The organism is Enterobacter sp. Sphag1F, assembly GCF_014193275.1.
Lineage (GTDB): Bacteria > Pseudomonadota > Gammaproteobacteria > Enterobacterales > Enterobacteriaceae > Pantoea > Pantoea symbiotica.
The window spans coordinates 287,445-345,115 of sequence record NZ_JACHZD010000002.1 but is presented as its reverse complement, the minus strand read 5'-3'; the positions used below and the strand labels follow the sequence as shown (position 1 = coordinate 345,115).

49 protein-coding genes (2 of these 49 cut by a window edge) are annotated in these 57,671 nt (G+C 56.1%); 27 read left to right on the top strand and 22 right to left on the bottom strand.

Translation table 11 applies throughout. From position 1 onward, the window contains the following. On the bottom strand, positions 1-652 hold the 5' portion of the coding sequence (locus FHW71_RS07055; protein WP_179451226.1) for an MBL fold metallo-hydrolase. The gene continues 23 nt to the left of window position 1, outside the view; the window shows 652 of its 675 coding nt (coding positions 1-652); its start codon is at positions 650-652; its stop codon lies beyond the left edge, outside the window. 23 nt (positions 653-675) lie between these two features. Further along, entirely contained in the window at positions 676-1,599 is a 924-nt protein-coding gene (ldcA, locus tag FHW71_RS07050; protein ID WP_179451224.1) for a muramoyltetrapeptide carboxypeptidase, read from the bottom strand. Between the two features lie 163 nt (positions 1,600-1,762). Here ldcA and emtA point away from each other — a divergent pair, with 163 nt between their 5' ends. Further along, on the top strand, positions 1,763-2,392 hold the full coding sequence (emtA, locus tag FHW71_RS07045; RefSeq protein WP_072093393.1) for a membrane-bound lytic murein transglycosylase EmtA: 630 nt from the start codon (positions 1,763-1,765) through the stop codon (positions 2,390-2,392). Between the two features lie 46 nt (positions 2,393-2,438). Here the strand turns inward: emtA and FHW71_RS07040 are convergent, their stop codons facing one another. After that, positions 2,439-3,389: a sugar-binding transcriptional regulator gene (locus tag FHW71_RS07040; RefSeq protein ID WP_179451222.1), complete on the bottom strand. Its 951-nt coding sequence runs from the start codon at positions 3,387-3,389 to the stop codon at positions 2,439-2,441. A gap of 183 nt (positions 3,390-3,572) precedes the next feature. Between FHW71_RS07040 and FHW71_RS07035 the strand changes: the two genes are divergently transcribed. From FHW71_RS07035 to FHW71_RS07005, 7 genes are all read left to right on the top strand, one after another. Then, positions 3,573-4,514: a D-ribose ABC transporter substrate-binding protein gene (locus FHW71_RS07035; RefSeq protein ID WP_061716792.1), complete on the top strand. Its 942-nt coding sequence runs from the start codon at positions 3,573-3,575 to the stop codon at positions 4,512-4,514. Positions 4,515-4,527: 13 nt separating this feature from the next. Further along, complete coding sequence (locus FHW71_RS07030; RefSeq protein ID WP_179451220.1) at positions 4,528-5,139, top strand: DUF2291 family protein; 612 nt, start codon at positions 4,528-4,530, stop codon at positions 5,137-5,139. Further along, the gene (locus FHW71_RS07025) at positions 5,139-6,653 is read left to right on the top strand and encodes a sugar ABC transporter ATP-binding protein (RefSeq protein WP_154153915.1); all 1,515 of its coding nucleotides are present in this window, start codon (positions 5,139-5,141) and stop codon (positions 6,651-6,653) included. Before FHW71_RS07030 ends, FHW71_RS07025 begins: the two co-directional genes overlap by 1 nt. A 1-nt stretch (position 6,654) precedes the next feature. Further along, entirely contained in the window at positions 6,655-7,761 is a 1,107-nt protein-coding gene (locus tag FHW71_RS07020; protein WP_008108196.1) for an ABC transporter permease, read from the top strand. A gap of 88 nt (positions 7,762-7,849) precedes the next feature. After that, on the top strand, positions 7,850-8,683 hold the full coding sequence (locus tag FHW71_RS07015; protein WP_154194740.1) for a transketolase: 834 nt from the start codon (positions 7,850-7,852) through the stop codon (positions 8,681-8,683). Beyond that, positions 8,676-9,620, top strand: a complete 945-nt coding sequence (locus tag FHW71_RS07010; protein ID WP_154181488.1) for a transketolase C-terminal domain-containing protein — start codon at positions 8,676-8,678, stop codon at positions 9,618-9,620. Before FHW71_RS07015 ends, FHW71_RS07010 begins: the two co-directional genes overlap by 8 nt. A 2-nt stretch (positions 9,621-9,622) precedes the next feature. Then, positions 9,623-11,110, top strand: coding sequence for an FGGY-family carbohydrate kinase (locus FHW71_RS07005; protein ID WP_179451218.1), 1,488 nt, complete (start codon positions 9,623-9,625; stop codon positions 11,108-11,110). A 65-nt stretch (positions 11,111-11,175) separates the two neighbouring features. On the opposite strand, the gene FHW71_RS07000 is transcribed toward FHW71_RS07005, so the two are convergent. Next, positions 11,176-11,910, bottom strand: coding sequence for a flagellar brake protein (locus FHW71_RS07000; RefSeq protein WP_179451216.1), 735 nt, complete (start codon positions 11,908-11,910; stop codon positions 11,176-11,178). A 186-nt stretch (positions 11,911-12,096) separates the two neighbouring features. Here FHW71_RS07000 and FHW71_RS06995 point away from each other — a divergent pair, with 186 nt between their 5' ends. Beyond that, a complete protein-coding gene (locus FHW71_RS06995; protein WP_008102737.1) occupies positions 12,097-12,345 on the top strand; it encodes a GlsB/YeaQ/YmgE family stress response membrane protein in 249 nt (82 codons plus the stop codon). 62 nt (positions 12,346-12,407) lie between these two features. Here FHW71_RS06995 and FHW71_RS06990 read toward each other — a convergent pair whose 3' ends face one another. Together FHW71_RS06990 and treA are read right to left on the bottom strand one after the other, a co-directional pair. Then, a complete protein-coding gene (locus FHW71_RS06990) occupies positions 12,408-14,507 on the bottom strand; it encodes a TonB-dependent siderophore receptor (RefSeq protein ID WP_179451214.1) in 2,100 nt (699 codons plus the stop codon). 325 nt (positions 14,508-14,832) lie between these two features. Continuing rightward, the gene (treA, locus tag FHW71_RS06985; RefSeq protein WP_179451212.1) at positions 14,833-16,512 is read right to left on the bottom strand and encodes an alpha,alpha-trehalase TreA; all 1,680 of its coding nucleotides are present in this window, start codon (positions 16,510-16,512) and stop codon (positions 14,833-14,835) included. 208 nt (positions 16,513-16,720) lie between these two features. Here treA and ghrA point away from each other — a divergent pair, with 208 nt between their 5' ends. The 3 genes from ghrA to FHW71_RS06970 are packed head-to-tail and all read left to right on the top strand — an operon-like array spanning position 16,721 to position 19,009. Next, a complete protein-coding gene (ghrA, locus tag FHW71_RS06980) occupies positions 16,721-17,659 on the top strand; it encodes a glyoxylate/hydroxypyruvate reductase GhrA (protein WP_179451210.1) in 939 nt (312 codons plus the stop codon). 24 nt (positions 17,660-17,683) lie between these two features. Next, on the top strand, positions 17,684-18,421 hold the full coding sequence (locus tag FHW71_RS06975; protein WP_008102746.1) for a phosphatase: 738 nt from the start codon (positions 17,684-17,686) through the stop codon (positions 18,419-18,421). Positions 18,422-18,448: 27 nt separating this feature from the next. Beyond that, positions 18,449-19,009, top strand: coding sequence for a molecular chaperone (locus tag FHW71_RS06970; RefSeq protein WP_061716780.1), 561 nt, complete (start codon positions 18,449-18,451; stop codon positions 19,007-19,009). Between the two features lie 3 nt (positions 19,010-19,012). On the opposite strand, the gene FHW71_RS06965 is transcribed toward FHW71_RS06970, so the two are convergent. Together FHW71_RS06965 and FHW71_RS06960 are read right to left on the bottom strand one after the other, a co-directional pair. Next, a complete protein-coding gene (locus FHW71_RS06965) occupies positions 19,013-20,374 on the bottom strand; it encodes a CoA transferase (RefSeq protein WP_179451208.1) in 1,362 nt (453 codons plus the stop codon). A 46-nt stretch (positions 20,375-20,420) separates the two neighbouring features. Further along, positions 20,421-21,305 carry an EamA family transporter gene (locus FHW71_RS06960; protein ID WP_008102753.1) on the bottom strand — a complete coding sequence of 295 codons (885 nt, stop codon included), beginning with the start codon at positions 21,303-21,305 and terminating at the stop codon, positions 20,421-20,423. 190 nt (positions 21,306-21,495) lie between these two features. Here FHW71_RS06960 and FHW71_RS06955 point away from each other — a divergent pair, with 190 nt between their 5' ends. Beyond that, the gene (locus FHW71_RS06955) at positions 21,496-22,221 is read left to right on the top strand and encodes a glutamine amidotransferase (protein ID WP_179451785.1); all 726 of its coding nucleotides are present in this window, start codon (positions 21,496-21,498) and stop codon (positions 22,219-22,221) included. On the opposite strand, the gene FHW71_RS06950 is transcribed toward FHW71_RS06955, so the two are convergent. Then, positions 22,209-22,772: a methyltransferase gene (locus FHW71_RS06950; protein WP_008102755.1), complete on the bottom strand. Its 564-nt coding sequence runs from the start codon at positions 22,770-22,772 to the stop codon at positions 22,209-22,211. The two genes, FHW71_RS06955 and FHW71_RS06950, sit on opposite strands and share 13 nt — an antisense overlap. A gap of 318 nt (positions 22,773-23,090) precedes the next feature. On the opposite strand from FHW71_RS06950, the gene FHW71_RS06945 reads away from it, so the two are divergent. Further along, on the top strand, positions 23,091-24,611 hold the full coding sequence (locus FHW71_RS06945; protein WP_008102757.1) for an aldehyde dehydrogenase family protein: 1,521 nt from the start codon (positions 23,091-23,093) through the stop codon (positions 24,609-24,611). 172 nt (positions 24,612-24,783) lie between these two features. Continuing rightward, on the top strand, positions 24,784-24,996 hold the full coding sequence (locus FHW71_RS06940; RefSeq protein ID WP_110865967.1) for a hypothetical protein: 213 nt from the start codon (positions 24,784-24,786) through the stop codon (positions 24,994-24,996). Positions 24,997-25,097: 101 nt separating this feature from the next. On the opposite strand, the gene fumA is transcribed toward FHW71_RS06940, so the two are convergent. Both fumA and FHW71_RS06930 read right to left on the bottom strand, forming a co-directional pair. After that, a complete protein-coding gene (gene fumA, locus FHW71_RS06935; RefSeq protein WP_008102761.1) occupies positions 25,098-26,741 on the bottom strand; it encodes a class I fumarate hydratase FumA in 1,644 nt (547 codons plus the stop codon). 164 nt (positions 26,742-26,905) lie between these two features. Then, positions 26,906-28,420: an anion permease gene (locus FHW71_RS06930; protein ID WP_008102763.1), complete on the bottom strand. Its 1,515-nt coding sequence runs from the start codon at positions 28,418-28,420 to the stop codon at positions 26,906-26,908. 605 nt (positions 28,421-29,025) lie between these two features. On the opposite strand from FHW71_RS06930, the gene FHW71_RS06925 reads away from it, so the two are divergent. Then, complete coding sequence (locus tag FHW71_RS06925; RefSeq protein WP_179451206.1) at positions 29,026-31,806, top strand: flavocytochrome c; 2,781 nt, start codon at positions 29,026-29,028, stop codon at positions 31,804-31,806. A 51-nt stretch (positions 31,807-31,857) separates the two neighbouring features. After that, positions 31,858-32,817 (top strand): FAD:protein FMN transferase, encoded by a 960-nt coding sequence (locus tag FHW71_RS06920; protein ID WP_179451204.1) that lies wholly within the window; start codon positions 31,858-31,860, stop codon positions 32,815-32,817. On the opposite strand, the gene dcuR is transcribed toward FHW71_RS06920, so the two are convergent. The 4 genes from dcuR to FHW71_RS06900 form a co-directional block, all read right to left on the bottom strand. Further along, positions 32,811-33,530 carry a two-component system response regulator DcuR gene (gene dcuR, locus FHW71_RS06915; RefSeq protein WP_008102769.1) on the bottom strand — a complete coding sequence of 240 codons (720 nt, stop codon included), beginning with the start codon at positions 33,528-33,530 and terminating at the stop codon, positions 32,811-32,813. The genes FHW71_RS06920 and dcuR overlap by 7 nt on opposite strands. Beyond that, positions 33,527-35,152, bottom strand: coding sequence for a sensor histidine kinase (locus FHW71_RS06910; protein ID WP_179451202.1), 1,626 nt, complete (start codon positions 35,150-35,152; stop codon positions 33,527-33,529). Before FHW71_RS06910 ends, dcuR begins: the two co-directional genes overlap by 4 nt. A 108-nt stretch (positions 35,153-35,260) precedes the next feature. Beyond that, positions 35,261-35,797: a peptide-methionine (S)-S-oxide reductase MsrA gene (gene msrA, locus FHW71_RS06905; protein WP_179451201.1), complete on the bottom strand. Its 537-nt coding sequence runs from the start codon at positions 35,795-35,797 to the stop codon at positions 35,261-35,263. Positions 35,798-35,860: 63 nt separating this feature from the next. Beyond that, positions 35,861-36,415 (bottom strand): flavin reductase family protein, encoded by a 555-nt coding sequence (locus FHW71_RS06900; RefSeq protein ID WP_179451200.1) that lies wholly within the window; start codon positions 36,413-36,415, stop codon positions 35,861-35,863. 106 nt (positions 36,416-36,521) lie between these two features. Here FHW71_RS06900 and FHW71_RS06895 point away from each other — a divergent pair, with 106 nt between their 5' ends. Together FHW71_RS06895 and FHW71_RS06890 are read left to right on the top strand one after the other, a co-directional pair. After that, a complete protein-coding gene (locus tag FHW71_RS06895; protein WP_154194764.1) occupies positions 36,522-37,025 on the top strand; it encodes an ATP-binding protein in 504 nt (167 codons plus the stop codon). 18 nt (positions 37,026-37,043) lie between these two features. After that, positions 37,044-38,102 (top strand): nitronate monooxygenase, encoded by a 1,059-nt coding sequence (locus tag FHW71_RS06890; RefSeq protein WP_179451199.1) that lies wholly within the window; start codon positions 37,044-37,046, stop codon positions 38,100-38,102. 14 nt (positions 38,103-38,116) lie between these two features. Here the strand turns inward: FHW71_RS06890 and FHW71_RS06885 are convergent, their stop codons facing one another. Continuing rightward, positions 38,117-39,043, bottom strand: a complete 927-nt coding sequence (locus FHW71_RS06885; RefSeq protein WP_179451198.1) for a LysR family transcriptional regulator — start codon at positions 39,041-39,043, stop codon at positions 38,117-38,119. A 95-nt stretch (positions 39,044-39,138) separates the two neighbouring features. On the opposite strand from FHW71_RS06885, the gene FHW71_RS06880 reads away from it, so the two are divergent. Further along, positions 39,139-39,642, top strand: coding sequence for a GNAT family N-acetyltransferase (locus tag FHW71_RS06880; RefSeq protein ID WP_154181497.1), 504 nt, complete (start codon positions 39,139-39,141; stop codon positions 39,640-39,642). A 358-nt stretch (positions 39,643-40,000) separates the two neighbouring features. Here the strand turns inward: FHW71_RS06880 and FHW71_RS06875 are convergent, their stop codons facing one another. The 4 genes from FHW71_RS06875 to FHW71_RS06860 are packed head-to-tail and all read right to left on the bottom strand — an operon-like array spanning position 40,001 to position 44,770. Further along, positions 40,001-40,822: an alpha/beta hydrolase gene (locus FHW71_RS06875; RefSeq protein ID WP_179451197.1), complete on the bottom strand. Its 822-nt coding sequence runs from the start codon at positions 40,820-40,822 to the stop codon at positions 40,001-40,003. Positions 40,823-40,858: 36 nt separating this feature from the next. Continuing rightward, positions 40,859-42,484, bottom strand: coding sequence for an MFS transporter (locus tag FHW71_RS06870; protein ID WP_179451196.1), 1,626 nt, complete (start codon positions 42,482-42,484; stop codon positions 40,859-40,861). After that, entirely contained in the window at positions 42,471-42,890 is a 420-nt protein-coding gene (locus tag FHW71_RS06865; protein ID WP_179451195.1) for a DoxX family protein, read from the bottom strand. Before FHW71_RS06865 ends, FHW71_RS06870 begins: the two co-directional genes overlap by 14 nt. A 2-nt stretch (positions 42,891-42,892) precedes the next feature. Then, positions 42,893-44,770 (bottom strand): amidohydrolase, encoded by a 1,878-nt coding sequence (locus FHW71_RS06860; RefSeq protein ID WP_179451193.1) that lies wholly within the window; start codon positions 44,768-44,770, stop codon positions 42,893-42,895. Between the two features lie 196 nt (positions 44,771-44,966). Here FHW71_RS06860 and FHW71_RS06855 point away from each other — a divergent pair, with 196 nt between their 5' ends. From FHW71_RS06855 to FHW71_RS06835, 5 genes are read left to right on the top strand one after another with little or no spacing between them, the layout of a single operon-like run. Beyond that, positions 44,967-45,659: a hydrolase gene (locus FHW71_RS06855; RefSeq protein ID WP_008102794.1), complete on the top strand. Its 693-nt coding sequence runs from the start codon at positions 44,967-44,969 to the stop codon at positions 45,657-45,659. Positions 45,660-45,713: 54 nt separating this feature from the next. Then, positions 45,714-45,965, top strand: coding sequence for a DUF1427 family protein (locus tag FHW71_RS06850; RefSeq protein ID WP_061716761.1), 252 nt, complete (start codon positions 45,714-45,716; stop codon positions 45,963-45,965). Between the two features lie 2 nt (positions 45,966-45,967). Next, on the top strand, positions 45,968-46,219 hold the full coding sequence (locus FHW71_RS06845) for a XapX domain-containing protein (protein WP_008102799.1): 252 nt from the start codon (positions 45,968-45,970) through the stop codon (positions 46,217-46,219). A gap of 41 nt (positions 46,220-46,260) precedes the next feature. Next, complete coding sequence (locus FHW71_RS06840; protein ID WP_179451191.1) at positions 46,261-46,647, top strand: response regulator; 387 nt, start codon at positions 46,261-46,263, stop codon at positions 46,645-46,647. Next, the gene (locus FHW71_RS06835) at positions 46,644-52,205 is read left to right on the top strand and encodes an ATP-binding sensor histidine kinase (RefSeq protein WP_179451189.1); all 5,562 of its coding nucleotides are present in this window, start codon (positions 46,644-46,646) and stop codon (positions 52,203-52,205) included. The genes FHW71_RS06840 and FHW71_RS06835 overlap by 4 nt, the downstream gene beginning before the upstream one ends. A gap of 67 nt (positions 52,206-52,272) precedes the next feature. Here FHW71_RS06835 and FHW71_RS06830 read toward each other — a convergent pair whose 3' ends face one another. After that, entirely contained in the window at positions 52,273-52,887 is a 615-nt protein-coding gene (locus FHW71_RS06830) for a response regulator (RefSeq protein ID WP_179451187.1), read from the bottom strand. A 190-nt stretch (positions 52,888-53,077) separates the two neighbouring features. After that, positions 53,078-53,470 carry a NirD/YgiW/YdeI family stress tolerance protein gene (locus tag FHW71_RS06825; RefSeq protein WP_008102808.1) on the bottom strand — a complete coding sequence of 131 codons (393 nt, stop codon included), beginning with the start codon at positions 53,468-53,470 and terminating at the stop codon, positions 53,078-53,080. Positions 53,471-53,721: 251 nt separating this feature from the next. Here FHW71_RS06825 and katE point away from each other — a divergent pair, with 251 nt between their 5' ends. Both katE and FHW71_RS06815 read left to right on the top strand, forming a co-directional pair. After that, the gene (katE, locus tag FHW71_RS06820; RefSeq protein WP_179451185.1) at positions 53,722-55,986 is read left to right on the top strand and encodes a catalase HPII; all 2,265 of its coding nucleotides are present in this window, start codon (positions 53,722-53,724) and stop codon (positions 55,984-55,986) included. A gap of 269 nt (positions 55,987-56,255) precedes the next feature. Further along, positions 56,256-57,671, top strand: partial view of a sensor domain-containing diguanylate cyclase gene (locus FHW71_RS06815; RefSeq protein WP_179451183.1) — the 5' portion only. The gene runs 153 nt beyond the window's last position; 1,416 of the gene's 1,569 nt are visible here — the first part of the coding sequence; it begins with the start codon at positions 56,256-56,258; the stop codon falls past the right edge of the window.

The following is a 57,671-nucleotide window of genomic DNA, read 5'->3' as shown; positions in this document are numbered from 1 at the left end:
GCCGTTGGCGCAAATCCAGCGGTGATTGTTCTGCCTCATCGATGGCTGCCAGCCAGCTCTGCAAATTCACTTTGGCCCACGACAGATGTCCACGCGTGGTGCTCATCAAAACCACATCGGGACGCAATGAGCGATAAAGCTCCAGCGACTGCTGCAGTTCGGTGGGATTACTGTCTGGCATTAGCACGCTGATCCAGCGATTGTAGTCGCGGGTCAGCGTATCGCCGACAAACAGATAAGTCTGGCCAAGCGGCGAGTGATACAGATAGCTACTGCTGCCAGGCGTATGTCCGGGCGTCGGCAACAGGTGGAAATCGCCGAAGTGTGTCTCTTGTTGGGTAAAGGTTTCGTCAGGCTCAATCACTAAACTAACCGGTCCCAGCGAACGACTGTGACAATAGAGCGCACTATTAAAGCGCTGCTGAATGGCGATCGCGCCCGGTGCGGCTTCATGCCAGTGGGTCAAATAGTGGCGAATCACGCCGCCGGCATCGTTGAGGAATTCATGATCGAGTGGATGCTCCACGCGACCAATCAATAAATTGCCGCGTGGGTGGCACAGCATAAAGCCATGCATCATTAAATCATTCGCCGTCTCTTCGGCGGGGAATTCTGGCGTGGAGATCCACAAGTCGTCGTACAGTGGCTTCATTGTCGGTCTCCTGCGGCAAAACGTTAGCGCAATGTCGGGTGGCCGGTGAAGGCGAACTGTGCTTCTCCATTCTCAATCTGCAACGTGGCGCTGGCACCCAGCGGCAGCGTCACGGTATCAGCATCGTGTCCAAAAGCCAGATCGCTAATCACCGGAATCTGAAACTCGTCACGGATGCGCTGCCACACGGTGGCAAAATCAAAACCGTTGTCATACGCCGACAGCGAGGTGCTGGTGAAACTGCCGGTAATAATCGCTTGCTGGCGCGACAAAATGCCACTCTGCTGCAGCTGAATCAGCATGCGTTCGATGCGGAACGGATGTTCGTTCACATCTTCGATCACCAGAATCCCGCCTTCGATTTGCGGCATCCACGGCGTACCAATCAGCGAGCAAATCATCGCTAAATTGCCACCCCACAAGGTGCCTTGCCAGCGGCCGTGATCCGGGCTTGTGCTCGGCCAGCTTAGATTGACTGTAGGTGAAGTTAGCGTTTGCCAAAAGTGCGACTCGGTAAAATCAGATAATGCCTCTGCACCAAAGTTACCGGCCAGCATCGGACCGCTAAAGGTAATCAGGCCGATTTGCGCCAGCAACGCCAGCTGCAGCACGGTGAAATCGCTGTGGCCGCACAGCGCCACCGGTTGATTGAGCAATCGACGTTGCAGACCAACATAATCGATCTTATCCAGCAAACGTGAAGCGCCATAGCCGCCACGCACCGCCAGCACGATATCAGGCAGCGCCTCCAGCGTAGCCAGCGCATTGATATCATTCAGCCGCTGCGCATCATTGCCAGCAAAGCGTTGAAAGCGGCGGGTGATGGCAGAGAGATTCTCAAGATGATGGCCTGCGGCCTGTAAACGAAGCACCGCACGTTGGGCGGCGTCCTGATTGTGGCAATAACCGGAAGGGGCGATAAGACGTAGCGTGCGGGGAGTAACCATAACTTCCATCCTGCTGTAGAGTGGCCTGCCGATGATGACGAAATGCGTTATCGAAGTCACGGTAGCATAAGGTTTTTTACCGATTTAGGATAAACGGTAATTTTGCATCGCGCTGCGCCAGGTATGATAGCTTGCGCCAACCCTATTGCGGAACCAAAAATCAGTGAAAATTCGCCTACTTATGCTTTCTGCACTGCTGCTTGCTGGCTGTTCAAGCGAGCCGGAAAAACCGGCACTGCCCGAGAAGAATACGCCTTTGACCCAGGCACCGCCGTCGAAAGTGAATGATGCATGGTCAATGTTTACCGAAGATGCCGCCAGTCATTATGGCGTTGATGAGAAGTTAATCAGCGCCATTATTAGTGTCGAATCCGGAGGCAATCCCACTGTGGTGAGCCGTTCCAATGCGGTCGGTCTGATGCAAATTAAGGCCTCTACTGCAGGCCGCGAAGTTTATCGCACCCAGGGCCGTCATGGTCAGCCATCCTCTTCCGAGCTGCGCGATCCGGCGAAGAACATTGATATCGGCGCCGCCTACCTGAAAATTTTGCAGGACTCCGCATTAGCTGGGATTCGCGATCCGCTCACGCTGCGCTACGCCACTATTGTCTCCTACGCCAACGGCGCGGGCGCCTTGCTGCGTACCTTCTCGCGTGACCGCGACCGTGCGATTGCGATGATTAATTCGATGACGCCGGACGAGTTTTACCAGCACGTACAGAACAAACATCCGGCGGCGCAGGCCCCGCGTTATTTGTGGAAAGTCACCACCGCCTACCGCACCATCGGTTGAATGTAGGGTCGCCATTCATGGCGACCTTTTTAACAACCCCACCAAACTAACCCTCCACCAACACTCTCGCCGTCGGATAATCCACAATCAGCACCTGCACATAACCACCACGTAACGCCCCACGAATCGCCTGCGCTTTCTCTTTGCCGCCCGCTAACGCCACCACCTGCGGACAGCGTTTCACCTGCGCCAGCTCCATGCCAATCACCGGATCTTCCTCTGCACTGAGCACTGGCTGACCATCGGCGTCAAAATAGTGCAGGCAGATATCGCCCACCGCGCCGCGTTCGGCCAGCGTTTGCAGCATCGCACCGTCGTAATAGTTGCCGGAGTTGCGTAGCAGGGCGGAAGGCTCAAGATCGCCAATGCCGACAATCGCCAGATCCACCTGATCAAACTTCTCCAGTACCACCGCGACATCGGGATTAACCGACAAACGCTGGCGATCCTGCACCGAATGCTCGATCGACTGCGACGGCAGCAGCCACGCCGGACAATCCAGCAGTGCCGCCAGATTCTGCGTCAGAATCGTGGCCTGCACGTTGCCGTTGGCGCCCACGCCGCCCAGCAGCTGAATCACGCCTTTGCACGGCGCGCTGAGCGGATGCAGCGCATCCACCATCGCGCGAATCGTGCCGCTCCAGGAAGAAATGCCGATCAGCTCATCGGCGCGCACGCGCGTTTCCAGATAGTGCGCGGCAGCGGAACCGATTGCCTGTTTGATCTGCAACGCCGACGCCTGATCCGGCACATCCACCACAATCACCTGCGGCAGTTGATAGAGCTGCTCAATGGCTTTTTCCAGCTCAGGGAACACATTGGCCGGCGGCACCACGCTGATCTTCACCACACCTTCTTTCACGCTGCGATTGAGGATGCGCGACACAAAGGATTGCGACAGCTTCAGCAGCTGCGCAATGTCGGACTGCTTCCTGCCTTCCACATAATAAAGCGTGGCGATTTTCACCATCAGCCGCTGTTCATCCTGTTTTGCCATGGTTTTTTCTCTCTCTTAACCTGCCTGGTATTGTTAATCAGCCGGTCATAAATAACAACGCAGAACATTTTGTGATCGTTTTCGCTTTTTGAGGATCGGGCAATGGACGTGCTCAGAAAGCCAGCGCATAGTCATTATGCATATAAAATCGCAATTGAATATATATTCAATCGGAGATAACAAATGAAAGCCTCTGTCCTCAAAATCTCTCTACTTGCTTCAATCATGATGATCTCGGCGGCGTCGCTGGCGGCGGATAAGGGGTTGCTGGCCATCATTACGCCATCGCATGACAACCCGTTCTTTAAAGCGGAAGCCGATGGCGCGCAGGAAAAAGCCAAAGCGCTCGGTTACACCACGCTGGTGGCTTCGCACGATGATGACGTGAATAAGCAAAACCAGCTGATTGAAACCGCCATCGCGCGTAAAGCCAAAGCCATCATCCTCGATAACGCCGGTGCGGATGCCACGGTTGGCCCGGTGCAGAAAGCGAAAGATGCCGGCATTCCTACCTTCCTCATCGACCGCGAAATCAACAAAACCGGCATTGCCGTAGCGCAAATCGTCTCCAACAACTATCAGGGCGCACAGCTCGGTGCCGAGAAGTTCGCCAAACTGCTCAACGGCAAAGGGGATTACGTCGAGCTGCTGGGCAAAGAGTCGGATACCAATGCGGGCGTGCGTTCGCAGGGTTATCACGACGTACTGGATGATTATCCCGATCTGAAAATGGTGGCGCAGCAGAGTGCCAACTGGAGCCAGACCGAAGCCTTCAGCCGCATGGAAACCATCCTGCAGAAGAACCCGAATATCGTCGGCGTAATCTCCGGTAACGACACCATGGCGCTCGGTGCGGAAGCCGCGTTGAAAGCGGCGGGCAAAACCAATGTGATTGTGGTCGGCTTCGACGGCAGCGATTACACCCGCGACTCCATCCTCAATAAAGGCAACATCAAAGCCACCGTACTGCAGCCGGGCTGGGATCAGGCGCAGATGGCCGTTGAGCAGGTGGATTACTACCTGAAGAACGGCAAAGCGCAGAAACAGGAGAAGCAGCTGATGGATTGCGTGCTGATTGACGACAGCAACGCCTCGAAGCTGAAAACCTTCAAGCTGGCGCAATAACATGGAGGTCGGCATGAAGGGGAAAGCGCTGAGCGGCATGCTGATCGGGCTGCTGACGCTGATGTTAGCCGCCTGCACCGTGGTGGATCTGGATGCCGACGGCAAACCCATCATGCCGAAAGATCCCAACGCCAAACCGGGCTACAGCGATCAAACGCCGCAGCAGATTGCGGAATCAAGCTGGGCCAGCCGCGTGCAGCAGCCCGCTGAGAAGCAGGCGCTGAGCTGGGCAGATATGGAAACCAAAAGCCACACCGTCAAAGCCGGCGGCAGCGAGAGCGTGTTTGTGCGCGCAGCGGGCACGGTGACGGCGTTTGATAACAGCAACGATCGGGAACGCAGCCTCACCATGACCATCAACGGCAAGCCGGTGAAAGTGTTGATTGGTCCGGTGCTGCGCGGCAACGCCATCCGCGATGCGGCCGGTTTCCGCTTCGAAGAGTTCACCAATCAGGTGCAGTACGCGCAGCTGACCAAAGCGCTGAATCGCCACGCGGTGAAACAGTTGCCAGCGGTGGATGCCAGCTGGGTGGGCAAACCGGCGCAGGCGCTGCTTGCCGTCAGCATGGGCGCAGGCACGGTGGATGATGTGGTGGCGATTCAGCTGAAGCAGGGGAATCCATGATGAGCGACGAGATCATTCTGCAGGCCAATCAGATGTCAATGCTGTTCCCCGGCACCTTAGCGCTGGATCGTGTGGATTACCGCGTGTGGCGCGGCAAAGTCAACGTCATCATCGGCGAGAACGGCGCGGGGAAATCGACGCTAATGAAGATCCTCGCCGGCGTGCAGCAGCCGACCAGCGGAGAAATGTTCCTCAATGGCAACAAAGTGGCGTTTCACAGCACGCGAGACGCCGCGCGCCACGGCATTGGCATGGTGCATCAGGAACTCAACCTGTTTGAGAACCTCAGCGTGGCGGAGAATATTTTCCTCGGCCGCGAAATTCAAAGCGGCATCCGGCCCATCAATGAAGTCGAGCAAAAACGCCGCACCGCCGCGCTGATGCAGCGCCTCGATCAGCCGATTTCACCGGATGAGAAGGTTGGCAGCCTGAAGGTCGGCCAGCAGCAACTGGTGGAGATCGCCAAAGCACTGGCGGAGGACGCCGACATTTTGATCCTCGATGAACCGACCTCGGCGCTGAGTAAAACCGAAGTGGAAATTCTGTTTCGGGTGATCCGCGAACTGACGCGCCAGGGCGTTTCCATCATCTATATCTCGCATCGGCTGGAGGAGCTGATGGCGATTGGCGATGTGATCACCATTCTGCGCGACGGACGTTTTCAGGCCGAAGCGCAGGTCAGCGATATCGACGTGCCGTGGATCGTACGTGAAATGCTGGGTAGCGAACCGGTGGGCACCTTTCTGCCGCCGGACCGCCAGTTTGGTGCGCCGGTGCTGGAAGCCGAACACATCACCTGCGTCAGCCCGAACGGCAACACGCTGGTAGATGACGTTAGCTTCCAGGTGCGTTCCGGAGAGATCGTCGGCATTTACGGATTGATGGGAGCGGGGCGCACCGAGCTGTTTGAGTGTTTGCTCGGCACGCAGCGTAACTATCTCGGCAAGCTGTGGCTCGACAGCAAACCGCTGCCGACGCGTCTGCCGACCGCAGAACGTATCCGTATGGGCATGAGTCTGGTGCCGGAAGATCGCAAACGCTCGGGCATTTTTCCCATCTCATCGGTGGCGAGCAATCTCACCATCGCCAGCCTGTGGCGGCGTCTGTCGCATCGCACGGTGATATCAGAGCAGGCGGAACGCGAAGTGGTGACCAGCACCGTCGGCAATCTGGCGATCAAAATTTCTTCGCCGGATGTCGCCATCAGCGCGCTGAGCGGCGGCAATCAGCAAAAGGTGGTGATTGGCCGTTCGCTGTTGACCAATCCGCGCTTGCTGCTGTTGGATGAACCAAGCCGTGGCATCGACGTCGGGGCCAAAGGCGAAGTGTTCCGCATGATGGTGAAGCTGTCCGAGCAGGGCATTGCGGTGGTGTTCTCCACCTCTGATTTGAAAGAGATCATGGCCGTTGCCGATCGCATCATTGTGATGTCCGGCGGCAAATTGACTGCTGACCTGCCGCGCGCTGAAGCGGAAGAGGCGGCGCTGGTTAAAGCAAGCGCACAAGGGTTCTGATATGAAAAACAACGGCGCGCTCGCGCTCGCATCGCCAGCTAAAGCGTTCAACTCACGCGAAAGCCTGATTTTGCTGCTGCTCAAACTGCGCACCTTTATTGCGCTGTTTCTGATTGTCGGTTTCTTCGCTATCACGGTGCCCGATTTCCTCGCGGTGGGCAGCATGGTGATCATGGTGAAACACATCGCCATTAACGCCTTCCTCGCGCTCGGCATCACATTTGTCATCATCACGGCGGGCATCGATCTCTCCATCGGCGCAACACTCGGCCTGTGTGGCATGATCGCCGGTTGGCTGATCACCAAAGGCATTGTGTTGCCGATGTTTGGCATCGCCATCTTTCCCAGCGTGTGGCTGATCGTACCGATTGTGTTGCTGATTGGCGGTCTGATTGGTGCGGCAAACGGCTGGATCATCACCCGTTATAACGTGGCACCGTTCATTTGCACGCTCGGCACCATGTACATCCTGCGCGGCACGGCGATGCTTACGTCAGGCGGTGAAACCTTCCCCGGTTTACAGGGCAATGAAATGCTCGGCAATACCGGATTCGACAAGATTGGCGCGGGCTATTTTCTCGGTTTGCCGTGGGCCATCTGGATGATGGTGCTGCTGGCGCTGGTGATTGCCTATGTCGCGCGCCGTCTGCCGTTTGGTCGTCAGGTTTACGCGATTGGCGATAACGAACGCGCCGCTGAACTTTCGGGCGTGAAAGTGAAGTCGGTGAAAATCTGGGTGTATGCCATCTCCGGTTTCTGCGCGGCGATTGCCGGCATCGTGGTGTCGTCGCAGCTGGTGGCCAGCCATCCGGCGAACGGAACCTCCTTTGAAATGAACGCGATTGCCGCAGTGGTGCTGGGCGGCACCTCGCTGGCCGGTGGACGCGGCACCATTCTCGGCACGCTGATTGGTGCGTTCGTGATCGGCTTTCTCGCCGACGGTTTGATCATGATGGGCGTGAGCGAGTTCTGGCAAATGGTGATCAAAGGCATCGTGATTATCGTGGCGGTGATCATCGACCAAATGCAGAGCCGCATGCAGCAGAAAGCGGCGGTGGTGGCGCAGAAAGCGCTGATTGAGGAGGGCGGTAGCCCGGCAAAAGGTTAATCGGTTGGGTGCAGGCGCTGATTGTCTGCACCTTTTTTTCTCCATTACGAATAAATATTCATCCATGCTTTAAAATTCAGAGGTGTCTATGAATCCTTTCAAATATTCGGTAGCGGATCTGGCAGCGAAAGCGCGCGCCGTGCGCCGCCGCATCATTCAGCTCAATGCGGGCAGCCCGGCGGGCGGGCATACCGGTGCCGATCTGTCACAGGTGGAGATCCTCACCGCACTCTATTTTCGCATTCTTAACTGCGCGCCGGATCGCACCAACGATCCGCAACGCGACATCTATATCCAGTCGAAAGGCCATGCGGTGGGCGGTTATTACTGCGTGCTGGCAGAAGCCGGTTACTTCCCGACCGAATGGCTGCCGACCTATCAGCATTCGGATTCGCATCTGCCGGGCCATCCGGTGCGCCAAAAAACGCCGGGCGTTGAGCTGAATACCGGTGCGCTGGGCCACGGTTTACCGGTGGCGGTCGGCATTGCGCTGGCGGCGAAGAAAGATAACAGCGATCGACGTATTTTTGTCGTTACCGGCGACGGTGAGCTGGCAGAAGGCAGTAACTGGGAAGCGGCACTGGTGGCGGCGCATTACGGCCTCGATAACCTGGTGATCATCAACGACAAGAACAAGCTGCAGCTGGCGGGCCACACGCGCGACATCATGAACACCGATCCGCTGCCGGAAAAATGGCGCGCCTTTGGTCTGGAGGTGAGCGAGTGCAACGGCAATGACATGGCGGCGGTGGTGGAAGCCATCGAAAACCTGCCGCGTAACAGCGGCAAGCCACAGGTGATTGTGGCGCACACCGAAAAAGGCTTCGGCATCTCCTTTATTCAGGGCAAACCGGAGTGGCATCACCGCGTGCCGAAAGGGGAAGAGATTGAGTTGGCACTGGAGGAGTTGAAAGATGAGTAATGCAAAACACCTGGCGACGGTAATGGTCGAGGCATTTATTGATGCGGTTAATCGCGGCGTCGATTTAGTGCCGGTGGTGGCCGATTCCACCTCAACCGCCAAAATTGCGCCCTTTATCAAAGCCTTTCCCGATCGGCTGGTTAACGTCGGTATCGCCGAGCAAACGCTGGTGGGCACCGCTGCTGGCCTGGCGATTGGCGGCAAAGTGGCCGTGACCTGTAACGCCGCGCCGTTCCTGGTTTCCCGCGCCAATGAGCAGGTTAAAGTCGACGTCTGTTACAACAACACCAATGTGAAATTGTTTGGCCTGAATGCCGGTGCCAGTTACGGTCCACTCGCCAGCACCCATCACAGCATCGACGACATTGCGGTGATGCGCGGCTTCGGCAACATCGAAATTTACGCGCCATCCTGCCCGCTGGAGTGCCGCCAGATTATTGAGTATGCGCTGGCGCATGTCGGGCCGGTGTATATCCGTTTGGACGGTAAAGATCTGCCGCAGCTGCACGATGAGAACTACCAATTCCGTCCTGGCCAAATCGACGTTTTACGTGAAGGTCATGACATTGTGCTGGTGGCGATGGGCTCAACGGTTCACGAGGTGGTTCACGCCGCCGAGCAACTGCATGAGCAAGGCATTACAGCAGGTGTGATCAGCATTCCATCGATTCGACCTTGTGATACCCAACAGCTGCGCGAGCTGTTAAATCACTATCCAGCGGTAATTACCGTGGAAGAACACAACGTCAACGGCGGCGTCGGCAGCCTGGTGGCAGAAGTGCTGGCGGAAGGCGGCTGTGGCATCCCGCTGCTGCGTTTGGGTATCCCCGATGGCGAATACGCGATTGCGGGCGATCGCGCCTCAACCCGTGCCCGACATGGCATTGATGCCGCCAGCGTAGTGAAGAGTGCAGCGCGCATCTGTGCAGGAGCGTAAAGATGGCAGGTTCGGTGATACTGGCAATTGATGAAGGCACCACTAACGCGAAAGCGATTGCGGTCGATCGTGCCGGCAACGTGGTGGCACGCGGTAGCCAGCCGTTGACGCTGGAACATCCGCAGCCGGGTTTGGCGGAGCAGGATCCACTGGCGATTTGGCAGGCGGTGAAACAGGCGGTGAGCGATTGTCTGGCGCAGTGTGCGGGTGCGCAAGTTGCGGCAGTGGCGATCAGCAACCAGCGCGAATCGGTGCTGATCTGGCAGCGACATAACGGTCAGCCGCTGACGCCGCTGGTCAGCTGGCAGGATCGCCGTTCGGAGGCGTTTTGCCGCGATTTACGTGTGGCGGGTAAAGCGCCGCGCATCACTGGGCTTACCGGGTTGGCGGTCGATCCGATGTTTCCGGCCGGCAAACTTACCGGCATGCTGGCCGCGCTGCCGAACGGATTTTCTCGCGCGCAGGCCGGTGAACTCTGTATCGGCACCGTTGATAGCTGGCTGAGCTGGCAACTGAGTGGCGGCGAAAGCTTTGTCACCGATCATGCCAATGCGGCGCGCACCCAGTTGTATAACCTGCACAGCGGCGATTGGGACGAGGAACTGCTGGCGCTGTTCCATATTCCCCGCGCAGCGCTGCCGCAGATTGTGCCCTCGGCCAGCGCGCAGGGTGTAGTGACACGTAACGATATTCCCGGTTTAGCGCCCGGCACGCCGATTTTGTCGCGCATCGGCGATTCGCACGCTGCGTTGCAAGCGCAGCGCAGTGGCAGCGAAGAGGTGGTCAAAGCCACGTACGGCACCGGTTCGTCACTGATGATGTCGATGGCGACGCCGCTGCTAACGGAAAATGGCCTCAGCACCACGGTGGCGTGGCACGACGGCACGCTGCGCTATGCCTTTGAAGGCAATATTACCCACACCGGTTCCGGCGCGGCGTGGCTGGGCCGCATGCTGGGCATCAAGGATCCACGAGAACTCACCGCGCTGGCGCAGCGCAGCGAACACAATCAGGGCATCTATTTTGTACCGGCGCTCTCTGGTCTCGGCGCGCCCTGGTGGGATTTAAAAGCGCGCGGCATGGTGTGTGGTTTGACCGATGCAGCAACGCCGGAAGTGCTGGCGCGCGTGGCGCTGGAATCGATCACTTTCCAGATCGCCGACGTGTTTTTTGCCATGGAGCAGGCCAGCGGTGTGCAACTTCCTGCGCTGTGCGTGGATGGCAGCGCCACGGAAAACGGCTGGTTGATGCAGATGCAGGCCGATGTGTTGCAGCGGCCATTGAAGCGCGTACCGACGGCAGAAGTTTCAGCGCTGGGTGCCGCGCTATTAGCGGGCCGCACCTTAGGCTGGTGGCAGCAGGGCAGTGAGATGCAGGCGTTGCAGGGCGGCAGCGTGATCACGCCGCGTGAAGATCAGGCGAAAAGCATGCAGGAGAATTATCACGGCTGGCTGGATGCGGTGGCGCGTTGCCGTTATCAGCCGCATTGATGGGTGCGGTTTTGTGTGGATCTGGGGATTGGTCGCCATGAATGGCGACCCTACGTCTTTCGGGGTTATTGGAAACGGTTGGCCTTATCGCGCGCCAGACGTTCCAGCGCAAAAATCACCTGCTGCAGCTGGCGTTCCTGAATCGGTTCGATGGCGGTAAAGCGGAAGCTGAGGCGCGGTGTGACGCGAGTTTCATTCTTGCTGGTCACCATGGTGCGCTCACCAATGTGCAGCAGCTGTGCCGTCACCTCAAAGTGGCCGTACTCAGCCAGGTCAACGCGCAGCTTTTTAAAGGTATCGCCGCGATTGAGACCTTCTGGCAGCGCTTCGTCCAGCAGCACGCCCACGCCGCCCAATGACAGATCCTGCAGGCGAAAACGCGCAGTGGTTCCATCCGGCCACTGGCTATGGCAATAAAAAACCGGCTCCAGCGGCGCATTGACACGGAAGAACTCACGGCGTTGAATCTGCCACACCAGTTCAGGTAGCGACGCAGCAAAAGCGGGCAAGCCTTCGAATTCGATACGCTGTAAACCGATTAAGCTAAATTCGACTTTGGCACCGTGCGTTTCGGCAAAGATATTCACTTCACCACCTTGCAGCGCTAAATCGTTATCCAGCGCGTTGCTGCCAAGGTCAAAGATCACCTGATCTTCATCGGCTGACAGCATGCGGCTGATAAACTGACCGCGCGAAAAATTCACCATCAACGGGGTTTGAAAACGCAACAGATCCTTCATCACGCCCAAAACCGCTAACGTGCCTCGCTTGAGGTATTGTTCTTTATCGGCTTCTCCCACGTCCTGCTCCACTTATCCGATTGTTATTTTCACGACTGACAATGCTGTTCGTCAGTTATCGGCGTGGCTGCGCTAACCTTTAGTTAGCTAAAGATTATTTACTACAGCAAGTTGCGAGGCAGATCATAAAATCCCGTCTATACTAGAGGCGGTGAACACATTGATTAATAACGTAAGGAGCAGTACATGGGTATTCTTTCATGGATTATTTTTGGTCTGATTGCCGGGATTATCGCGAAGTGGATTATGCCGGGTAAAGATGGCGGCGGCTTTATCATCACCGTGGTTCTGGGTGTGGTTGGTGCGGTTGTCGGTGGCTGGATCAGTACCCTGTTTGGTTTCGGTAAAGTTGACGGTTTCAACTTCGGTAGCTTCGTGGTGGCCGTGATTGGTGCCATTGTGGTGCTGTGGATTTACCGCAAAGTACGAAGTTAACAGCATAGAGATTTGATGAAATCCGCCATCCCGTAAAGGATGGCGGATTTTTTTATGCCTGATTAAAAGTCGTAGCCGACCGTAGCCATGACCGTACGTTCGGCACCGCGATAGCAGTAACCGGTGCCATAACAAGCGGCCAGATACTTTTTATCGGTCAGGTTGTTGGCATTGACCTGCAGCCAGGCGCCTTTCAGCTGTGAGTTCCATGCGCCCAAATCGGCACGAACCGACGCATCAAACAGCGTCACGGATGGCAGACGCGTGGTGTTCTCGTTATCCGCCCACTGTTTGCCGATATAGCGCACACCGGCTCCGGCGCTCAAGCCGTAGTCAAACTGATAATGTCCCCACAACGATGCCATGCTGTTCGGCGTGACATACGGCGTATGGCCATCGTTACCGTCCACCGAATCTTTGAAGCGCAGATGGTTCAGCGTGTAGCCAGCGATGGTGCTGAAACGCTGCGTCAGCTGATTACGGGCTTCGAGTTCAATGCCCTGCGAATGCACTTTGCCCGACGGCGTGTAGGTGCCGTCCAGCACGTTACGGTTGGCGACATCGTCCTGGGTCAAATCGTACACGGCGATTGAATACATATCGCGCGTGCCTACCGGCTGATATTTCACGCCCGCTTCATATTGCTCAGACGTAGTGGGTTTCAGCTGATTGCCCTGCGGATCGGTTAACGAAGCCGGCGTAATCGCCTGGCTCCAGCTGACGTAAGGCGAGATGCCGTTCTCGAAGGCATACAGCAGCGCGGCGCGGCCGCTGATGTGATCGTCCTGACGACGGCTGGTGCCGTTTTCCGACACAATGCGGTCATAGCGTCCCGACAAATCCAAATGCCAGCGATCGAGCTGCAACTCGTCCTGCAGATACAAACCGGTTTGATAGTAGCGGCGCGTCTGCGATGTCCAGTCGAAGTCCGGCATGATGCCCACTTCTTCGCCGCTCCACGCATTCAGCGCGCTGGCAGCACCGCTGGCTTCGGTGATGTCGTTTTTATAACGGTGATATTCCGCGCCCAGCGTCACGCGATGCTGAACCGCGCCGGTAGCAAAATCAGCCTGCAAGCGGTTGTCGTTAGCCCATGCGCTCAGTGATGAACGCTCGCCAGAGTAGTAACGGTTTAGCAGGTCAGGATTCGTTGCGTTCCAGCCAATTTGATAAACCTGATCGAGATCGGTATTCGAGTGGCTGTAGCTGCCGGTGGAGTACACCGACCAGACTTCGTTGAAGCGGTGTGAGAAGTCATAGCTGTAAATCTGCTCGCGACGTTTGAACTGATCGAGCGAACTGTCGCCTTCGTAGAAACTGTCGCTCAACTTGCGGCCGTTGTGGCTGTAGAGCGTGCCTTCCGCCGGTACCGAACCGTGATAGCCGCCGGAGGGATCTTTCTGCAGATAGGCGCGCAGCACTAAGTTGGTGTCTTCGCTTGGCTGCCACATCAGCTGTGGCGAAATCGCATATTTCTCTTCGCGGGTGTGATCGTACTGCGTATCGCTGTTGCGCGTGATGCCGGTTAAGCGAAACGCCCACTGATCGTTGATGGCGTTGGTGTAATCAAAGGCGGCGCTGTTGGTGGCGTTGGTGCCGCTCGACAGGCGGAAGTGACCCTCTTCGGCAAACTGCGGACGCTTGCTCACCATATTCACTAATCCGCCCGGCACCGTTTGGCCGTAAAGCGCGGAGGAGGGACCTTTGATCACATCGATGCGATCAAGGAACCAGTTGTCCACCTGCAGGATGTTGAAGCTGCCGCCGTCACTCATCACGCGCAGGCCATCGAGGAAGGTGTTGTCGACATCGCCGCCGTGGAAACCACGCAGCGCGATGGTGTCGTAACGCGTGGCGGCACCGCCGAAGTTGGTGAACACGCCCGGCGTGTAGCCCAGCGCCTGGTTGAGATCCTGCGCGCCCTGATCTTCCATCTGCTGACGTGTCACTACCGAAATCGACTGCGGCGTGGTAATCAGCGGCTGATCGCTTTTGCTGGCGCCGCTGCTCCGCGTGGCGAGATAGCCCTGCGTCGGCGTGGTGGCGCTCTCTTGCGGTTGCGCCGTGACGACAATCGACTCTTCGGCGAAGCTTGCAGCGGGTAAAGCCAGCGCAAGCGCGCACAGAACGCGGCCACGGTTAAGGGTAAACAGCGAGGTCATGAGAGGTTCCTGATATTTTAATGGGAATAGCTATCGATATTAGATTGAGAATTATTATCTTTTGTCGCGAGTGTTTCAAGATGTGAGTTTGTTGTAAGAGGGTTGTGAGGAAAATGCACAGGCAGGGCGGGAGTAGCGTGCGAGCATATGAGGTTGTTGGGCGCGCATTAATGCGCACCTGGATTAATGGTCGCCATGAATGGCGACCCTACGACGGATATGCGTGGTTTTCGTAGGGTGCGCATTAATGCGCACCTGGTTTAATGGTCGCCATGAATGGCGACCCTACGACGGTTACGTGCGGTGTTACGCACCAGGAAATTTGTTACTTCGCGCTACTCAAAACCGGCATATTCGGGATATCGCCGGCGTTATTACAGGTTTTATCTTTCGGGCAGTACTTATCGAGCAGCTTTAGCGTCACACCGTTGGTCCAGCCGAAGCCATCCTGCAGCGGATATTCACCGCCGCCACCGCCGCCCAACTGCGCGCCTTCAACCACATATTTCTCAACCAGCTTATGCTCCTTGTCATAGGTTGCCTGCACGTTCTGCAGGAAGCGCTGACCAATCTGCTGCGCCAGTTTCGGCTGCTTGTAATGCTCCAGACCTTCCACCGCCACCCATTGCAGCGGCGCCCAGCCGTTTGGCGCATCCCATTGCTGGCCGTTATTCACTGTGGTGGTCACCAGACCGCCCGGTTTCAGCAGCTGTTTTTCGACGGCGGACGCGGTGCGCTCAGCTTGCTTATCACTCGCCACCTGCATATAGAGCGGGAACAACGTGGCGGCGGTCAGCTGTGGATGAACCTGCTTCTTCTGGAAATCGTAATCGGCGTACCAGCCTTTTTTGTCATCCCAAAGATAGCGATTGATCGCCGCTTGGCGTTTCTCGGCATCCGCCGCGAACTGTTTGGCTTTGTCATCCTGCTTATCCAGTTTGGACGCTTTAGACAATGTCTGTTCGAGGTGGAAAATCAGGCTGTTAAGATCGACCGGCGCCAGCTGCGTGGTACGAATCGACGCCAGATTGTGCGCATCGGTGAACCAGCGCGAACTGAAATCCCAGCCTGATGCCGCGCCTGCACGCAAGTCGCGATAAACCTGCTGCTTATTACGATCCGGCGCTTTATTCGCGGTGTTGACGTCATCAAGCCAGGATTCGGTGCGCGGTGCATCGCGATCGTCCCAGTAGCGGTTAAGCAGCGTGCCGTCGCTAAGTTTAATCACGCGTTTGCTGGCCTGGCCGGCTGCAACTTTGTCGCTGTCCGCCATCCAGTAATCGTACTCTTTCTGCAGCTGCGGCAAGTATTGGCGATAGACATCGTCGCCTTTGTGCGTTGCCAGCAGGTCAACCATCAGGCTGAAGAACGGCGGCTGCGAGCGGCTGAGATAGTAGCTGCGGTTGCCGTTGGGGATATGGCCATATTTATCGAGTTCGGTGGCGAAGTTATCCACCATATCCTGCACGCGATCCCAGTGACCGCTCTCCGCCAGGCCGAGCATAGTGAAGTAGCTGTCCCAGTAATAGACTTCGCGGAATCGGCCGCCTGGCACCACGTAAGGTTTCGGCAGCGGCAGCAGCGAATCGTACTGACTGGCACTTTGCGCGGTGCGTGTCAGCACCGGCCATAAACCGTTGATGTGCTCGCGCAGGCTTTGCCCGGCGGGCGGCACATATTTGTCTCCCTCTTTTGGCAGCGTGAAGTTGCTGTCGACAAAATGCTTGAGATCGAAGTTGCGCTGGCTTTTCTGCATCTGCCAGTCGGCCAGAATCGAAGAGGGATTGGATTTCGGCACCGCATCGGCGAAGGTTTTCTGGTCCGGATAAAATTTCGCCTGCTGCACGGCATTGAAAAGCGGTCCCAGACGCACATCTGGCGGCTGCGGTTGGTTGCTGAGCATGCGGCTTTGATCGTCGGCGTGTGCGTTGCTGGCAGCGGCCAGCAACGCAGCGCTGAGTAAAAAGGTCAGACGCGCGGGCGTGAATACGGCATTTTTTATCATCGGTTTTTCTCCTTGTCCGAAAAGGTGGTGTGCTAACGCATTGACCACCCGAACAACTTTAGTCGCAATCGCACCGCTTAGCCTTGTACAGCGGTGGAAATGTGAAGCGCCCGGAATTAATCACGCGAGAAATTGCATCAAGGCTAAGGTTTTTGCTTGCCCTGTTCGGCTATTTGCCTGAGGCTGAAGCAAAAAAAAGGAGAGTCGAATGGAGATTATCTGGTATCACCCGTCGCTGGCGCCGCAGGGCTGGCTGGAAGGTTTGCATCAGCGTTTACCTGAGGCGCGCGTGCGTTACTGGCAGCCGGGCGACAACGCGCCGGCCGATTACGCTGTGGTGCGTTCGCCGCCGGTTGAGATGCTGGCGGGGCGTCAACTGAAAGGCGTGTTTGCCATGGGCGCGGGCGTGGACGAGATCCTCAAGCAGCTGCGTGACAATCCACAAATGCTGGCTGACAACGTGCCGTTATTCCGCCTCGAAGATACCGGCATGGCGCGCCAGATGCAGGAATACGCTAACTGGTGCGTGCTGGGCTGGTTCCGCCGTTTCGCCGAATATCGTCAACTTCAGCAGCAAGCAAAGTGGCAAGAGCTCGATGGCTTGGATCGCCACAACTTCACCATTGGCGTGCTTGGCGCAGGCGTGTTAGGCCGCAGCGTACTGGAGAGTTTGCGTCAATGGGGCTTCCCGTTACGCAGCTGGAGCCGTTCGCCGAAGCACATCGACGGCGTGCAAAGCTTCCATGGCCGCGATCAACTCAATGCCTTCCTCGAGGGCACGCAGGTGCTGATCGATCTGCTGCCCACCACGCCGGAAACCACCAACCTCATTGATAGCCAGCTGCTCAGCGCGTTGCCGCACGGTGCCTGCTTCCTTAATCTGGCGCGCGGTGCGCATGTGGTGGAAGTCGATCTGCTGGCGGCGCTGAACAGCGGTCAATTGGCCGCCGCCGCGCTGGATGTGTTCCAGACCGAGCCGCTGCCGCACGATCATCCGTTGTGGTCTCATCCGCATGTCACAATCACGCCACATACTGCAGCGATTACCTTGCCAGCCGAGGCGATGGATTACATTGCGGATGCCATACTTGCTCTGGAGCAAGGTCAACAGCCGGGTGGTTTGGTCGATCGCCAGCGCGGTTATTAATTCACATTGGGTCAGGAGATGAAGATGTATCCCGTTGATTTACATATGCACACCGTTGCCAGCACGCATGCTTACAGCACGCTGCATGATTATGTGGCGCAGGCGAAAAAGAACGGCCTGAAGCTGTTCGCGATTACCGATCACGGTCCGGATATGGCCGATGCGCCGCACTATTGGCACTTCGTTAACATGCGCATTTGGCCGCGGGTGATTGATGGCGTTGGCGTGCTGCGCGGTATTGAAGCCAATATCAAAAATCAGCAGGGCGAGATCGATTGCAGCGGCCCGATGCTCGATGCGCTGGATCTGATCGTCGCGGGCTTCCACGAGCCGGTTTATGCACCGCGTGATAAAAAGCATCACACCGAAGCGATGATTGCGGCGATGGCGGGCGGTTTGGTGCATATCATTTCGCATCCGGGCAACCCGAAATTCCCGGTGGATATCCGCGCAATAGCCGAAGCCGCCGCGCATTACGATGTGGCGCTGGAGATCAACAACTCCTCCTTTACCCATTCGCGCCTCGGCAGCGAACCGAACTGTCGCGCTATTGCCGAAGCGGTGCGCGATGCCGGCGGTAAACTGGCATTTGGCTCCGATTCGCATACGGCGTTTACGCTGGGCAATTTCGAACACTGCCTGCGCATCACCAGCGAAGTGGATTTTCCTGAAGATCGCGTGTTAAATGTCACGCCGCGACGCCTGCTCGATTTCCTCGAACTGCGCACCGGTAAAACGATTGCCGAATTTGCTGATTTTTAACTTTTTTGCCTCAAGGAATTCTGTTGCATGAATGAGTTTTCCATTCTCTGCCGCGTCATCGGCTCGCTGTTTAATCGCCAGCCGCAGGATCCGCTGCTGGTGCCGCTGTTCACTCTGCTGCGTGAAGGCAAACTGCAACAGCAGTGGCCGCTGGAGCAGGATGAACTGTTGACGCGCCTGCAGCAGAATAGCGATCCGCAGGCGCTGGCCGCCGACTACAACGCGCTGTTTGTTGGCAGCGATTGCAGCGTGCCGCCGTACGCATCCCAATGGCCGAACGGGGTTGCTGAAGCGGACGTGCGTGCATTTCTCAGCGCGCGCGGCATGCCGCTGAGCGAAGCACCCGCCGATCACTTTGGCGTGCTGCTGCTGGCGGCATCATGGCTGGAAGATCAGTCAGTGGAAGATGAATCCGCCGCGCAACTGGCGCTGTTTGATGAGTATCTGCTGCCGTGGTGCGGCGCGTTCCTCGGCAAAGTGGAAGCGCATGCTACCACGGCGTTTTATCGCACGCTGGCGGCGCTAAGCCGTGAGGCGATTCAGGCGATGTACGACGAGCTGAACGAAGAGCAGGGCGACGAGGCCTAACCGTTACCAGCTGGCTGCGCTGCTGCCGAGCTTCACGCCCGGCGTAGCGCAGATCATTGGCGTGCCGGGCAAATACGCTGCGGCACGCAATCTCTCGGCAATTCCCCATTGATTAATCTCTATCGCGCTCAACGCGTCATCGTGCTGCGCGTGGATACCGTTTTGCACATTCTCCGGCGCGGCACCGAACTGCTGTAACAGCCGCGCGGTGCGCGCCAGCGATAAACGCGCCTGCCAGCCAGCGCCATTGATCAACCGCTGACGTAAACCTTCCAGCACCGCCGCAGCCATCAGATAACCAGTGGCGTGATCGAGCGCCTGCACCGGCAGCGGCGTTGGCTGGTTATTGCCGCTCCAGCGCATGCCTTGTTCGGCGATGCCGCAGCCCATCTGCACCAGACTGTCGAAACCGCGGCGGTTGCGCCATGGCCCGCTCCAGCCCCACGCATTGAGGCTGACATCCACTAAGCCCGGCGCGAGTTTGCGGCGCGTCTCAGCATCCAGGCCGAGTTTTTCCAGCGCATCGGCACGATAACCGTGTACCAGCACATCGCTGTGCTGCAACAGCTGGCGCAGCTGTTCACGCCCGGTGTGGGATTTGATCTCAAGCCGCGCACAGCGTTTGCCGCAGGTGATCTCCTCTTCCAGCGTTGGTTCGTGCCAGTCGGGCGGATCGATGCGCAGCACCTGCGCGCCGAGGCTGGCGAGAAAACGCGTCGCCACCGGACCGGCGATGATGCGCGTGAGATCCAATACGCGTACGCCGAGCAGCGGCCGCGCGGGCGATAATAGCCAGGCTGGCGCGGGTGCAGCGTCGGTGGCCTGTTGGGCAATCAGCGCTTCCTGCTGCACGGCACGGCCTTGCGGGTGTTGCAGCCATTGCGCTTCACTGCGCATCTGCGCGGCGCAGCCGCCGGCATCAATCACCGCCTGTTCCAGCGTGGCGGCGGGCCAGCGTGCCACCGCGCCAGCCAACTCGGCACGATTAGCATGCTGGCCGAGCACGCGCTCCATCGCCGCACGATGATGAGCCGCGTTGGTGTGCAGGCGGATCCAGCCATCGACGCTGGCGTAATCACCGGCGAATTCATCCCACAGCGCGGCAGGTGGTCGATTAAGCGGGATCAGGCTGTGCTGAAACCAGCGCGAGGCGAGACGGACATTGATGCTGACCGGCGCGGCCTGGCCGAGCAGATCGCTCAGTGCCTGGCTGGCAAGACCAATGCTGGTGGCCGCCAGTTCGCTGACCGCAAAGGCAGAGGAAAAGGTGTCGGGCTGGAGAAAAGTAGGCGAGGGAAGCGGGTCCGCGCCTCGCAATCCCTGCCACATTTGCTGCCACAGTGCGGCAGCACGTTGAGAATCCATGTTGAGTCTCCGGATAACGCGCGAGACTCAAGCATAGCAGAGCGGATTATCGGCGGCGTAAGCGCGGGAAACGCGCGTGCATCCGCAGGTTACGCAGGTTGATCACCGCAATGGCGGTACCCAACACCACTAACGAGGCGCCGAGAATCTTAAAGCTGTTCATGCTGTCACCCAAGACAAAAACGCCCATCAACACCGCCAGTACCGGCGTCAGCAGCGAATAGGGCATGATCAGGTTGACGTTGTACTTCTTCAGCAGCGCATACCACAGCGTATAGGCGACAATTGACGAGGCGAGCGCGCTATACAGAATGCCAAACCAGCCGCGCCAGCCCGCGTGGCTCAATGCGTAAAACTGATTGGATTCGGTTAGCCACGAAGCGGCACCGACAATCGGCACCGCGAGGAAGGAGATCCAGCCGGTTAGCGTCAGCGGTTTTATCGGCGGTGATTTTTTCACAATCATATTGCTGATTGCCCAGCCAAACGCGCTACACAGCAGAATACACAGCACCCACCAGGCCGGAATGGTCGGGCTGCCCGACAGCACCGCAACGCCGCTTAGCGAAATGGCGATGCCGATCAGCTGCACCAGGCGCAATTTCTCTTTCAAAATCACCATCGCCAGCAGCATGGCAATCGGCGTGCCGAGCTGAACCACGATGGCGCCGGTGCCGGCATCGGTGTAGCGCATGCCGACAAACAGCAGCGAGAAGTGCATAAAGCCGAAGGTGAATGCCAGCGTCAGCAGCCACGGCAATTGTGCGCGCGTGATGCGGCAAAACGGCACCAGCACAATCGCCACCACCACAAAACGCATCCAGGTGAGAAACAGCGGCGGAAGTTCCAGCAATCCCCACTTCACCGCCACGTTGTTGAAAGCCCAGATGGAAACCACCATCAGAACCATTAAAAAATGCCGCACTGCCACAAGGTCTTCCTTCACGCTGTACAAAGATTATCACCGGCTAATGATGGCATGAAGCCGTCGACTTCGGACATGTCTGACAAAACTTTTTTCGCATAAGCATTAGCTTATGCAGGAAAAAAATAAGACATGTCGCTGATTTACTGTCAAAGTGGACGTCCGAAAGGCGACCATAATGAGGACCGTATTCGGCATGACACACACCCGCGCTTTACCTCTTGCTCTTATTCAACTCGAAGTTCCGCCGCCGCAGGTTGTGGCGCAAATTGGTGAACAACCCCGCTGGTTTATCGACGCGCTGCAATTGCAGCCTGATGACTATGTGATTGTGCGTCCGCATCTGGGTGATGATTTACCGGCCTTTGACCGCGTCAGTGGCGCGATCCTCAGTGGTTCGTGGGCGATGGTGACCGATCACGCTGACTGGAGCGAACGCACCGCCGCCTGGATTCGGGGCGCGCTGGAAGCGGATCTGCCGCTGCTTGGCGTCTGTTACGGACATCAATTGATGGCGTATGCGCTGGGTGGCAAAGTGGGCGATAACCCGCATGGCTGGGAGCGTGGACTGAAACCGCTGACGCGTAGCGCGCAGGCGCACAACGATCCGTGGCTGGCTGCGTTACCGGGTGAATTTCAGGCGTGGTTGTCACATCGGCAATCGGTGCTAACGCCGCCGCAGCATGCGCAGGTGCTGGCGAGCTCGGCGCTGGATGGCTGTCAGATTCTGCGTTATTCGCCGCAGGCGCTGTCGGTGCAGTTCCATCCGGAATTTACCCACGACATTATGAGCGCCTGTTTACCCGCGGGCGTGAGTGACGATGGTACGCAACTGGCGGGGGAAGATTGGTCACGCGAACTGCTGCGCCGCTTCTGGCTGCAAACGCGGCCGCAGCCGCGCGCACAGGTTCAGGGCGCGTAATTACGCGTGCAGCGATAAACCCACGCGGGTGGCATGTTTTTCAGCACCCGCTGGCGTTCCCAGGTGAAGTAGCGTGACAAATTTGGCTGGGTGAACGAGGTGTATTGAAACTGCACGAATACGCCACGTGGACCCAGCGCATCATGCACCGCGCTGAGAATATTGTCGCGTGTGGCGGGCGGTAACGACAGCAGCGGCAAGCCAGAGAAAATCACATCATATTCCCCCGCAAGATATTCCGCCGAGCAGGCGCGCACCTGCATGCGCGTATCGGGCAATCCCCGTAGGCTTTTCACCAGTTCCGGGCTAATTTCGAACACATCCAACTGAGCTTGCGGTGACATACGCGACAGCACGTGGCGTGTGAGTACGCCATCACCGGCGCCGAGTTCGGCGATACGCAGGCTGTTATCCCAATTCACCGCATCGCACATGGTGCGGCACAGCGCGGCGGAAGAGGGCGTGATGCTGCCCATTTTGCGCGGGTTACGGATGAATTGCTGAACAAAGTTCGCTTTGGCGCGCATTAACGTCAGGGCTGAAGCCAACATCTGTTTCTCCTGGTTAGTATCCTGCTTCATATTGACCACATATTTCGCCCATGTTCCGCTTTTTGCGGCATAAGTGGGAAAACTCGGAATTTTCCGTAACGGAACTGGGGATGATACACAGGCTGCATTTTAGGCACACAAGACCTGGCTGAAACTTAGGGCAATGTGAAAAATCGTAAAGCGATGGGCTGTGCCGGATTTCCTTCGATGCGGTCACAGTTTCCCCTTCTGCGATCTGACAGGCTGGCGTTGATCGCTCAATGTTAATAACAGGTTTCATAGTTGTTAATCGCTACTCTGTCCGCAAGGAGAAACACCATGCGTTACGCTGCTCCGGGAGAACAAGGTTCTCTCATTACTCTGCAATCGCGTTATGGCAACTTTATCAACGGCGAATTTGTTGCGCCGGTGAACGGTAACTACTTCGTCAACACCTCACCGATTAATGCTTCCACCATTGGCGAGTTCCCACGCTCGGATCGTGCCGATATCGATAACGCCGTGGCTGCCGCCCAGGCCGCTGCCGATGCGTGGGGCAAAACCTCACCGCAGGCACGCTCGCTGGTGCTGCTGAAAATTGCAGACCGGCTGGAAGAGAATCTGGAATACATCGCGGTCAACGAAACCTGGGATAACGGTAAGCCGGTGCGTGAAACGCTGGCAGCGGATCTGCCGCTGGCGGTCGATCACTTCCGCTATTTCGCTGGCTGCGTGCGTGCGCAGGAAGGCACCGCTGCTGAAATCGATGAGTTTACTGCCGCCTATCACTTCCATGAACCGCTGGGCGTGGTCGGTCAAATCATTCCGTGGAACTTCCCGCTACTGATGGCGGCATGGAAACTGGCACCGGCACTCGGCGCAGGCAACTGCGTGGTGCTAAAACCGGCCGAGCAAACGCCGCTGTCGATCACGCTGTTTATGGAAGTGATCAAAGATCTGCTGCCGCCAGGCGTGATCAACGTGGTGCACGGCTACGGCAAAGAGGCGGGCGAAGCGCTGGCGTCTCATCCGGGCATCGCCAAAATCGCCTTTACCGGTTCCACCGCAACCGGCGGTCATATTCTGGAGCTGGCGGCGAAAAGTCTGATTCCGTCCACCGTTGAACTGGGCGGTAAATCGCCGAATATCTTCTTTGAAGACATCATGGATGCCGAAGAGAGTTTCATTGAGAAAGCGGCAGAAGGTGTGGTGCTCGGCTTCCTTAATCAGGGGGAAGTCTGTACCTGTCCATCACGTGCGCTGGTGCAGGAATCGATTTTTGAGCCGTTTATGGCGGCGGTGATGAAGCGCATCAAAACCATCAAACGTGGCGATCCGCTTGATACCGAAACCATGATTGGCGCGCAGGCGTCACAGCAGCAGTTCGATAAAATCCTCTCCTATCTGGAGATTGCGCAGCAAGAAGGCGCACAGGTGCTGCACGGCGGCGGCGTAGAAAAAGTGGGCGAGGAGTTTGCCAGCGGCTACTACATCCAGCCGACGCTGTTGAAAGGCGATAACAGCATGCGCGTGTTCCAGGAAGAGATCTTTGGCCCGGTGGTTGGCGTGCTGACCTTCAAAGATGAAGCGGAAGCACTGGCTATCGCCAATGACTCGATTTACGGGCTTGGCGCTGGCGTCTGGACGCGTGATATCAACCGCGCCTATCGCATGGGGCGCGCGATTAAAGCTGGTCGCGTGTGGACCAACTGTTATCACCTCTATCCGGCGCACGCGGCGTTTGGCGGCTATAAGAAATCGGGAATTGGCCGCGAAACTCACAAAATGATGCTCGACCATTATCAGCAGACTAAAAACCTGCTGGTGAGCTACAGCACGCAACCGCTTGGTTTCTTCTGATGATAAAAGGCAGCGGAGTGATTCGCTGCCTTTTCATCTCTTCGTCATCTTGCGACCGCAGGATGACTCTATCGCCAGAAACTTCTGATGGAAGTGGCATCTTTAAGCCAGGTCTTGTGTGTTTAAAGGATGCGATTGGGCAGAATAGCCCACCTATTTTCAAGGAGAACCCATGAACACGTTGTATAACTACCTGGAACAGCATGACGAGATGCTGGACGGAGTGGAGCAAAATATTATTACTGTTAACCTGCCTGGACGTCAGGCGGTGTATGTGATTGGTCAGAACGATGCTGACCTGCTGCTGGAAGTGAAAGCACGCGAAATCGCCACGGCGCAGCGGATGGAAACATTGCGTCAGCTGGAGAGCCAATTCCGTTTTTAACTTTTCTGCTTTGCCTCATTTAATGATCAATTCGTCAGAAATATCGCAATAAAAAAGCCGCTATCACGCGATAACGGCTTTTTTGCGGCGCGATGCGTAGATTACTTCACGCAGGCGGCGCAGTTGTTATGAATCTGCTGGAAGAAGTCGTTGCCTTTGTCATCCACCAGAATGAACGCCGGGAAGTTCTCCACTTCAATTTTCCAGATCGCTTCCATGCCGAGCTCGGCATACTCCACGCATTCCAGACTCTTAATACTCTGCTGTGCCAGCACCGCTGCCGGGCCGCCGATGCTACCCAGGTAGAAGCCGCCGTGTTTATGACACGCATCGGTAACCTGCTTGCTGCGGTTGCCCTTCGCCAGCATCACCATGCTGCCGCCGTTGGCTTGCAGCAGGTCAACGTAGGAATCCATACGACCTGCGGTAGTTGGGCCGAGTGAACCAGAGGCATAACCTTCTGGCGTCTTCGCCGGACCTGCGTAATAGACCGGATGATCCTTAATGTACTGCGGCAGACCTTCGCCGTTATCGATGCGCTCTTTCAACTTGGCGTGCGCAATATCACGCGCCACGATGATGGTGCCGTTCAGCGACAAGCGGGTTGAAACCGGATAGGCCGACAGCAGCGCCAGAATCTCGCTCATCGGCTGGTTCAGATCGACATGCACCACTTCGCCTTCGCCCTGCTGACGCAGTTCTTCAGGAATGTAGCGGCCTGGATTGTCTTCCATCTTCTCAATCCAGATACCTTCACGGTTGATCTTGGCCTTGATGTTACGGTCCGCAGAGCAAGAGACGCCCATGCCCACCGGGCAGGATGCGCCATGACGCGGCAGACGTACCACACGGATATCGTGGGCAAAGTATTTTCCACCAAACTGCGCGCCGAGACCCAGCTCCTGCGAGGCTTTCAGCAGCTCTTCTTCCAGCTGAATGTCACGGAAGGCCTGACCGTGTTCATTACCTTCGGTAGGCAGCGAATCGTAATAGTGGGTTGAAGCCAGTTTGACGGTTTTCAGCGTGGCTTCCGCTGAAGTACCGCCAATCACAAACGCGATGTGGTACGGCGGGCAAGCGGCGGTACCCAGCGACATCATCTTATCGACCAGATAGTTCTTGAGCTTGGCTGGCGTAATCAGCGCTTTGGTTTCCTGATACAGATAGGTTTTATTGGCGGAACCGCCACCTTTAGCAATGCACAGGAATTTGTACTCGTCGCCATCAACGCTATACAGGTCAATCTGCGCCGGCAGGTTGGTGCCGGTATTCACCTCTTTATACATATCCAGCGCGGCATTCTGTGAATAGCGCAGGTTATCTTCAATAAAGGTGTTGTAGACGCCTTGCGACAGTGCGGCTTCATCGCCGCCGCCGGTCCAGACGCGCTGGCCTTTTTTGCCCATGATGATGGCGGTGCCGGTATCCTGACAGGTTGGCAGCACGCCTTTGGCGGCAATTTCAGAGTTGCGCAGGAACTGCAGGGCAACGTATTTGTCGTTCTTGCTGGCTTCGTCGTCGGCAAGAATTGACGCGACCTGCGCCTGATGCGAGGCGCGCAGCATGAAAGAGGCATCGTGGAATGCCTGCTTCGCCAGCAGCGTCAGCGCTTTGGGATCGACTTTCAGGACTTCTTCGCCATCGAAGTTGGCCACCGAGACGTAATCAGTGCTCAGCAGATAGTATTCGGTATCATCTTTGGCGAGAGGAAAGGGATTCTGATAATAGAAGGGTTTGTTCGACATGTTGGCTCACTTAGCTTCGTGTTGCCCGCCAGCATGACGGGCGACAAATTAGGCAGTCTGTTATTCGATTTTCTCTCGCCAGCCCTCCGCAGGGGCTGACTGGCGAGCATCATAACATTTTCACGGTAATGCGCGGCTCCGTTTTTAACATCGAAGCAACATCATCAGAACATCATCACCATCCATGGATAGGCGACAACCATCAGAAGAACCAGGAACAGCGCGCCGAAGATGGTGCCCAGGCGCCAGTAATCTTTGGTTGGCAGATAGCCGCTACCGTAATAAATCGGGCTTGGGCCGGTGCCGTACGGGGTGATAATGCCCATCACACCCAGAGAAACACACATCATCAAGCAGAATACCGGCATGTTGATGCCCGGGATTGAGGCGGCGATAGTCAGCATTGCTGGCAGCAGCGCGGTGGTGTGCGCGGTGGTACTGGCGAACAGGTAGTGCAGCAGGTAGAAGGCGATTAACAGCACCACGGCAGAAACCTGTGGGTCGTAACCGTGCAGCAGCATCGCACCTTCTTTACCCAGCCAGGCGATGAAGCCGACGCGCGCTAAACCATCAGCCAGGGCGACCAGCGTGGCGAACCAGGCGAAGGTGTTCCATGCGGCTTTATTGCTGGTGATGTCATTCCAGTTTAGTACACCGGTCCACAACATCAGCACGATGACTAACAGCGCGGCCATTGCCGGTTCAATCCATGCGGTGGCGAAGATCCACATCATCAGCGCGGCAACCACGAAGCCCAGCAGCAGGATTTCGTTACGTTTCAGCTTGCCGAGTTTTTCCAACTCAGCCGTCGCCCAGCGCGGCACTTCGTCATTCACTTTCACTTCTGGCGGATAGAGCCAGTAAGCCAGCAGCGGCATGGTGAGAATCAGCAGCACACCCAGCGGCAGGAAGGCGAGGAACCACATGCCCCATGAGATTTCAAAACCCACCACGCTTTTCACCAGCGCCAGCGCCAGCAGGTTCGGCGCCAGAGCTGAAAGGAACATTGAGCTGGTGATACAGGCGGCGGTGATGGCGACCCACATCAGATAAGAACCAATCTTACGCGCGCTTGGGTCGTTGGGTTTTGAACCGTACAGTGGCGGCAGGTTAGCAATGATTGGATAGATGGTACCGCCACTGCGCGCGGTGTTGGATGGCGTAAACGGTGCCAGCAACAGGTCAGCGAAGGTGATGGCGTAACCCAGCGTCAGGCTGCGACGGCCGAGATATTTCACCAGAATCAGCGCCAGGCGGCGACCGAACTGGGTTTTATCGTAGCCGGCGGCGAACATAAAGGCACCGAAGATCAACCAGACCGTAGAGTTGCCGAAGCCACTTACCGCCCATTTGAACGACTGCGCAGCGGTTTTGAACTTGGGATCCGCCAGTTCTGCCGGGCTAAACAGCACCCACTGGCTGAACAGCGCAATCACTACCACGCCGGTTAAACCGATAACGGCACCCGGCAGCGGTTCGAAAATCAGTCCCACAATAACCCCGACAAAAATGGCGAAGAAGTGCCATGCGTAAGGTTCCAATCCCGCAGGAGTCGGCACCAGCAGCAACAGCACAGCCACAATAATTGGCAGGCACAACATTATCAGGCGGTTCTTTTTCTTCCCCGGTGCCGCGGGAGGCGCGGTGAGGGATTCACTCTGGGTTGTTTGTGTGTTCATAGTTTTGTCTGCAAGTTATGGAGAATGCGTATATACGCCCCGAACCAAGCTGGTTTTTTTAGTTACAAAACTCTTTTAACAGATTAGTCGTGACATTTAAAACTGAGTTTTAATAAATCGCTATTTACAAAATTTGATGCGCGAATTATCTAATGGATGCGCCTATGATGCGATTAATTAAAATATCTATTTTGATCCAGATCAATAAAATTTATTCGTGGTTTTTTTGCTTTAAACATGCAGGCCTTAATAAATGAACCATTAGGTGAAAATTAACTGTGTGAGGTGAATAAAACGGCACAAATCAAGCAAAAAACAGAGAAAGGAGACGGTTTATCTTTATGATAAGGCTGGATTTGTTTTAAATGTAAGGAAAAAGTTGATTTTTGTCAAGTCTTGGTTAAAACTTAGCTCAGCGCAACTTTCAGCAATAGGTATCAAATATTATTTCCATGCGTAAAACTTATATAACTAACGAATAAGGTTATGTAAGTAAATAAAATGGTATATTTACGCCATGAAATCGGACCACTCAAATAATTATAAATGTCTCCGAACCGCCAAAGAATTGAATACAAAGTTTCTTAATTCTGGAGTTGCTCATCATGAATACGCTCACCCCGATTCTTAATCCGCTTACGCTACCGAAAGGTGCGGTGCTTAAAAACCGATTGGTTATGGCGCCGATGACCACCTGTACCGGTTATTACGATGGCGGTGTTACCAGTGACCTTGTCGAATATTATCGCGTGCGTGCCGGCAGCATCGGTACCGTAATTGTAGAGTGCTGCTTTATTGATAACCGTGGACCTGCTTTCCCAGGTGCGCTCGGTATCGACAGCGACAACAAAATCCCCGGTCTGGCGAAAATTGCCCACGCCATCAAATCGCAAGGCTCTAAAGCGGTTCTGCAGATCTATCACGGCGGTCGCATGGTGGAACCGGCGCTGATCGGCGGTAAAACTCCGGTCGCACCAAGCGCTATCGCCGCACCGCGTGACGGTGCCACCAAACCTCAGGCGCTGACTGCAGAAGAAGTGGATGTGATGATCACCAAGTTTGGTGATGCGGTGAACCGTGCGATCAAAGCCGGCTTCGACGGTGTAGAAATCCACGGCGCTAACACCTATCTGATCCAGCAGTTCTACTCGCCAAACTCCAACCAGCGCGACGACAAATGGGGCGGCAGCCGCGACAATCGCGCGCGTTTCCCACTGGAAGTGCTGGAAATAACCCATAAGATGGCGGACCGCTTTGCCGCGGCAGACTTCATCATCGGTTATCGCTTCTCACCGGAAGAGCTCGAAGTGCCGGGCATCCGCTGGGACGACACGCTTTACCTGCTGGAGAAACTGGCGGAACGCGGTCTCGATTACGTGCACTTCTCGGTGGGGCAACTGCTGCGTCCGTCGATTGTCGATACTCAAGACCCAACGCCGCTGATCACCAAATATCTGGCGCAACGTTCTCCTAACCTGGCGAAAGTGCCGGTGATTGGCGTCGGCGGCATCGTTAATAAAGAAGATGCCGAGAACGCGCTGGAGCACGGTTTCGATTTAGTGGCGGTGGGGAAAGCCTGCATCGCCTATCCGGACTGGACCGATCGCGTCATCAAGAATCAGCACATGGAGCTGTATATTGACAGCACCAAGCGCGAAGAGTTGACCATTCCAGAACCGCTGTGGCGCTTCTCGCTGGTGGATGCGATGATCCGTGACACCAGCGATACCGGCCGTAAATACAAAGCGGGCGTGTATCAGGCGAAAGTGGAAGCCGAAGCGCTGAAACTGAAAATCAACGTTACGCTCGACACCGACCGTATCACCGATATCTCGCTGGTGCCGGATCCAAGCCTCGACGTCGACTTCACCAGCACCTTCGAAAGCCTGCGTGAACGCATTCTGGTGGCGAACAGCCCGCACGTGGATGCCATCACCGGCGCTACCACGCAGAGTGAAGCGCTGAAAAAAGCGGTATCGCGCGCCATGACCACCTCAAGCAAAGAGTATGTGATTGAAGAGGGCGGTAACCCGAACGCACCGGTCAATTACGACGTCGTGGTAGTGGGCACCGGCGGTGCCGGTCTGGCGGCGGCGATTCAGGCGCATGATGATGGCGCACGCGTGGTGATCATCGAGAAGATGCCAACCATCGGCGGTAACACCATCAAAGCCTCGGTCGGTATGAACGCAGCGGAAACCCGTTATCAGAAGCTGAAAGGCATCGAAGACAGCAAAGAGCTGTTCTACGAAGAGACGCTGAAAGGCGGCAAATTCAAAAATAATCCGGTGCTGCTGCGCGAGTTTGTTGAGCAAGCGCCCGAAGCGATTGAGTGGCTGGCAGCGAAAGAAATCGAGCTGTGCGATATCACCATCACCGGCGGCATGAGCATTGACCGTACGCACCGTCCGGAAGATCGCTCTGCGGTCGGCGGCTTCCTGATTAGTGGCCTGGTGAAAAACGTTAACCAGCGCAATATCGAAGTGCTACTGGAAACCTCGGTTGCTGAAATTCTGGTGGAAAACGGCGCGGTCACCGGCGTGAAAGTGGTGGATGAGTACAACGACAGCCGCATCATCAACGCCAAAAGCGTGATTGTGGCGACCGGCGGCTTCAGTGCCAACCGCGAAATGGTGGTGAAATACCGCCCTGAGCTGGACGGTTTCGTCACCACCAACCACAAAGGCGCCACCGGCAGCGGCATCGCCATGCTGCAACACATCGGTGCGGATACCGTGGATATGGGCGAAATCCAGATTCACCCAACGGTTGAGCAAACCACCTCGTACCTGATTTCCGAAGCGATGCGCGGCGGCGGGGCGATTCTGGTGAGCCAGGCGGGCATGCGTTTCTACAACGAAATGGAAACCCGTGACAAAGTTTCCGCTGAGATCATCGCGCTGCCAGAGAAGAGTGCGTGGATCGTGTTTGATGAGCAGGTTCGCGCCAATAACAAAGCGGCTGACGAATACATCGCCAAAGGTTTTGTCATCAGCGCACCAACGCCACACGAGTTGGCGGTGAAACTCAACATGGATCAGGAAGCGCTGCAAACCACGCTCGGTCGTTACAACGAGTTCGTGGCGAAGCAGGATGACGAAGACTTCGGTCGTAAAACCGCGCTGCGTCATCCGCTGAATAAAGGACCGTACTTTGCGATTCGTATCGCACCGGGCGTGCACCACACCATGGGCGGCGTGACCATCAACACTGATACTGCGGTGCTGGATGCGCAGAAAGAGGTGATTCCAGGTGCCTGGGCGGCGGGTGAAGTGGTCGGCGGTATCCACGGCGCCAACCGCATCGGCGGTAACGCAGTGGCTGATATCATCATCTTCGGTATCAAAGCCGGTCATAACGCGGCTAAACTGGCGTTAGGACACTAAGCTGTAAAGATGCCCGCCTTGTGCGGGCATCGTTTTATTTAGAGGTATGCAATGACCGCTGGCGTTTTTTCTTACTCTGCCGTTCTGATGGGTTCACCCATTCTGCTCAAATTGTTCGATGACAATCCCACGCTTGCCCGCCACGTATTTCAACTGATCAAACAGCAAGAAAACCTGTTCACCGTTAATCGCGCTGAATCCGAAGTGATGTCGATCAACCACGCCGCAGGCCGCCATCCGGTGATCGTCAGCGAAGCGGTATTCGCCTTGATGAGCGTAGCGCACGCAGTGAGTTTGCTGCCGGAGAGCGCCTTTAATTTCACTATCGGCCCGGTGGTAAAACGCTGGAAAATTGGCTTTCAGGGTCGCGCCGTACCGCCTGCGCTGGAGATCGCTTCACTGCTGAAACTGACCGATCCGCATCAGGTGCTGCTCAATCCCGCCGAACACTCGGTGTTTTTGCAACAGCCGGGCATGGAGATCGATCTCGGTGCCATCGCCAAAGGCTACATCGCCGATCGTGTGCAGGCGTTTTTGCGTCAGCAGGGCGTGCAGCAGGCGCTGATCAATCTGGGGGGCAATGTGCAAACGCTGGGCTCGCCGCCGCACGAACCGCAAGGTTGGGGCATTGGCCTGAAAAAGCCGTTTGGTCGCGATGATGAGCTGTTAGGCGTGCTGCAGGTGCAGGGTAAATCGGTGGTGACGTCGGGGATTTATGAGCGCTACTTCGAACTGGATGGCCGCTGCTGGCACCATATTTTTGATCCGCAAACCGGCTATCCACTTGATAACGAACTGCTGAGCGTGACGGTGATTTCCGATCGCTCAATTGATGGCGATATCTACACCACGCTGCTCTACGGCATGGGCGTGGAGCAAGGGCTGGCTTATCTCGCTGACCAGCCCGACATCGACGCGGTTTTCGTTACGCGCGATCGGCAGATCATCTGCTCCTCGCCGCATCATTTCCACTTCCAGCAGCTCGATTTCGACTGGCAGCTGCGTTACTGACAATATTGCTGCAGCAGCGAATGGTATTCCGGCTGCAGACGATAGCGGTACACCGGACGACCGGTCGCGCCGTAGTGAATACTGGTGAACAGAATATTAATCTGCGCCAGCCAAATCAGATACTTACGGCAGGATACGCGCGAGATGTTCACTTCAGCCGCCAGTTCGTCGGTGGAGAATTCGTGTCCCGGATGCGCATCAATCCACTGACACAGCGTGCGCAGCGTTTGCGGCGTTAAGCCTTTTGGCAGGCGTTTGTTATCGTGCTGCGTCGCCGGACTGCCGTGGATCAGCAGATCCACATCCGCTTGCTGATAGTAATGCTGATTGTCCATCAGCGACTTCTTCTGCCGCCAGCCGGTCAGCGCCTCTTCAAAACGCGGGAACTGGAACGGTTTGATCAGGTAATCCACCACGCCGTAGTGCAGCGAGGTTTTGATATTCTCCGCATCGGCGGCAGACGAAATGATGATCACTTCCACCGCGCTCTGCGCCGTGCGCAGCTCCGGCAACAGATCGAGGCCATTCTCCTGCTGCATATAGATATCCAGCAGCACCAGATCGACCGCGGTATCGCTGTTGAACAGGATCTCTTTCGCCTGCTTCAAGGTTGAGGCGGTGCCACAACAGTGAAAGCCCTGAATTTGGCCGATATACGCGCGATTAAGCTCGGCGACCATGGCGTCATCATCGACCACTAACACATTGATCATGCGGATTGGTTTCCTCCATCCCAGGGAAGTTGGACTAAAAATTGGGTAAATACGCCGGGTTCTGACTCGACACTCACGCTGCCACCGATATTTTCGGTTTGCTGCTGCAGCAGAAACAGCCCGACACCACGGTTTTCACCTTTGGTGGAGAAGCCTTTTTCGAAAATGGTACTGAGGTGATCGGCTTCAATGCCCGGACCATCATCACTCACTTCGCAGGTCAGCCAACCGTTTTGATAGTGCAGCATTACGTGAATCTCGCCTTCTACCTGCTCGCTCATTGCATCCAGCGCGTTCTCAATCAGATTGCCGATCACCGTAATCAGCGCCGCCATCTGCTGCTCATTGCCGCTGTCGGGCAGGAAGCTGGCATCGCTGATGGTCAGGCGATGGCCGCAATCCGATGCGCGATTGATTTTGCTCAGCAAGAAACCGGCAATCACCGGCGACTTAATTTTATCGAGCAGGAAACCGATCTCCGTTTGGTAATTATTGGCGGTTTTGAGAATGTAGCTTTCCACCTGCGTGTAGTTTTTCATATGCAGCAGGCCGAGGATTACATGCAGCTTGTTCATAAATTCGTGCGAGCGCTCACGAAGCGCATCGACGTAGTTTACCATGCCCGTCAAGCGCTGCATCAGTTGACTGATTTCCGTCTTATCCCTGAAGGTGCAGACCGCGCCGATAATCCGTCCCTGGCTGCGCACCGGCACGGTATTACTCAGTAACACGCGGCCGTTCACATTTAACTCTTCATCACGCCGCGCGCGCCCGCTGTGCAGCACATCCTGCAGATGATCGTTGATCACCGAGGCATCGTAGATGCGATCGCCACTGATGGTACCCATCGAATCGTTCAGCAATGAACGCGCCGCCTGATTGACCAGCGTCATCTGCGCCTGATCGTCCATCGCCACCACGCCCTCTTTCAGCGAGTTGAGAATTGCCTGGCGCTGTTCAAACAGGGTAGAAATTTCGTAGGGTTCAAGACCAAACAGGATGCGCTTCAGCACGCGTACCAGCACAAAAGTGCCGATGGCGCCCGCAAAGGTGCCAATCAGGATAGTCCACAAGATGCTCCAGCGGCTTTGGTTAATCTGATCGGTAACGGCGCTGAGTGAAATGCCCACCACCACGACACCAATCTGCTTATGCTGCGCATTATAGACCGGCGTATAGACGCGCATTGCCCGGCCCAGTACACCTTGATTGACGGAGACATTTTCATGGCCGCGTATCGCGGGCTCAATATCCGTACCAATAAAGTGCTGACCGATGAGTTCAGGATTAAGGTGCGAATAGCGGATGGTATCCATATTGGTCACCACCACAAACAGCAGGTTATTGCTCTCCTGCACGGCTTTAGCAATGGGTTGGATGCTGGTGGCATTTGGCGGCAATATCAGCGCGCGCTGAATCTCAGGAAATTTGGCCAGCGTACGCGCCACCGCCATGGCTTTATCTTCCAACTGCGCGCGGGTCGCGGCGCCAATCTGGAAGAAATAGAACATATGCACGCTGAGCAGCACCAGCACAATCACCGCGCTGAGCATCAGAGTGACCAGCGTATTGAGCTTCATTGGCTGCTTGCGCGCCGCGATTCCTTGCTGTGAAGAAGACATGATCGCTCTCGGAGGAGAAGAGGGCGTGTATTATGACGGATAAACTGCAGAAGGTCGCGTATCACGTAGGGTCGCCATTCATGGCGACCCTCTGAACTCACGCGGGAATTAACTCGATTTAACCCGATTGGCAAAACTCTTACGCAGCTTCTGCAGTTTCGGTGGGATCACCGCCATGCAGTAGCCGTTGCGCTGACCTGCGCCTTCCCAATAATCCTGATGATAACCTTCCGCCGCATACCACTCTTTCAGCGGCTCGATGGTGGTGACCACCGGATCGCTCAGGCCTTCCTGCGCACGCGCAATCGCGGCAATGGCTTCGGCTTCTTGCTCAGGATTGGCCGGGAAAATCGCCGAACGATATTGCGTGCCCACATCGTTGCCCTGGCGGTTCAGCGTGGTCGGATCATGGGTGGCGAAGCTGATATCCAGCAGATCGCCATATTTCACCTGCGCCGGATCGAAACCGATGCGAATCGCTTCGACATGGCCGGTCGCACCGCTGCACACCTGCTCGTAGGTTGGGTTCGGACGTGCGCCGCCAGTATAACCACTTTCGACTGACTCGACGCCAATCACATCTTTAAATACTGCTTCAGTACACCAGAAACAGCCACCAGCGATCACCGCATATTCGGTTGCCATTATATTTACTCCTGTCAGGGCGAAAGGTTAAAAGTGGGGGCAAGCCCATATCAATTCAAGCAGTTAAATTAACATTTCTGGCTTAAAGTCGCTGCGCTTGTCGAGCCGCAAATTGCTCATCACGCTAAAGCGTCCTTCGCCGGTGTAGTGCAGCGTCGGGAGGAACTCCGGCGTTTCTGCCACATGCGCTTTGACGATCTCAAAGATAAACAAGTTGTAGTTATCCACCATCGAATCGTCATACAGCTGGCACTCGAAGCTGGCAAAGCACTCATCGATTAACGGCGCATTGACTACGCTGGCCGGTTCGGGCGTCAGGTTAAAGGCATCAAACTTATCAAGGCGATCGCCGTGGCTGTTGCCGATCGCTACCACGTTATCCACCAGATTGGCCGACGGCACGTTAATCACGCACTGGCCGCTCTGGCGAATCAGTTCATGGCTGTAATTGCCGCCGGCAATCATGCAGCCAACCAGCGACGGCGAGAACTCCAGAATGGTGTGCCAGCCGAGCGTCATGATGTCGCGGTGATCCTCAAACTGTGAACTCAGCAGCACCACCGGACCCGGCTCCAGATATTTGCGCGCTTTACTCACCGGAAAGTCGATTTTATGCATCGGGATTCTCCTGTTGTAGGTACAGATGTTCTAAGTGTAGCTGCCACCCTTTACTGGGCTGGCATTTCACGGCATGTTAATGCGTCATCTTATCTGGAGCTGTTTTATGGAATCTGCGTGCGCGTCCACATCTCGTCCTGTGTTGCATCTGCTGTGCGGTAAAATTGCGGCGGGAAAATCGACGCTGGCTCATCAGCTGGCGCAGCAAACCGGTGCGGTGATCATTAGCGAAGATGCCTGGCTGGCGCATCTGTTTGCTGAAGAGATGCAGGATGTGGCGGATTACGTGCGCTGTGCCGGTAAGCTGCGTAACGCGATGACGCCGCATCTGATTTCGCTGTTGCAGTGCGGCGTGTCGGTAGTGCTGGATTTCCCCGCCAACACCGTGGCTCAACGCCAGTGGATGAAGGCGGTGATCAACAGCGCCGAGGCTGAACATCAACTGCATTTCCTCGATGTGTCCGATGAACTGTGCAAATCGCGGCTGCACGCGCGCAATGCATCCGGCCAGCACGACTTCGCCGCCACCGATGCGCAGTTTGCGTTGATCAGCAGCTACTTCGTCGCGCCACACAGCGATGAAGGGTTTAACGTGGTGAATCACCGTTAATTAAGCAGGGAGGCAAAAATGAATTATCCGCTGTGCCAGAAGCTGAACCTCACTTATCCGATCATTCAGGCGCCGATGGCGGGCGTCTCCACGCCGGAACTGGCGGCGGCGGTGAGTAACAGCGGCGCGCTGGGATCGATCAGCGTGGGTGCCTCAACGCCGCAGCAGGCGGAAATCATGATCCGCAAAACGCGCGCGCTGACTGCCGCACCGATCAACGTCAACGTCTTTTGTCACGCGCCGGTGCAGCGCAATCCACAGCTAGAACAGGCGTGGATCGCCCGCTTTCAGCCGGTGTTTGCTCGCTATGAAGCGACACCGCCGGATGCGCTGTCTGAGATTTACCAAACGTTTGTCGATAACGACGCGATGCTGGAGGTGTTGCTGGAGACCGCGCCGGCCGCAGTGAGTTTCCACTTTGGTTTGCCGTCCGCCGCTTTCGTGCAGCGTTTGAAAAGTCGCGGCATTATCACGTTAGCGAGTGCTACCAGTATCAGCGAAGCCCAGGCGATTGAAGCCGCCGACATCGATTTTATTGTGGCGCAGGGCATTGAGGCGGGCGGGCATCGCGGGATATTCCAGCCTGCAGGCGACGATCAGCAGCTCAGCACCTTTACGCTGGTACAAGCGATTGGCAAGATTTCACGCCTGCCGGTAATTGCCGCCGGTGGCGTGATGGACGGCGCGGGCATTGCCGCCATGCTCAAGCTGGGCGCGGCGGGCGTTCAGTTGGGCACCGCGTTTATCTTGTGCCCGGAATCCGCTGCTAATACGGCGTATCGTCAGGCGCTGAAAAGCGAGCAGGCCAATAGCACCGAAATGATCGCCGCCATCTCTGGCCGCTCGGCAAGATGTCTCACCAACGATTTCTGCCACCTGGCGCGCGAATTCGCGCAGGAATCCATTCCACCTTATCCACTCACCTATGCGTTAGGCAAAGCCCTCGCCGCCGCAGCGGCTGCCAAAGGCGTGCACGGCTTTGGCGCGCAGTGGGCCGGACAGGGCGCGGCGCTGGCGCGGGAAATGCCTGCTGCTGAATTGGTCAAAACGCTGGTGAAGGAGTGGCAAGCGGCGTAATGTTCGCCGCCCCATTAATCATCAAAGCGGTAGGTTTTCTCCATAATGCTGTTAGCCATCATGGTTTTAATCCATTCAGTGGGTTCCCGTTTACCGCTGCGTTTGTGTGAATAGATTTTCACGGTGAACCTTGGCGCGGGAAACGGCAGTTTGAACAAGTTTACATCGGCGGCTTGTTTGATTTTACTGGCGACGAAGGACGGGATCGCCATCAGCAATTCACTTTCCGCGATAATAAAGGGTGCGCTCAACATGGATGGCGTTCTAATGGCAATGCGGCGCTTAAGACCCATGCGCGCAAGATGGGAATCCAGCAATCCCTGCTTTTCATTCCACGGCGTAACCACCAAATGCCCGGCGGCAAGATAGTCTTCAAGATTCAGGCTGCTACGTCGCGCATTGGCAATCACAATAAACTCATCACTGAATAAATCGGTCTCTTCCAGGTCTGGATGATGCATGCCGTCCGGCTCGCTAAAACTCAGCGCCATATCGATTTCACCGGCGAGTAATTCAATCAGCGCCGGATTGTGCGGCAAATGGCAGAGTTCAAAACTCAGTTTGGGAGCCGTATTGGTCAGCGCATTCATCAGACCCGGAAACACGCAAAAAGCGGTGTAATCCGTTACCGCAATTCGAAAACAGTCATCGCTGGTCAGGGGATCAAAAGGCTGCAGCGGGCTGAGATGCCGATTTAATCCTGTTAGCGTTTCGGCAATATAGGGTGCTAATTGGCAGGCGTAGACGCTGGGACACATTTTGTGGCCTTCGCGATAAAACAGCGGATCTTTAAAAAAATCACGTAATCGGGACAACGCGTGGCTAAGCGCGGAGGTACTCAGATTGAGTTCAATTGCCGCCAGCCTGACCGAACCGTGCCTGAAAACTGCGTCGAAAACGGGGAGAAGATTCAAGTCCAGTCGACGCAGAACATGATGCATGAAATTCACCTATCATTGATTTTATTGCACTTATTTCATCGAACAATACCCATTATGCTGAGCAGCATCAATCTGATTAAGAAAGAAAATAATGCATGAAGATGACTATTCGGCCAGCTAATCCTGAAGACGCAGACGCCATCTACGGCATGATTGCCGAGTTGTCGGTTTATGAGCATGGATTGCAGCACTCAGTGACGACTGCAGAAGAGATCAGATCGATGCTATTTAATCCCGACAGTAATAGCGAAGCGCTGATGTGCGAGATTGATGGTTCAACTGCCGGTTATGCGGTGATTACGCGTAGCTACTCGGCGTGGCTTGGGCGTCGCGGGATGTATATGGAGGATTTGTACTTCTCGCCCAATTTTCGTGGTCTGGGCGCAGGCAAAGCGCTGCTGCAGTATGTCGCGCAGCACGCGGTCAATCACCAGTGCAATCGTATTGAGTGGAGTGCATTAGATTGGGATCAGTCCGCCAGAGAGTTCTATCTCAGCATCGATGCGCTGCCGTTAAATGAGTGGGTACGTTATCGACTCGACGGGGCAGCATTAGAGAAATTCGCCGCCGCCGCGCCGCAATCAGTATTAGGGCTGTAATTAATTTCGTAGGGTGCGCATTCATGCGCACCTGGTCACTGTAAGTTTTAAATCCGGTGCGGGCGTTGACACATCTGCTGCGTCACGGGCCGTCCTCGCGCCGCTAACGCGGTGCCTTCGGCTTCCACGTCGTGCCAACGGACCGTTCGGGGATCGGCCGTCCAGGCCGGCCCCGAACTGCCTCACGCATCCATGCGCGAGGCTCCTGGCCCAACGTAAAAGCCTCAGCGCTGCGGATAGCCCTTTTGCCGCAGCAGACGCGCCAGCGCCTCTGTAAAATGTGCCCTTTTCAATAACACGCACTCGCCGTTGGTTTCAATGACAAGCATTGGTCACCATAAATGGCGACCCTACGTAGTTACAGCGATTGCAGGAACGTCAGCAGATCCGCGTTGAGCTGATCGGTATGCGTCACTGCAAAGCCGTGCGGTGCGTTGTCATACACTTTCAGCTGCGCACCCGCGATCATTTCGGCGGCGACTTTTCCGGTGGTTTCGAACGGCACGATCTGGTCGTTGCTGCCGTGAATCACCAGTGTAGGCACGTCGATTTTCGCCATATCAGGGCGGAAATCGGTCTCGGAGAAGGCGGTAACGCATTCAATGGTGCCTTTCAGCGAGGCCAGCAGCGCAATATTCAATGTCTGCGTCAGCGCGCCTTGTGAAACCGTTTGACCGGCGTTAATGCCGTAGAACGGTGTGGCAAAATCACTGATAAACTGCGCGCGATCTTTACGTAAACCCTGACGAATGCCTTCAAACACCGACAAATCGACGCCCGCCGGATAATCATCGGCCTTGCCGAAGATCGGTGTCACCGCGCCCAGCAGCACTAAGCTATCAACCCGCGCTGTGCCGTAATTGTTGATGTAGCGCGCCACATCGCCGCCACCCATTGAGAAACCCACCAGCGTAACGTTTTGCAGATCCAGATGAGTAATCAGGTCGTTAATATCCGATGCGAAGGTGTCGTAGTTGTAGCCTTCCCACGGTTGATCGGAACGCCCAAAGCCCCGGCGATCAAAAGCGATAACGCGATAGCCTTTCTCCGCCAGAAAATTCAGCTGGCTATCCCACATATCGCCGTCGAGCGGCCAGCCGTGACTGAACAGCACCGGCTTGCCGGTACCCCAATCTTTGAAATAGATCTGCGTACCATCCTGAGTGTTGAATGTGCTCATGTTCCAGCCTTATTGATGTCGAGAGATGAGAGCGCCTTATTCAGGCGCCACGAGGTAACGAACTTCGGGAAGTGCTGTGCTTTGATGGAATCCCAGCACGCGGTTCTGAATCTTTTGATCGTTCATGGTGTAACGCTCGCGCTGACGCAGATGCTCCATCCATGAGCCGACGACAAACGTCTCGACAAAAATGCCGGGCTGCAGCATCTCTTCATAAAGCGACCAGTTCAGCGCGCCGCCACGCCGTCTGACGCGACGCATATCCTGCATGCACACCGCAAAGGCATGTGCCTCACTGCGGTTGATCTGATAATGATAGCTGACCATCACCGGCCCACGATCGTGACGAATCTCCAACTCGGGCAAGGGATCGCTAACTGTGCTGAGGTCGAGGTTCAAATCCGGATCCTGATCCAGCCGCCAGCGCAGCACCGTCAAACTCGCCAGCAGCATGCCGACGGTGGCGACCGTTAAGGAGAAGGGGATGCTGAATTTTGATGCCAGCTGTCCCCAGATAGCGCTGCCTAACGTCATTGAGCCAAAAAACACAGTCAGATAGACTGCCAGCGCACGGGCTTTCACCCATTTTGCGGCGCTACGTTGCGCGCCAAGATTGAGGGTGGAAAGCACGGCGATCCACGCAAAGCCGGTAAAGAATTCGAACGCATTCAGCAACCAGACGTGACGAATAAACGCCAGCGCCAACATAGTGATGGCAAATATCACGCTCGCCAGCACCATCAGCTGATCGGGATTGAAGCGTTTACGCATACGCGGCAACAGCAGCGCACCGCAAATCGCGCCTACGCCGATGCAACCCAGCATAATGCCGTAGCCGCCTGGCCCGAGGCCCAACTCGCGCCGTGCCACCAGCGGTAGCAACGCCCAACCGGCGCTGCCAAAGACAAAGAAGGCGACTGTGCGTACCAGCACATTGCGCAGTACCGGCGCGGCGTGCACATAGCGCACGCCAGCGCGCACTGCCGGGAAGAAGTGTTCTGGCGGTAAACGCTGCACGCTGGGCTGCGCTTTCCAGAGATACAGCACCAGAAACACGCCGAGTACCGAGAGCGTATTCAGCAGAAACACCATCCACGGACCGGCAAACGACAGAATCAGGCCGCCGAGCGCCGGGCCAATCGCGCGACTGATGTTGATGCCAAGTGAGTTGAGCGCAATCGCCGGACCCAGTTCCTCCTTACTGACCAAATCGGGCACGATGGCCTGGAAGGGCGGAGAACTCATGGCGGCGCCGGTACTCAACAGGAAGGCGGCGATCAGTAGCACCATTGGCGTCACCAGCCCCGCCCACGACAGCAGTGTCAGGCTCGCAGCGGCAATAAATACCCAGATTTGTGAGAACAGCAGGTATTTACGCCGGTCAACGATATCCGCCATCACGCCGGACGGCAGCGCAAACAGGAACATCGGTAAGCTGCTGGCGGCCTGCACCAGCGCCACCGAGAGCGGATCGGCGCTCAGCGTCAGCATGGTCCAGTTAACGCCGACGTCGTTCATCCATGAACCGACATTGGAGACTACGGTAGCGATCCACAACATGCGGAACACGCGTTGGCGCAGCGGCTGCCACGGTGAAATCGTCTGCGGAGCGGGCGGGAGATCCGCCTTTGGAATGTCATGAATGTCGTTAACCTGCGCCACGTGCCACCTCCGCAACTCCGCCAAACACACGCCAGCGACCGGGGCCGGTCAGCGCCAGCGTGGTGAAGATGATCAGCAGCAGCCAGCCAAACTGGCCTTCCGCTATGCTCCAGTCGGGATGGACAAACAGCATCGCCACCAGCAGCACGCCGATAATCGGCAAACAGGCGAGGCGGGTAAAGACACCGAGCAGGATAAACAGCGGGCAGACCACTTCAGCCACGATCGCCGCCAGCAGGCTGAGGTAAGCACCAAGGCCAAACGGATCCTCGATACGCGTCAGTTCTTCGCTGAAATGGAACACCTTCGGCAAGCCGTGCACGTGCAGCAACAGCAGGCAGCCGGTGAGGCGCAGGAAGAACAGCCCCGCATCAATGCGAGGCGGCTGAGAGAGTGAATGTTTCATGGTTAGAAAGCGAAGCAGCTGCAGCCGAGCGCGCCCCAGAAGGCGTTCTCTTCTGAAACCGGCAGGTTGGCGCCGCGCGCAATCTCGTGGGAGTGCGTATGTACGCCGCACGGGCCGCTACAGTGATGCGCTTGCGGCATCATGCCAACGCGCGTGGTGGCGGTGGGCGGCGCACTGCGATAGTGGCCGGGAACCTTGACCACCGGCGACCATTCCGGCAGCACCGGAATTGAGGGCGGCGCTTCGGAACTGAAGGCGCCTGCAGCATAGACGATGTTCCCATCGACCAGGGTCAGCACCGACTCAATGCCTTTGATCTCCTCCTCAGGCACGCTGAAGTAATCTTTGCTCAGCACCACCATGTCGGCCAGCTGACCGGTTTTAATCTGGCCTTTCTTGCCTTGCTCGCTGGAGAACCAGGCGCTGCCCTGCGTCCACAGCATCAGCGCCGTATCACGGTCGAGGCGTGCGTTGACGTCGTACATCTGCATGCCGCCCACGGTGCGTCCCGATACCAGCCAGTAAAGCGCGGTCCACGGGTTGTAACTCGCCACGCGTGTCGCATCGGTTCCCAAACCCACCGGCACGCCGGTCTCCAGCATGCGCGCCACCGGCGGCGTATGGCGTGTCGCCTCAATGCCATATCGCTCAGCAAAGTATTCGCCCTGGAAGGCCATGCGGTGCTGTACGGCAATGCCGCCGCCCAGCTCTTTGATACGATCAAGGTTTCGCTGCGTCACGGTTTCGGCGTGATCGAAGAACCAGTGCAGCCCGTTGAACGGAATGTCACGGTTCACTTTCTCAAACACATCCAGCATGCGGCTGATCGATTCATCGTATGTGGCATGCAGGCGGAACGGCCAGCGATGCTCCACCAGATGGCGCACTACGCGCTCCAGCTCATCTTCCATACCTGGCGCCAGATCCGGACGCGGTTCGAGGAAATCTTCAAAATCGGCGGCAGAGAACACCAGCATCTCACCGGCACCGTTGTGACGGAAATAGTCGCTGCCCTGGCCCGGCGTCAGCATATCGGTCCACTTTTCGAAATCTTCCAGCTCGTGGCCCGGACGCTGGGTAAACAGGTTGTAGGCGATTCGCAGCGTCATCTGCTTCTTCTCATGCAGCTCGGCAATGACTTCGTAATCTTCGGGATAGTTCTGGAAACCGCCACCCGCATCAATCGCGCTGGTCAGGCCGAGGCGGTTCAACTCGCGCATAAACTGGCGGGTGGAATTGACCTGCTGCTCCAGCGGCAGTTTTGGCCCTTTCGCCAGCGTGGCGTAAAGGATCATGGCGTTCGGGCGCGCAATCAGCATGCCGGTTGGGTTGCCATTGCTGTCACGTTGGATCTCACCGCCCGGCGGATTGGGCGTGTCTTTGGTATAGCCCACCACTTTCAACGCGGCGCGGTTGAGCAGGGCGCGGTCATACAGATGCAGGATGAAAACCGGCGTATCGGGCGCGGCTTCATTGATCTCATCCAGCGTCGGCATGCGACGCTCGGCAAATTGAAACTCGGTCCAGCCGCCCACCACGCGCACCCACTGTGGCGATGGCGTGCGCAGCGCCTGTTCTCGCAGCATGCGTAGCGCATCGGCGATGGAGGGCACGCCTTCCCAGCGCAATTCGAGATTGTAATTGAGGCCGCCACGGATCAGGTGCAGGTGGGAATCATTCAGGCCGGGAATGGCGGTATGACCTTTGAGGTCAATTACTTTGGTGCCTTCGCAGTGATGCTGCATCACGTCGGCCAGACTGCCCACTTCGAGAAATTTGCCATCGCGCATCGCCACGGCCTCGGCAATTGGGTTGCCGCGATCGACGGTATGAAACCGCCCATTAGTCAAAATGATATCTGCTTTACCTAACGTAACCATAAAACCTCCTGAATGAGATGTCCTGCCAATTGCGCAGGTGAAATGCGTGGAGGGATTATGTTCAGGAGGTCTGGAAAGCGTCTAGTTATACAAAAGGATAGGTATACCTTCGTATAGTTATACCTTTAGATAATAGTTCGTGTGCCTAAAGGTTCCTACACTGCGTCCAGACATTCACCTCAATGGGCATACAAAAATGACAACCAGTAAATTAGAAGTACTGACGCCGCACAACTGCCAGATCATCTTCATCGACCAGCAGCCACAAATGGCCTTTGGCGTGCAGTCCATCGACCGTCAGGTATTGAAAAATAACGTGGTGGCGCTGGCGAAAGCGGCGAAGGTCTTCAACATTCCTACCGTGTTGACCACGGTTGAGACCGAGAGCTTCTCAGGTAACACCTTCCCGGAGCTGCTGGATGTGTTCCCAGGCCAGGACATTCTCGAGCGTACCTCAATGAACTCGTGGGATGACCAGAAAGTGCGTGACGCCCTGGCGGCCAACGGTAAAAAGAAAATTGTGGTTTCTGGCCTGTGGACCGAAGTGTGTAACAACACTTTCGCGCTGTGCGCCATGCTGGAAGGCGATTATGAAATCTATATGGTGGCTGATGCTTCAGGCGGCACCACCAAAGAAGCCCACGACTATGCCATGCAGCGCATGATTCAGGCGGGCGTGATCCCGATGACCTGGCAGCAGGTGATGCTGGAGTGGCAGCGCGACTGGGCGCACAAAGAGACCTACAACGCGGTGATGGATATCGCCAAAGAGCACTCCGGCGCTTACGGCATCGGCGTGGATTACGCATACACCATGGTGCACAAAGCGCCGTCGCGTCAGAAGAGCGAGCATCGCACGCTGGCGCCGGTTCCTGCACCCGTTCGCTAAATCGTCACGCAGGCGAGCGCTATCGGGCTCGCCTTTCTTTTGCAAGGAGGACCGATGAGTCCTTTACTCATTTCTCTGGCTGCGGGCGTGTTTATCGGCCTGATTTACGCCTTACTCAACGTGCGATCGCCGGCACCGCCCGCCGTGGCGCTGGTGGGATTGCTGGGCATGATCGTGGGCAGCTCGCTGGGCGGAAAATTGACGCATCCCATGGCCGCCGCTGCGCCAGTTGATAAAACGCAACACGCGATTGCCGCTGAGAAGCCGTCACACTCCGCCACGCTCACGCCAAAACAGGCGGGATGAACATGCTGAAAACCTATGCGATTTCGCTCTCCGTCGGCATTTTAGTCGGCATCATTTATGCCGTTATCGACGTCAATTCCCCGGCGCCGCCAGTGATTGCGCTACTTGGCCTGTTTGGTATGCTGGTCGGCGAACAGATTATCCCGCTGTGCAAGCGCCTGATTAACCGTCAACCGGTAACGCTGGCCTGGTTTCGTCATGAGTGCGTGCCTAAAATCAGCGGCACGCCGCCGCCCAGTGACAAAACCTCCTGAGGACGCGCCGCAGGCAGTGAATAATAATTAAGGAACACAGCATGCAGCTGTCGCAGCGCATTGTCGTTGTTGATGATGAACGATCTGTTCGCAGTGGTTTATGCAATCTGCTTCAGTCGGAAGGATACGCAACGCAGGCATTTGAGTCGGCTGAAGCGCTATTGGCGGACGAGACGGCGCTGCACGACGCTGCGCTGTTTATTATTGATGTTGAACTCAACGGCATGTCGGGCTTTGAGTTGTTTCGTGCGCTGGTAGAGCGTCTTGAGAACCCACCCGGTATCATCATCTCCGGCAACGGCGATGAGAATATGCTCTGGTATGCCATCAATCTAGGCGCGATAACCTTTATGCGAAAGCCCATTGATATCGACCTGCTGTTTGAACATATCCGCCTGGCGTTTTCCTCCCAGGCGGCGCGCCAATGAGCACGCTTTTCCTCTCATTAAATATCGCGGATGACGCGGCGCTGGTGCTGGCGGATGACATCGTTTTCACCCCGCTGGCGCAGGAAGGACAAGTTGAGTGGATCGAATGCCGCCACCTGATTTCCGGTGAGTGCTTTGTGCTGGCTACGGCGGCGGCCGAAGAGGCGGTGTTTCCGGTGACGCAACTGCTGAAAAATGAGTATGCGCTGCGCACCTTATTAGCCGAGAGCTGGGCGCTAAAACCGCTGCGCCACACCTTATATCAAGGGCGCTACGCGCTGATTTATCCCGCTTTCCGCTACCAAACGCTGGCGGATTATCTGCGCCTGCCTACCGGGAAAATCCAGAAGTTCATCAGCTGCGCCGTCCTGCTGTGCAATGCGCTCAGCAAGCTGCATCAGCAAGGTTTGGTGCACGGCGACATCAAACCGGCCAATTTCTTCTTCACCGACCAGGGCGACGTGGTACTGGGCGGCTTTGGCCTGGCGTTTATGGAAGCGGACTCACAGCAGCCGCTGCGCGCCGCGGTGACCGGCGGAACGCTGGCCTACATGTCGCCGGAACATACTTCGCGCACCGCGCACGCGGTTAGCCGGGTCAGCGATCTCTACAGCCTTGGCATTGTGCTCTACGAATTGCTCACTGGCAGGCTTCCCTACGGCAGCGCCGAAGGGGGCGCGGCCGAATGGGTGCATCATCACATTGCCTCCGAAGCGCTGCCGCCGCACCGGCTGCGCAAAGATGTGCCGCTGGTGCTCTCGTCCCTCATTTTACGACTGCTGACCAAATCGCCGGAACAGCGTTATCAAACCGTCGAGGGCGTGCTGGCCGATCTGCGACGCTGCGAATCCAACTTAATGCCTGATGGTCTGGTCGAATCCTTTGCGCTGGGCTTACAGGATGTGCCGACCTCGACGCTATCCTCTGATGTGCTGTATAGCGACCATGCTCAGGCCAGTGAGATGCTGGCGGCGTTTGATGAGGTGAGCAGCAGCGGCAAACACTGCATGGTGGCGATTAGCGGCGCGCCCGGCTCCGGAAAATCGTCGCTGATTGCCTCGGCGCTTAAAATCCTGCGGGAAAAAAATGCGCTGCTGACGGTGACCAAAGCCGATCAGCACTCGCCCATTTTGCCCTATGCGGTCTTTACCTCAGCGTTTCGATCGCTGACGCTGCATCTGCTCGGGTTGCCCGCCGTAGAGATGGCGCGCTGGAAAACACACATCACGCGTCAGCTGGGGCATTATGTCGGGCTGGCGGTCAATCTGGTGCCTGAGCTGGGCATCTTGCTCAACCACAAAGCCAGCGTGCAAGCGGATGCGCGCTCGCTGGATGCGCGCAATCGCCTGAATCTGGTGGCCTGCAGCCTGGTGAAAGCTTTTACGGTGCCGGGGCGGCCGCTGATCCTGTTGATTGATGACGTGCACTGGGCCGATCAGGCGACTTTGCAGCTGTTGCAGAATCTACTGCGTTCCAGCGACGATATTCCCTTGTTGCTGGTGATTTCTCACCGCGATCACGCCTCGTTGCCCTGTCCGACGGTGGTCGCCAGCCTTGATCGGATTCGTGCAGCCGCCACGCGCATTGTGGATGTGACGCCCGATCCGCTGTCGGTGAAAAATATCGCCAGCTGGCTGGCCGGCATTTTTCACACGCGCAGTGCAGAGACCGCAGAGCTGGCGCAGATTATTCATGAAAAAACTGCCGGGAATCCGCTCGCCACGCGTGAGTTTTACCGCCAGGCGGTGCGCGATCATCACATCACGCACATCGCATCCCATAAATGGACCTACAATCCGCACGCGCTGAGAAACAGCCATTACACCGCGAACGTTGCAGCCAGCGTGCTGCAACAGCTGCAGTTGCTCGCGCTGCCGGTGCGCCAGCTGCTGGGCCGATTGGCCTGCATCGGCAGCAGCGGCGATCTGCCGGTATTGGCCGGCATTCTGCAGACGGCGGTTAGCGCGATTCATGTCACGTTGCGACCTGCGGCCGAGGCGCGGTTGATCTCGCTGACCGATCACAGCTACGCCTTTATGCATGACAGCATGCATGAGGCCGCGCTGAAGTTGCTGTCGTCGGCAGCAAAAGATGATTTTCACTTTGCCGCCGCCCGCTATTACATGCAGGCCGCGCGCGAGGATAATGCGCATGCGCTGCTGTTCAGTGCCGCGCATCACACCATCACGCTGCAAAACCGCGCACTTTTAACGCCTGAAGCTGCTGCCTTCGGTCTGCTGTTACTCAACGCCACCCGACGCGCGAAAATCATGGGCGATTACTCTTCCGCGCTGCGCTTCTTACACACCGCCCGCGCGCTCAACGCAGAATCAGGCGCGGAGGAGGGCGGCGTAATTTTGTTTGAGCAAGCAGAGTGTGAGTTTCTAAGCGGCAACTTATCGGGCGCGCTGGCGTTGAGCTCTGAGATTCTCGCTACGCCCGGCGCGGTCACCGATAAAGCCGAGGCCGCGACGCTGATAGCGGAAATCCATATGCGTCAGTCCGACAGTCAGCTGGCGCTGGAAACCGCGCTGGCCTGGCTGGCGGTGTTTGGCATTCATCTAAACCGCTATCCGGATAAAGCCGAATGCGATGCCGCCCGGCAATTGCTGAAAAAGGATGTCGGCAAAAATCCCTACACGCGTTTCCGTTCCCTGCCGCGAGTGACCTGCCATAAAACCGAAGCCGTGATGAACCTGATGGCCAGCGCCAGCACCTTCGCCGCCTTTATCAGCCCACGCTTGCAGTTCATTATCCTGTGCAAACTTCTGCACCTGACAATGGAGAAGGGCATCAGCGGTGCCTCCACGCTGGCGCTTGCTTGGTACGGCGTGGTGTGTGGCGATCAGTTCGACGAATATAGCCGTGGTTTTGCCAGCGCGCTGCTGGCCCGCGAGCTGGTGTATAAGCACGATTTCGTCAGCTATAAAGCGCGTACGCTGATGCCGCTGGATCAGGTGAGCGTCTGGACCATGCCGCTCAGTTATGCCATTGAGTGCGCAAAAGCGACCTTTGATGTGGCGGTCGATATTGGCGATCGCACCTCGGCGTGTCTGGCGCTGCGTCACCTCACCATGAACTGCCTGGCGCGCGGTGACCATCTTGATGGGGTGCATACCTCGATCATGCGCGGCATGGTATATGTGCGCAAAGCGCAATACCGCGATGTGGAAGTGATTCTCGGCATGCAGCTGGATTACGTGATGTTCCTGCGTAAACCCGTCGGTGAGACATTGTCCGGCGATGATTTCAGTGCACCTGCGTTAAACGTGGTGCAACCGGAACACGCCATTGAACCGCTGTTTTTGATGCAGTTCTGGGCGCGGCTGTACAAAGGCATGGCGCATTTCTTTGCCGGAGAGTATGCCGCCGCCCATCGCCAGTTCATTGATGCCGCGCCGCTCACTGACGTGATTCCCGGCCATGTGCATATGCTGGATTTTCATCTGTATAGCGCGCTTTCGCTCAGCATACCGCTGCAACCGAATGAGCTTGATGCCACGCAGCGGCAGCAACTGCAGCGCCATCTTGAAAGAATCATCACCTGGTCAGCGGAGAACCCAGGCACCTTTGCCGACAAGGAAGCGCTGCTGCGCGCTGAACTGCTCAGGCTGGAGGATAACAGCGGTGCGGCGCTGGAGCAGTTTGAAAAAGCCATCGAGCTGTCGCGCAAAGGTCAGTTCCATCCTATCAACGGTCTGGCCTGCGAACTGGCGGCGCGCTGCGCCAATGCGCGCGGCATGGCGTTCGCCGCCGAAGGATATATCAAAGGCGCCCTTGCCGCCTGGGATCGCTGGGGCGCGGGTGCCAAGGTGCGCCAGCTTGAAATGCACTATCCGCATCTGGCGGCGCAACCGTTGCAGACCGCGTTAAATACCGTGACCTTTGAGCAGAGCGCGGTGATCAGCGACCTGCAAAGCATGGTGACGGCGATGCGTGCGTTAACCGAAGAGATCAATCTTGATCGGCTGATCCATATTTTGATGATGATGCTGGTTGAGCGCGCTGGGGCGCAGCACTGTATTTTGATCCGTCTCATCGACGGCAATGTGCCGGAAATTCAGGCCCGCGCCTCCTCCACGGTGGAAGGCGTCCGAGTGAAGATCGTCAATGAACTGCCGGTGGCGACCGATCTGCCGCTGTCGATTCTCTCGGCGGTGATCCGCACCGGACAAGAAATCCGTACCGGCAGACCGGAAGTTTTCAGTCCGTTTAGCCAGGATAACTATCTGGTCGCCTCCGGCGCGGCGGTGATGTGCGTACCGATGTTCCGCCAGGCGCAAATGGTGGGCGTACTCTACCTGGAAAACCGGCTGATGCCGGACGTTTTCACCGCTGAGCACTCGCGCATTGTCTCGATGTTGGGCGCGCAGGCCGCAGTCTCCCTGGAAACGGCGCGGCTGTATGCCGAGCTGGTGGAAGAGAACATCCAGCGGCGGAAAATTGAAAAACAGCTGCGCGCCAGCCAGACATCCCTGATGCTGGGTGAAAAGATCAGTAATACCGGCACCTGGCACTGGCATCTGGGGCCGGATATTCAGCTGATATCGGATGAATATAAACGCATCATGGGGTTGCCCGCCGGGCAGTTGAGTACCTCGATGGCGGAGTTTCAGCGGCGGGTACATCCAGACGATATTCAGTGCCTGAAAGCGCTGATTGAATCCAGCGTGGCCAATGGCGTGAGCATGCAGGCTGAATTCCGCATCATCCGTGATGATGGTGAATGCCGTTACATCAAAGGCATCGGTGAGCCGGTGGAGAACTGGCCGGAGGTCGCCGAATATTTCGGCACGCTGACGGATATCACCGCGCAGCGTCAGTCTGAGGATGCCGCCAGGATTGCGCAGGCAGAGCTGGCGCGCGTGGCGCGCGCTACCACGGTAGGACAGCTGACCTCATCGATCGCCCATGAAATCAATCAACCACTGATGTCGATTGTGGCCAATGCCGGTGCCAGCCTGCGTTGGTTGAAGCGCGAACCGGCTCAGCTCGACAAAGCCAGCGAAAGCATTGAGGAGATCATTAACGAAGGGCGGCGCGCCGGCGAAATTATTCGCGGCCTGCAGTCACTGACGCGCAATAATGTCGCGGAGTATGGCGCCGCCAGGCTGCATCTGCTGGCGCGCGATATTTTAACCTTGTCGCGTCTGGAACTTGAGCGCCGTTTTGTGGCGCTGGAACTGGATATCAAAGCGCAATGGGATGAGGTTTTTTGCGAGCGCGTACAGATTCAGCAGGTGTTGTTGAATCTGGTGATTAATGCCATTGAGGCGATGGCCGATAATACTGGCGCGCGTATCTTGCGGCTCTCATCTTCTAATCCTGACGCTAATCTTATTCGTATTGAGGTTGCCGACAACGGTACCGGCTTATCGGCAGAGGTTATCGGCAAGATCTTCGACTCTTTCTATACCACCAAAGCAGAAGGGATGGGAATGGGCCTGACCATCAGTAACGAAATCATCAAACGTCATGGTGGTGTGTTGAGCGCGGAAAATCGCCCGCAGGGTGGCAGCGTATTTAGCTTTACCCTGCCGTTGAATGCGGAGAAATAGTTTATCGTATCCTCCCGCACTATTTCGCGGGAGGATTGTTGTACAGTTATCGTTATAAAGCCTGACGTTATTCATCTTGCAATAAATGGAGTTTCTCTGCGGCTCTGACTAATTCTGAAACCGAACGCACCGCCATTTTTTCCATCACGCGGCGCTTATGCACTTTTGCCGTAATTTCACTGATGCCCATTTCAGCGGCAATCTGCTTATTTAATAAACCGCGAATAACTAACTGCATTAATTCCATTTCGCGTGGCGTTAAAGAGTGATAACGCGCGGTGAGGACAATTTTTTCCTGTGAGAGTGCCGCGCTTTTTTCGGCCAGCGCCATGGCAGCGGATACCACTTGCATCAGCTCATCCGGCATCACCGGTTTAGTGAGAAACTCAAAGGCGCCCGCCTTCATGGCGCGGACCGTTAGGGGAATGGTGCCAAAGCCGGTGAGGAAAATAGTGGGAAGGGTATAGCCGCGCGCGGTGAGATTCTGCGAGACATCAAAGCCGTCGAGGCCGGGCATATTCATATCGACAATTAAACAGCTCGGAGTACGGTAGTGCGGCTGATTTAAAAATTCAGCGGGGGAAGTAAAGGTCGAGATCAGGTAGCCTTCTGAGCTCAGAAGATTTTGCAGCGCGTTGATGACAGCGGCGTCATCATCAACAATATAAATCGTTCTATCCATAAAAACTCATTCAGACTCTTACGAGTTCTATTCACTACATGCGAGCTAATATACCCGCAAAATAGTCTCTTAGGAATGGCGAAAAACTTATATGTGACAGTGATTATCTGCTGCGCTATTCGGTCTAAAAAGGGTGAGGATGAAAAGCCATGCACTCACCCGCCATTCTTAAGGTAATAACTGCGTAACCTTAAGGTTCTTCAATACGCGATACCTTTAAGGTGGTTTGATCGCCACGCCCATACACTTTTCCGCTGACGCGAACTTTATCACTCGCTGAATAGGTTTTCTCTTTGAATGCGGGTTGCTCAGCATTAATGATAATCGTGCCGGTATCATCACGGAATTTATAGCTATCACCTTTCAGCTTTTCAATAATATGGCCTTCGAGCGTGACATAGCCGCCCTGACGGAAATCACGAATACGTGAAATCGGTGTTTGCGCGGTATCTTCCGAACCTTTATAACCGGCATCCTGATTCTGCTGCGGCGGTGCTGTTTCGCCTGATTTATAGCCGCCTTCCGCTGCGCTTACGCCGACGCTGAACATCATGATTACCGAAGCTAAAACAAACTGTTTCATACGCTCTCCATGGATTTTCCTGCTCACACGGTGTTAAGTCTGGCACAAATAAGCGTGGCTGCACGACAAACGCAGCGCTATTTATCAGGATTAATCTCATTAATAAAAAATTAATTAAACGTTTCGCTTAAAATAACCTCGCTTTAAATCAAGCTCATTAATCTCTTTAAACATCATTTATAAGCGAAGCGGAAATTTAAATGCTTTTTTGCTCTACAGTTAATAGGGTCTTAACTGGAGGAGCATGTGAAATGTCGAAAGATAAAAAAGAACAGAATTTAACCCATACCGCGCCGCATAAAGGGCCAGAAACCTCGGAGCCGGGTTTAGGTGACTTAGCGCCGCATGATGGTGGACATAAACCTGTCGCCGAACCTACACCGCCGGGCAAACAGCCCACCGCGCCAGGTAGCCTTAAAGCGCCCGCAACGCAAAACGACAAGCTTGAGCAGCTCGATGAGTACCGTAAAAATGGTGAAAACGCCGACCTGACCACCAATCAGGGCACGCGCATCGCCAACGATCAGAACTCACTGCGCGCCGGTTCACGCGGCCCCACGCTGCTTGAAGACTTCATCATGCGCGAGAAAATCACGCATTTTGACCATGAACGCATTCCTGAACGTATCGTGCATGCGCGCGGTTCGGCGGCGCACGGCTATTTCCAACCTTATCGCTCGCTGGAAAAACTGACCAAAGCGGGCTTCCTCAGCGATGCCGAAAAAATCACACCCGTCTTCGTGCGTTTTTCCACCGTGCAAGGTGGCGCAGGATCGGCCGATACCGTGCGCGATATCCGTGGATTCGCCACCAAGTTCTATACCGATGAGGGCGTATTTGATTTAGTCGGCAACAACACGCCGGTGTTTTTCATTCAGGATGCGCATAAATTCCCGGACTTTGTGCATGCGGTGAAACCCGAGCCGCACAACGAAATCCCGCAAGGGCAGAGCGCGCATGACACCTTCTGGGATTATGTGTCGCTGCAACCGGAAACGCTACATAACGTCATCTGGGCGATGTCGGATCGCGGTATTCCGCGCAGCTATCGCACCATGGAAGGTTTCGGTATCCATACTTTCCGCCTGATTAACGCCGAGGGTAAATCTACCTTTGTGCGTTTCCACTGGAAACCGGTGGCAGGCAAAGCATCGCTGCTGTGGGATGAAGCGCAGAAGCTGACCGGCCGCGATCCTGACTTCCATCGCCGCGATCTGTGGGAAGCGATTGAAGCCGGCGATTTCCCGGAATATGAGCTGGGTCTGCAGCTGATCCCGGAAGAGGATGAGTTCAAGTTCGATTTCGACATACTCGATGCCACCAAACTGATTCCGGAAGAGCTGGTGCCGGTTGAGCTGGTCGGCAAAATGGTGCTCAACCGTAATCCGGACAACTTCTTCGCCGAAACCGAACAGGTGGCGTTCCATCCGGGCCACATCGTGCCGGGGCTGGATTTCAGCAACGATCCGCTGCTGCAGGGCCGCTTGTTCTCCTACACCGATACGCAAATCAGCCGCTTGGGTGGGCCGAACTTCCACGAGATTCCGATCAATCGTCCGGTTTGCCCGTACCACAACTTCCAGCGTCAGGGCATGCATCGTACTGAAATCGATACCAATCCGGCCAACTACGAACCGAACTCCATCAACAACAACTGGCCGCGTGAAGTGCCGCCAGCGGCGAAACAGGGCGGATTTGAGAGTTATCAGGAACGCATTGAAGGCAGCAAGGTGCGCGAGCGCAGCCCATCGTTTGGCGAATATTACTCACAGCCACGGCTGTTTTGGCTGAGCCAGACGGCGGAAGAGCAGCAGCACATTATTGGCGCTTATTCGTTTGAGCTCAGTAAGGTGGCGCGTCCTTATATCCGCGAACGCGTGGTCGATCATCTGTTGCAGATTGATGTCACGCTGGCGCAGGCCGTGGCGAAAAATCTCGGTCTGAAGCTGAGTGATGAGCAGCTGAAAACCGCGCCGCCGAAGGATGTCAATGGACTACAAAAGGACGAAAGTCTCAGCCTGTACGCACAACCGAGCGGCGATATTAAAGGCCGTCAGGTCGCATTACTGTTGAGTGATGGCGTGAAAGCTGCCGACGTGCTGGCGGTTCTGCAGGCGCTAAAAGCGCAGGGCGTGCATGCCAAAATCCTGGCGGCGCATATGGGGCAAGTGCTGGCTGATGACGGATCGGTGCTGCCGGTTGATGCCACCTTTACCGGTCTTCCTTCGCTGACTTTTGATGCGGTGATTGTACCGGATGGCAATATTGATGCGTTGCTGCTGAGCGGCGATGCGCGCTATTTCCTGCTGGAAGCGTACAAGCATCTGAAAGCCATTGGTCTGAGCGGTGATGCGCGCCGGTTCAAAGCGCAGTTCAACGTGCAGGATAATGAAACCGAAGAAGGGCTGGTGGAAGCGGTGAAAGCCGAAGGCAGCTTTATGGCGGATTTCCTCGCGTTGATGGCATCTCATCGCGTCTGGTCGCGCAGTAAAAAAGCGCTGACTGTCGCAGCATAAAACTTCAGGGCGGCGCTTTCTGCTCCGTCCGTTTTCCCTGCATCTAAAATAAAAAAAGCCCGCACTGTGCGGGCTGGTCGATATGACTACCGAATGATCTCGTTGTAAACGCGTGCCGTAGTGCAGCCACTCTGTGTGGTGAAGCTATACTACAGTAATATCTCGTTACTGGTCATATGAGTTATCGATGGTCCGAAAAATATCCGCCTCATCCCGCACTGCATCAATTACATGCTTAACTCTGTTGTAGCTTGAAAACAGAGGACAACATGCAGTTAAAAAGAAAAATGGATCCCAGGACGACATCTGACGCAGGTTTGCAGCAAAGTATTGTGCTGTCCGGTCTCTTTTTAATTATTACCGTCGTGGGGATGAGCATCTGGACGCTGCGCGAAGACTGGCTCGGTACCGTGCGACAAACGCAGCAAACGGCGATGAATCTGGCGCTGTCGCAGTCGCGCCAGGCTGAAGATACCTTTCTGCAGACGGAGCTGTCGCTGCGGCAGATGCAGCGTGATCTCCAGCTTCAGCTGGCAACACATATTCAGGGTGCTGACCTGAGTAACACCATGCGCGAACTGCAACGTCGTCTGCCACAACTGCATGGACTGTTCTATTACGATGCCGAGGGCAAGTGGATCGCGACCTCTGCTGAACGCGTGCCCAACAATATTAATAACTCCGATCGTGAATACTTCACTTTTCAGCGCAGCAACCATCGTAACAGCGTGCATATTAGCCCGGTGATCACCAGCCGCAGCACCGGCGACTTGGTGATCCCTGTTTCCCTGCGCGTCAGTGATGCCAGCGGTGGATTTAAGGGCGTGTTGCTGGCCACTATCAAAGTGGATTTTTTCCGCCGCTTCTACAGCTACTACGAGATCGGTGCACGCGATGTGCTGGTGTTAATGCTGGCCGATAGCACCGTGCTCTATGCGCGTCCGATGCCAGACAGTTATATCGGTAAGAATCTCTCGGCCAGTCCGCTGTTTCAGGAGATGCTGGCCAAAATGGATCGCGGCAGCGGGCAGTGGCGATCGGTGCTCGATGGTCAACCGCGTATCTTTGGTTTTGCCCGTTCCGATCGCTATCCGATTATCGTTGCCGCAGGCTACAACAGCGACGATCTATTCCACGTGTGGGTCAACGGGCGGGCGCAGGATATTCTGCTCAGCATCATTCTGCTGCTGACCATCATTTTACTCGGCACCTTCCAGCTGCGTCAGGCGCGCCGCGTGTTGCGCTATCAGCAGGAGCTGACGCTGCTGCGTGACGAACTGCACAACGCCAACCTGACGCTGAACAAACTCGCGCATGTCGATGGCTTAACCGGGCTGGCGAATCGCCGGGAATTTGATCGTTTCCTGCGTGAAGCGTTAACCAATGCGGCAGCAAGCGGCAAACCGCTCTCGCTTATCATGATGGATATCGATTTCTTCAAACACTACAACGATACTTATGGTCACATTGCCGGGGATAAATGCCTGAAAGTGGTTGGCGAGGTTCTGGCGTCTGCAACCGGAAGACGTTCAGATATGGCCGCGCGTTATGGCGGCGAGGAGTTTGCGCTGATATTACCGGATACCACATTTGGCGAAGGGATGACCATTGCCAACCGCGTGGTTGAAGCGGTGAGGGTGATGCAGCTTCCCCATGTTGCCTCACCCGTTGGCCATGTCACGCTC

Bases quoted from the DNA above. Each gene is read 5' to 3' on its own strand.
- fumA (WP_008102761.1), bottom strand. From the start codon at position 26,741: ATGTCGAACAAACCCTTCTATTATCAGAATCCCTTTCCTCTCGCCAAA.
- FHW71_RS06830 (WP_179451187.1), bottom strand. From the start codon at position 52,887: ATGGATAGAACGATTTATATTGTTGATGATGACGCCGCTGTCATCAAC.
- FHW71_RS06825 (WP_008102808.1), bottom strand. From the start codon at position 53,470: ATGAAACAGTTTGTTTTAGCTTCGGTAATCATGATGTTCAGCGTCGGC.
- msrA (WP_179451201.1), bottom strand. From the start codon at position 35,797: ATGGCAACCGAATATGCGGTGATCGCTGGTGGCTGTTTCTGGTGTACT.
- ghrA (WP_179451210.1), top strand. From the start codon at position 16,721: ATGGAGATTATCTGGTATCACCCGTCGCTGGCGCCGCAGGGCTGGCTG.
- FHW71_RS06965 (WP_179451208.1), bottom strand. From the start codon at position 20,374: ATGGATTCTCAACGTGCTGCCGCACTGTGGCAGCAAATGTGGCAGGGA.
- ldcA (WP_179451224.1), bottom strand. From the start codon at position 1,599: ATGGTTACTCCCCGCACGCTACGTCTTATCGCCCCTTCCGGTTATTGC.
- FHW71_RS06975 (WP_008102746.1), top strand. From the start codon at position 17,684: ATGTATCCCGTTGATTTACATATGCACACCGTTGCCAGCACGCATGCT.
- FHW71_RS06900 (WP_179451200.1), bottom strand. From the start codon at position 36,415: ATGCATAAAATCGACTTTCCGGTGAGTAAAGCGCGCAAATATCTGGAG.
- FHW71_RS06890 (WP_179451199.1), top strand. From the start codon at position 37,044: ATGAATTATCCGCTGTGCCAGAAGCTGAACCTCACTTATCCGATCATT.
- treA (WP_179451212.1), bottom strand. From the start codon at position 16,512: ATGATAAAAAATGCCGTATTCACGCCCGCGCGTCTGACCTTTTTACTC.
- FHW71_RS06930 (WP_008102763.1), bottom strand. From the start codon at position 28,420: ATGAACACACAAACAACCCAGAGTGAATCCCTCACCGCGCCTCCCGCG.
- FHW71_RS06855 (WP_008102794.1), top strand. From the start codon at position 44,967: ATGACAACCAGTAAATTAGAAGTACTGACGCCGCACAACTGCCAGATC.
- FHW71_RS07030 (WP_179451220.1), top strand. From the start codon at position 4,528: ATGAAGGGGAAAGCGCTGAGCGGCATGCTGATCGGGCTGCTGACGCTG.
- FHW71_RS06990 (WP_179451214.1), bottom strand. From the start codon at position 14,507: ATGACCTCGCTGTTTACCCTTAACCGTGGCCGCGTTCTGTGCGCGCTT.
- FHW71_RS06995 (WP_008102737.1), top strand. From the start codon at position 12,097: ATGGGTATTCTTTCATGGATTATTTTTGGTCTGATTGCCGGGATTATC.
- FHW71_RS07015 (WP_154194740.1), top strand. From the start codon at position 7,850: ATGAATCCTTTCAAATATTCGGTAGCGGATCTGGCAGCGAAAGCGCGC.
- FHW71_RS06880 (WP_154181497.1), top strand. From the start codon at position 39,139: ATGAAGATGACTATTCGGCCAGCTAATCCTGAAGACGCAGACGCCATC.
- FHW71_RS06850 (WP_061716761.1), top strand. From the start codon at position 45,714: ATGAGTCCTTTACTCATTTCTCTGGCTGCGGGCGTGTTTATCGGCCTG.
- katE (WP_179451185.1), top strand. From the start codon at position 53,722: ATGTCGAAAGATAAAAAAGAACAGAATTTAACCCATACCGCGCCGCAT.
- FHW71_RS06970 (WP_061716780.1), top strand. From the start codon at position 18,449: ATGAATGAGTTTTCCATTCTCTGCCGCGTCATCGGCTCGCTGTTTAAT.
- FHW71_RS06835 (WP_179451189.1), top strand. From the start codon at position 46,644: ATGAGCACGCTTTTCCTCTCATTAAATATCGCGGATGACGCGGCGCTG.
- FHW71_RS06845 (WP_008102799.1), top strand. From the start codon at position 45,968: ATGCTGAAAACCTATGCGATTTCGCTCTCCGTCGGCATTTTAGTCGGC.
- FHW71_RS06840 (WP_179451191.1), top strand. From the start codon at position 46,261: ATGCAGCTGTCGCAGCGCATTGTCGTTGTTGATGATGAACGATCTGTT.
- FHW71_RS06920 (WP_179451204.1), top strand. From the start codon at position 31,858: ATGACCGCTGGCGTTTTTTCTTACTCTGCCGTTCTGATGGGTTCACCC.
- FHW71_RS07040 (WP_179451222.1), bottom strand. From the start codon at position 3,389: ATGGCAAAACAGGATGAACAGCGGCTGATGGTGAAAATCGCCACGCTT.
- FHW71_RS06910 (WP_179451202.1), bottom strand. From the start codon at position 35,152: ATGTCTTCTTCACAGCAAGGAATCGCGGCGCGCAAGCAGCCAATGAAG.
- FHW71_RS06860 (WP_179451193.1), bottom strand. From the start codon at position 44,770: ATGGTTACGTTAGGTAAAGCAGATATCATTTTGACTAATGGGCGGTTT.
- FHW71_RS06875 (WP_179451197.1), bottom strand. From the start codon at position 40,822: ATGAGCACATTCAACACTCAGGATGGTACGCAGATCTATTTCAAAGAT.
- FHW71_RS07005 (WP_179451218.1), top strand. From the start codon at position 9,623: ATGGCAGGTTCGGTGATACTGGCAATTGATGAAGGCACCACTAACGCG.
- FHW71_RS06885 (WP_179451198.1), bottom strand. From the start codon at position 39,043: ATGCATCATGTTCTGCGTCGACTGGACTTGAATCTTCTCCCCGTTTTC.
- FHW71_RS06940 (WP_110865967.1), top strand. From the start codon at position 24,784: ATGAACACGTTGTATAACTACCTGGAACAGCATGACGAGATGCTGGAC.
- FHW71_RS06865 (WP_179451195.1), bottom strand. From the start codon at position 42,890: ATGAAACATTCACTCTCTCAGCCGCCTCGCATTGATGCGGGGCTGTTC.
- FHW71_RS06955 (WP_179451785.1), top strand. From the start codon at position 21,496: ATGACACACACCCGCGCTTTACCTCTTGCTCTTATTCAACTCGAAGTT.
- dcuR (WP_008102769.1), bottom strand. From the start codon at position 33,530: ATGATCAATGTGTTAGTGGTCGATGATGACGCCATGGTCGCCGAGCTT.
- FHW71_RS07010 (WP_154181488.1), top strand. From the start codon at position 8,676: ATGAGTAATGCAAAACACCTGGCGACGGTAATGGTCGAGGCATTTATT.
- FHW71_RS07020 (WP_008108196.1), top strand. From the start codon at position 6,655: ATGAAAAACAACGGCGCGCTCGCGCTCGCATCGCCAGCTAAAGCGTTC.
- FHW71_RS06895 (WP_154194764.1), top strand. From the start codon at position 36,522: ATGGAATCTGCGTGCGCGTCCACATCTCGTCCTGTGTTGCATCTGCTG.
- FHW71_RS06945 (WP_008102757.1), top strand. From the start codon at position 23,091: ATGCGTTACGCTGCTCCGGGAGAACAAGGTTCTCTCATTACTCTGCAA.
- FHW71_RS07035 (WP_061716792.1), top strand. From the start codon at position 3,573: ATGAAAGCCTCTGTCCTCAAAATCTCTCTACTTGCTTCAATCATGATG.
- FHW71_RS07025 (WP_154153915.1), top strand. From the start codon at position 5,139: ATGAGCGACGAGATCATTCTGCAGGCCAATCAGATGTCAATGCTGTTC.
- FHW71_RS06950 (WP_008102755.1), bottom strand. From the start codon at position 22,772: ATGTTGGCTTCAGCCCTGACGTTAATGCGCGCCAAAGCGAACTTTGTT.
- FHW71_RS06925 (WP_179451206.1), top strand. From the start codon at position 29,026: ATGAATACGCTCACCCCGATTCTTAATCCGCTTACGCTACCGAAAGGT.